Consider the following 56,732-nt stretch of genomic DNA (forward strand, 5'->3'; position numbering starts at 1 on the left):
GCGCGTTAGCAAAGCGGTTATGCAGCGGATTGCAAATCCGTTTAGTCCGGTTCGACTCCGGAACGTGCCTCCATATTATCTTCGTTTCATTTCTTACAGCATTTCATCACACCAGCTTGGTGTGGATCACTCTGCTCAATATCCTTGCTGTAACAACAGCTGCTCACAGCCCTGTTGCTGCCACTCTCGTTCCAGATAGCGGTTGACCTGCGTCAGGTCCTGTCCCCGGTATTGAAACTGCACTTCAGCCGAGTGTTCGGTCACATCCATCATCTTCTGTTTCAACTGGCCGCATTGCCACATGCTGACGGTTGGTGCTCCCTTGTAGGCCAGCGTGATGCTGTCGGCCTGGTTGAGCTGCCAATCCTGCCATTCCGACCAGAGCAGCAGGCCCAGTATCCCTATGATCGCCATTTCTGCGGGTTTCATCGCACCGACTCCATCTTGAGTGCCAACTCATTAAATCTGGTCGACGGGAGCTGCTTTGCCAGCTTTTGTTGCTTGTAAGTTAATGGATGTAACCCAATTTCACTTTAAGGCTTTTAAGGGATCTTTTTGCAAAAAAATGGGAATCTTGGTGTAGTAATCCTACAAATTGTGGAGTAATCTTTGCTCAGTGGTCTTACCAGTAAGGAGTTCTATCATGTTTCATCCCTATTCCCTGACTCAGATAATTCTTCGTCGCATCTATGTGCTGCTGGTGGGTATGCTGGCCTTCCCCGTGATGCTGTTTCGCAGCGATCGGGCCCGTTTCTACAGCTATCTGCACCGGATCTGGAACAAGACCAGCACCAAGCCGGTATGGCTCAAGATGAGCGAGCGTGGCGAGCGGATCTTCTACTAAGTCAGGTTTCAATTGAAAAAGACAGCTGCGGCTGTCTTTTTTGTCATTAAGTATCGACCGTCGATGCCTGCACGGTTGTATCGTGCCAATCAAACCCCGCCCTCTGGCGGGGTTTTTTATTGCCTGCATCCCTGGGATTGGCGGTGGCAGGGTGGCGCAGTGCACATCTTCATAGCGAAAGAGCATTTAAAATGGGAATGAAATAACCATTTAAAAAACAGCCTGTTACCAATTGTGTTTTTTATAGATGTGCCGATTTTGCATTTTTTTTGAAATCAATTCGTCGGCGCTCCGGTTCTATGGAGGGCATCCGGTCGTGACCGATCGGGCACACCACACATAATCAGAAGGAACAGAGAATGAACGTTAAAAAGAGCACTGCCATTGCCTCCGCCATGACCGGTCTGCTGGCCCTCGGCGCCCAGTTCGTCGCCGCCCCGGCCATGGCTGCTGATGAAAAGGAGAAGTGCTACGGGGTGGTGAAGGCGAGCAAGAACGACTGCGCGACCAAGACCAGCTCCTGCGCCGGTACCGCCAAGATGGATGCCCAGGGTGACGCCTTCGTGGTGGTGCCCAAGGGGCTGTGCGAGAAGCTGGCAGGCGGCTCGCTGCAACCCAAGTAAGGCTGGGTGCCACGGTGTTGCCTCAGGGGCACCGTGGCCTTCTTTTGGCTGGTTTGCAGCGAGGCTTTGCGATGAACCCCTTGATTGGTATTGGATTGCGCACGCCCCATTACGACGAGATATTGCGCACCCTGCCGGCGGTTGGCTGGCTGGAGGTGCACAGCGAAAATTACTTTGAACGTCACAGCCGGGGGTTTCAGGTGCTGAGCGAGCTGGCTAGGCACTATCCCGTCAGCCTGCACGGCGTCGGCATGTCCTTGGGCTCGGCCGATGGGCTCGATCTTGATCACCTTGCCAGCCTCTCGGCGCTGGCCCGCGCCATCAAACCGGTGCGCATCTCGGAGCACCTCAGCTGGGGCAGCATTGGGGGGCGCCACTTCAACGATCTGCTGCCGGTCCCCTATACCCGGGAGGCCTTGCTCACCATGAGTGACAAGATCATGCAAGTACAGGAGGCGCTCGGCTGCCGGCTGCTGATCGAGAACCCCTCTTCATACCTGCAACTGGCGGGGGAGATGCCGGAGTGGGAGTTTCTGGCGGAGCTGCAGCGACGCAGCGACTGCGCCATCCTGCTCGATCTCAACAACCTCTACGTCAGTGCCTTCAACCACGGCTTTGCATGCCGTGACTATCTGGCCGCCATCGACATCGCCACGGTGGGCGAAATTCACCTGGCCGGTTTTACCGATCAGTCCCTGCCGCAGGGGCACCTCTATATCGATACCCACAGCGCGCCGGTGAGCGAACCGGTGTGGGCCCTCTATGAGGAGATCTGCCGCCAGCGCGCCATTCCCACCCTGATCGAGTGGGATCTCGAGATACCGCCGCTCCCCGTGCTGTTGGCAGAGGCCGAGCGCGCGAGCGCCATGCTGGACGCCGCCATGGCCACCCATCTTGCGCCGGAGGCCGCCCATGTCTGAGCTGGCTCGCCGGCAGCAGCAGTTTGCCGAGGGGCTGCTTGGCCAGCGCGAGGCCATCCTGCCCCACATCCACTCCCGTCTCTTTACGGCGGATGCCGTGCTGCAGGTCTATCGCAACCACTTCATCCTGAGCCTTGGCGAGGTGCTGGCGGGCAGCTACCCGGCCGTCAAAGCCATGGTGGGGGAGGCGTTTTTCGACGCCGCGGCGCGCGGCTTCGTGCTGGCAGAGCCGCTCTACGAAGGGAGCGTGATGCACTACGGCGCCGGCTTCGGCGACTGGCTTGCCCGGCTGCCGACCACTGCCGAACTGCCCTGGCTGGGGGAGCTGGCCCGCTTCGAGTGGGCACTGGAGCGCACCAGTCTACTGGCTGCCGAGAAGCACCGCTGGCCGGCCGAACGGGTGGCCGCCCTGTCACCAGCGGCCTGGCAGACGCTGGTGCTGATCCCGGCCTGCGATCTGTCTCTGTTCGACAGTCCGCACTCGGTTGATGCCCTCTGGCAGATGGCCCTGCACGAGGGAGAGACAGTGCAGGATCTGGCCGCTCCCGCCTGGCTAGCCCTCAAGAAACAGCCCGACTGTCGGGTCTTGCCGCTCAGCCTGAGCGAAGGAGAGTGGCGCCTGCTGGATGGCTGCCGCCAGGGCATTGCCCTGTCGGCCCTGCTGGCACGGGACTATCAGGCTGCAGAGTCTCTGACCCGCCTCGTCACCCTGGGCCTGCTGGTCGATGTGACCTCAACGCTGGAGTAAATTTGATGACAAATCACAAGTGGACACTGATGCAACCGGTGGGCCCCGCCGTTCCCTGGTGGCTGAGCGGCGCCCTGTTGCTGCTGGCCAGGTGCTGGGTGGCGGCGGCCTTCTTTCGTTCCGGCTGGCTCAAGCTGAGCGCCTGGGACAGCACCCTCTATCTGTTCGAATTCGAGTATCAGGTGCCCCTGCTGCCCTGGCAGTGGGCGGCCTGGCTTGGTACGGCCACCGAGCTGTTGCTGCCGGTACTGCTGCTGGTCGGGCTCTTTACCCGGCCGGTCGCCGCCCTGTTGTTTGCCTTCAACATGGTGGCGGTGATCTCCTATCCCACCCTCTGGGCCGGCGGCTTTTACGATCACCAGCTGTGGGGCTGGATGCTGCTGACCCTGGTCGTCTGGGGCGCGGGGCCGCTGGCCTGGGACCAGTGGCGCCTTGCCAGGCGGGCGTGAAGTCCCCACACTGGCGCTTTGATCAGGTGCCCGCGGGGGGCCTGTTCACCTCAACGAGCGTCACAAGGAGAAGCGCCGATGATCATTCGTCAGGCAACGCAGGCAGACATTCCCGCGCTGGTGACCCTGCGCATGGCACTGTTTTGCGAGGTGGGGGAGCTGAGCGAACCGCTGGCCGACCTCGATCTCTGGCAGGCGACCAGCCGCTACTTCAGCACGTCGCAGGCCGAGGAGAGCGCCCACTCCTGGGTGGCGGAAGTGGATGGCGAGGTGGTGGCGAGTGCGACCCTGGCCCTCTTCGTGCGCCCGCCCTATCCCGGCAACCTGGCGGGGAGGGAGGGCTATCTGCTCAACATGTATACCCTGCCGGCCCACCGCCGGCAGGGGTTGGCCGGCGCCCTGCTGGATCAGATGGCGGACTATGCCAGGGCGCAGCAACTGGGTCGGGTCTGGCTGCATGCCAGCGACGAGGGACGCCCGCTCTATGAGCGGATCGGTTTTGTGGCCAATCCGTCTTACCTGGAGTGGCAGCCCGGGTGATCCCTCGCCGGGCCTTGCACGTATCAGGCGCAGGCTGCACTGCGAGCCCCTCGCCGGTTGTGGCAAAATCTCGGCCGAATTCTGATCGCACCACTGTGCTCAACTAAGATCAGCCTCAACAGGCTTGTGCCGGTTCACCCTAGCGCCGAGTCTTGTGCCCGTATCCACCTTGTCAGTACAGAGGTATGACATCCATGTTCAACAACAAGCTGAAGGCGCAGTTGCAGGCCTGCCAGGCACAGCTGGCCGAATCCCAGGGCTTCGTGGAGGCGGTCAAGGAAGGGATCGCGACCATCATGTTCACTCCGGATGGCGAGATCCTGGAGGCCAACCAGCCATTCTTGAACCTGATGGGCTACAGCGCGATGGAGTTGCAGGGGCAGCACCACCGGATGTTCTGCAGCCAGGAGCTGACCCGTTCTGCCGATTACCAGCAGTTCTGGGCCCAGCTCAAGCAGGGCCGGGTCAAGTCCGGCATCTTCTCGCGCCTCAACAAGCGGGGCGAGGTGCTCTGGCTAGAGGCGAGCTACTTCCCGGTCAAGTCGCAGGGACGGGTGACTCAGGTGATCAAGATCGCCAGCGACGTCACCGCCAAGCATCAGCAATTGCTGCGTCAGGAAGCGATCACCAAGGCGCTGGAACGTTCGCTGGCGATGATCGAATTCACCCCCAATGGCGACATCATCTCGGCCAACGCCAACTTCCTGAGCTGTGTCGGATATACCTTGAGCGATCTCAAGGGACGCAATCACCGCATGTTCTGCGATGACGCCTTCTATGAGGAGCACCCCCGCTTCTGGGAGGAGCTGGCTCAGGGCCAGTTCAAGTCCGGGCTCTTCTTGCGGCGCAACAGCCACGGCGAGGCGATCTGGCTGGAGGCCACCTACAACCCGATCCGCGACGAAAGCGGCAAGGTGAGCCGGGTCATCAAGTTTGCCAGCGACATCACCGAGCGGGTCACCAAGAGCCACGCGGTGCGCGATGCCGCCCAGGTGGCTCATGCCACGGCGCAGGAGACCCTGCGCAGTGCCGAGCAGGGGGCGGATCTGCTGCGCTCTGTGGTGAACACCTCGTCGCTCATCAGCGAGCAGGTGGACAAGACCATCCTGCTCATCAATCAGCTCAACGAGCAGTCCAAAAACATCGAGGCCATCGTCTCCACCATCAGCAGTATTGCCGATCAGACCAATCTGCTGGCCCTCAATGCTGCCATTGAGGCGGCTCGGGCCGGGGATCAGGGGCGCGGTTTTGCGGTGGTGGCCGACGAGGTGCGCCAGCTGGCGGCACGCACGTCGCTCTCCACCGACGAGATCGCCAAGGTGGTGCAGAAGAACCGCGAGCTGACCGCCAGGGTGACCGACGACATGGCCAGGGTGGCCGGCAGTGCCGAGCTCGGCAAGCAGCAGATCGACAAGGTCAACGAGGTGATGGCGGAGATCCGGGAGGAGGCCAACAACGTCTCGGCGACCGTCTCCAGCCTCTCCATCTGATGCCGGTCAGGGTGCCTGTCTCGCCAGAGGCGGGCTGTCATCCTGACCGTTATTTCAACAGGCTGTATGAATGGTGAGCAGTCGATATCCCAGTCTGAACCCCCGCTGTATCGCTCCCTGCTTGTGAATTGCCCGCTGGCGGCGGCCTGTTTAGGCTTGCCGCCTCATTATTTCTGGAGCAAGCGAAGACGATGGCAACGAGAAGACATGGCAGGGCACTGGCGCTGCTGGCGGGCATGGTGGCAAGCGTGGGGCTGAGCGGCTGCATGGGGCAGATGGGGCTCTCCTCCATGGTGACCAAGGGCAACCTCAGCGTAGTGGACAACCGTTACGGTCGGGCCGGGGTTTTCGTCCTGCTCTCGCCGGTGTACGGCCTGGCGGCCACCGCCGATCTGTTCGTGTTCAATACCATCGAATTCTGGTCTGGCAAGAACCCCATCACCGGCAAGTCGCCGGCGCTGGTGGATCAGAAGCTGGACGCCCTGATCAAGGTCAATCAGCACCTGGATCCGTCCCTCAACAAGGTGCCGCTGGCCATGCTGCCGCAAGGGGTGCGCGAGGTGGAGGTGAGCTACCCGGACGAGCGCACAGCCCAGATGGAGGTGCACTACCTGGACGGGCGCAGCAGCCTGATGCGTGGCGAAAAGCGCGGCGAGCTGCTGGACATCTACTTCGACGGCCGGCTGGTGTCGACCCTGACCCCGGCCCAGCTGGACGAACTGGCCAGCCGCCACCCCGCGATGGCCTGACGTCACCGGCCTGCAACGACAACGCCCCGCTTTGCGGGGCGTTTTGCTATGGGTGGTTCTGGCTGCGGGGCGGGTGCATCACCAGACCCAGCAGCCGGCGCAGGTGGGTGAGCTGTTCGGTGAGTTGCAGGTTGAGCCACAGATAGCCGCTGATGGCGGCCTCGCCGCCGGCGTCGATCCGCACTCTACCGGCCGCCTCCTGCAAGCGGCTGATGGCCAGCTCCGAGCCCTGCAGCTCGCCGTTTTTGAGCATCAGCGCCAACTCGCTCATCAGCGCCTCGGTCGCCTGCTGGCAGGCGCGCAGCTCCGGGGTGCTCTGCATCAAAAAGTGGCTCTGGCGATCGCGCCAGTAGGTGTTGGCCAGCATCTCCAGGGTGCAGAGGGTGTTGCGCATGGTGGTCTGGATCGCTTCGAACAGGGCGCTGCCAAGGCGGGTCTCCTTGACGGCCGGGGTCAGCAGGGGGCGCAGACTCACCATCTTGGAGAGCAGTCTGGCGTGGCTGTGGGCGAGCCGTGGCCGCTCCAGCACGTTGGGGGAGAGGTGGGTGTGATAGAGCCGCTGGGCCTGCTGCAGGGTGTCGTGCATCTGCAGTCGCCAGTGGCTGTAGGCGCGCTGGGGATAGATGCTGCAAAACAGCAGCGCCAGCAATGAGCCCAGGATCACGTCGGCACTGCGCCACAGGGCGGTTTCGATGTCGCCGGGCATGGCCCCCATGGTGACGCCGAGGGTGATGCCGATGAGCAGCCCCACGTAGGGGCGCTTGCCGAGTGCCAGATAGCCGCACAGAAACATGATGCAGCCGCACCACAGCAGCATCAGCGGCAGGGAGTAGAGCTCGAGATAGAGCGCCACCACCCCGCAGCTGGCGCCGAAGATGGTGCCGACCACCCGCTGCAGGGCGCGCGACAGCACATTGCCCCAGAAGGAGATGGGGCCCATTACCACCACCAGGGTGATGAGGGGCCAGGTGCTTTCCGGCAGCTTGAGCTCGCGGGTCAGCAGAAAGGTGAGCATGAAGGCGAGCGCGATGCGCAGGCCGTGGACGATGCGGTAGTGACCGTAGATCAGCAGATCGAGTCGGGAGAGGGGGGCATTCAGGCGCAAGGGACAAGCCTCGGATTCATGGGGGCAGCCACCCCGCCACGCCCGGCGGGGTGGAGACCGGTATCAGGCCACTCGTCCCTGGAGTGGGTGGATCCAGACCCGCTCGCCGACCGCGATGGCCGGCTGGGCGGGGACGATTTCAATCAGGCAGTTGGCATCGGCCATGGAGCTGAGAATACCGGAGCCCTGCGGCCCGGTAGTGCGCACCCGCAGCACGCCGCTGGCATCCTGATGGAAGATGCCGCGCAGGAACTCGGTGCGCCCCGGCCGGCTCTTCATCTGCTGCTCGGCCAGCGCCGACAGGCGCAGCGGCTGCCACACCCGGCCCTGCAGGCGGGCGATGGCGGGCTCGACGAATTGCAGGAAGCAGATCATGGCGGCCACCGGGTTGCCGGGCAGGCCGAAGAAGGGGGTCTGCCCCAGCTTGCCAAAGGCGAGCGGGCGGCCCGGCCGCATCTGGATGCGCCAGAAGGCTATCTGGCCAAGCTCGGCCAGCACCTGCTTGATGAAGTCGGCATTGCCCACCGACACTCCGCCCGAGCTCAGCACCAGGTCGGCGTCGGCCGCGGCCTGTGCCAGCTGCTGGCGCAGAATGGCGGGATCATCGGGGATGATGCCAAGGTCCATCACCTCGCAGCCGGCCCCGGCGATGAGCGCCATCAGGGTGAAGCGGTTGCTGTCGAAGATGTGGCCGGGGGCGAGCGTCTCGCCCGGTGCCTGCACCTCGTCGCCGGTACTGAACAGCGCCACCTTGAGCGGTGCGCGCACCGTCAGCGTTGCCTGCCCCAGAGAAGCCGCAAGCCCGAGCTGAGGGGCGTCGAGGCGGGTGCCGGCTGGGATGGCGACCGCGCCCAGCGCCAGATCTTCGCCGGCCTGACGCACGTTCTGCCCCGCCTTGACGGGGGCGCTGACGCTGACCCACTCACCCTCAAACTCAGTCTCTTCGCGCATCACCACGGTGTCGACGCCGGGGGGGAGCGGGGCGCCGGTCATGATCTGCACCGCCTGTCCGGCCAGTACCGGCTCGCTGCGCGGCTGACCCGCCAGCACTTCTCCCACCAGCTGCCAGCGGCCGGCGGCGAGATCGTCGCTGCGCAGGCCAATGCCGTCCATCGCCGAGTTGGCGTGGGGCGGCACATTGATGGGGCTGACGAGGTCCCCCGCCAGCACGGCGCCGTGGCAGCGGGCGAGCGGCAGGTCGATGCTGCGGGTAGAGGGGGCGAGTGCATCAAAAATGGCCTGGCGCGCCCCCTCGACCGACAGGAAACCGGCCCCCGGCGCCTGCTCCTGCTGCCGGCTCTGCGCCAGGTAGGCGCAGACGAAGTCGGCGATGGCGTCCAGATCATTGATGTCGAGCCGGGGCAGGGTGGTCTCTGTGGGCTGATCGCTGGCCACGGCGATGATGTCGCGATCAAGCGGGAACAGCAGCGGCTTGCCGATGGCGGCGCGGTGCAGCTCGATTTTCGGGAAGTGCTCGTGCTTGAACCCTTCCACCAGCAGCAGGTCGAGGCTGCGCTGATCGAAGCTGGCCAGCAGCTCGCGAAAATCGGCCTCACCCAGATCGGTCTCGATGATGCGGGCGTGACGGCGGCGGGAGGCCACCATCATCTGGCTGGCACCGGCCTGGCGCAGGCGGTGGCTGTCTTTGCCCGGCTGGTCGATGTCAAAGTCGTGGTGGGCGTGCTTGAGCACCCCGAGGCGCAGACCGCGGCTCACCAGCAGGGGGATGAGCTGCTCGAGCAGGGTGGTCTTGCCGGTGCCGCTCCAGGCGGCAAAGCCGAGCAGGGGCAGGGTGGGGGCCGGGGTCATGAGGTGGCTCCTTGTCCGGTCGCGGAGTCTGGCAGGCGCGCCTCGTAGGCGGCCAGCTCGTCCGGGCTGTTGAGATTGATGAAGGCATCCGGCTGGTCGGCAAAGCTCACCACCGCCATCTGGTGGCGGGCAAACCAGATATCGATTTTGCGCTCCCCTTCGGCCAGCGCGGCGGACAGGGAGAGGAGCAGGGACTTGTGCAGCAGGGCCACCACGGGTTGCAGCCAGTCGCCGTCATGGGCCACCACCAGCTCGGTCGTCGGTGTCAGGGCGGCGCGAAAGCGCGCCATCAGATCGCGGGGCAGGGCGGGGCCGTCGCAGGGTACGAACAGCACCCAGTCGTGGCGGGCGGCGGCAAGGCCGGCCTGCATGCCCGCCAGCGGGCCCAGATAGTCGGGGTTGTCGTCGCCGATGACCGGGGCCAGCGCCTGGTAGCGGGCCTGGCTGCGGTTGGCGTTGATCAGGATCTCGTCCACCTGGGGCCTCAGTCGGTCAAGCACGTGGTCGATGAGCGGGCGGCCCGCCAACTCGACCCAGCCCTTGTCGGCGCCCCCCATGCGGGTGGCGCGGCCGCCGGCCAGCACCACGGCGGAGACGGGAAAGCGGTCAGTACGAGGTTCGCTGTTTGAGGTCATGTCGCTCGATGATTTTCAAAGGAGTGGGTTCGTGCAGCCGGCCCCGGGCGAGGGTCCATTGCCGCTCGCACAGGTCGGTCAGATCGTTGCTCTGGTGGCTGATGATGACCAGGCCGCTGCCCTGTTCCCGCAGATCTTGCGCCATGGCGGCCATCAGGGCAACCGAATGTGCATCCAGATTGGCGGTGGGCTCGTCCATCAGCAAAAAGGCGGGCTGCAGCGCCCAGGCGCGGGCCATGGCCAGCCGCTGGCGTTCGCCGCCAGACAAAATGCTGATGTGCTCGCGCGCCAGGCTCTCCAGTTCGACCCGGCGCAGCGCCTCGAACACCCGCACCTCGTCGGCGGCGCGATGGCCGAGGGCCCAGGCCACGTTGTCGTGTACGCTGCGATCAAACAGGTAGGGGGTCTGGTGCAGGTAGGTGACCCGGCCCGGCCCCGGATCGCGCTTGAGCCACTGACCGAGCTTGCCGCGCCAGCCAGAGGGGAGGTTGGTGTGGCCCCGGGTCGGGGTGAGCAGGCCGGCCAGGATCTTGAGCAGGGTGGTCTTGCCCACCCCGTTCGCGCCGCGCAGCCAGATGGCGTCGCCGGCCGCGATGGAGAGCTGCTCAATCTGGAACAGGTCGCGCTCGCCAAAGCGCATCATCAGCTGGTGGGCGGTCAGGGCCATGGCGTACTCCGGTGGATGGACGGTGGGGGCATGGTCAGTTCTTCACACAACCGTGACCGGGACAGCGGTGGGGTCAACAGCATTTGGCTATGGATAATAGTGCGCTGCGCCATGGTCAGTTCTTCAGATAGCTGTGACCACGGCACGCGGTCAGCAACAGGTTGAGCAGCAGGGCCAGGGCCAGCAGCACGATGCCGAGCGCCACCCCCTGGGTGAAGGCCCCTTTCTGGGTCTCCAGCGCGATGGCGGTGGGAATGTTGCGGGTGAAGTGCAAAATGTTGCCCCCCACCATCATGGAGCAGCCCACCTCGGTGACGATGCGGCTGAAGGCGCCGATCACCGCCGCCAACAGGCCGAAGCGGCACTCGCGCATCAGCCCGAGCAGCGCCCTCGGCCAGGAGAGCCCCAGGGTGCGGGCGGTCTCCCAGGCGCGCCGATCGCTCTGCACGAACGCGGCGTGAGCCATGGTGGCGATCACTGGAAAGGCGATCAGCATCTGCCCCACCACCATGGCCTGCTGGGTGAACAGCATCTTCCAGTCGCCGAAGGGGCCGGCCCGCGACAGCAGCATGTAGAGCAAGAGGCCAATCACCACGGTCGGTACCGACTGCAGGGTATTGATGCAGGAGAGCCAGAGCCAGCGCGCCGGGATCGGCAGATAGGCAAGCGCGAAGCCGAGCAGCAGGGCCGGCAGCAGCACCAGCCCGAGCGCGAGGCCCGATACCGAGAAGGAGACCCCCACCACCTGCCACAGCTCGGCGTTACCGCTGAACAGCAGCGCCAGGGCCGCCAGTGTGGTTTCGATCAGGGTCGGCACCGGGCGCCTCCGTCACTCAAGATGGCGAGGGGCGCCAGGGGCAGGTCGAGCAGGGGTGGCCGTGGCATCACTGCGGCTTGGCGTCGGCCACGAACAGCGGCTGGCCGGCCACCTTGAAGTCACCGATCAGCTGCTGGCCATGCTGGGAGACCAGCCAGTTCTTCAGGGTGCGGGCCCCTTCGGTGTTGAGATCCGGGTAGCGCTTGGGGTTGACCAGGATCACCTGGTAGGGGTTGAACAGGCGCTTATCCCCCTCCAGCAGCACGGCGAGATCCAGCTTGCTCTGGTAGGCGAGCCAGGTGCCGCGGTCGGTCAGGGTGTAGGCACCCAGCTCCGAAGCCATGGTCAGGGTCGGCCCCATGCCCTGGCCGATGGACTTGTAGCCGGCGAACTCAGGCTTGACGTCGGCCGCCTGCCACAGGGTCTTCTCCTTGATGTGGGTGCCGGACTCGTCCCCGCGGGAGATAAAGGTCTGCCCCTTGTCCTTGATGGCCTGCAGCGCCTTGGCGGCATCGTGCAGCTTGGCCAGACCCGCCGGATCTTTCGCCGGGCCGACGATGACGAAGTCGTTGTACATCAGGTGCTCCGGCTCGATGCCAAAGCCCGCCTCGACGAAGGCCTTCTCGGCAGAGGGGGCGTGGGTCATCACCAGATCCGCGTCGCCGTTCTCGCCCATCTTCAGGCTCTGGCCGGTACCCGCCGCCATCACCTGCACCGGGTAGCCGGTCTCCTTGGTGAACTGGGGCAGCAGCCAGCCCAGCAGGCCGGACTGTTCGGTGCTGGTGGTGGTGGCGAGGCGGATGGGCGCCTTGGTCTCGGCATGGCTGGCAGCGCTCCAGAGCGGCAGGCTGAGCAGCAGGGCGGAGGAGAGGGCAAGGGCGAGGCGTTTGCGCACTGTGGCTGTGATCATGATGTCAGGGTACCCGGTGATGGAGAGAGGGCAGGACTAAGCAAGCAGGGTGCCAAGCTGACTGCATGCTTTGTTTGGCCCGGTTTTCAATGTGAAAACAGTCGGTTAAGCGCACTAATTGCGTGATGGCACCGTCGCTTTTAATAAACGGAGTTGGCACTTGCGGCCGGTTAGCGACAAAATGTCCCACAGTTTATAAGGTCGGTGGGACAATCCCGGAACCTTGTCGAATCTGAGGTACTTTTTTCATGACTGCACCCGCCAGCCGCTGGTCCGCCCTCTCTTTACTCATCGTCGACGACGAACCCGGCATGCGCAGCTTCCTCGCCAAGGCGCTGGCCCGCCGCTTCGCCCAGATAGAGACGGCCGCCAGCGTGGAGGAGGCCGAAGCCCTGCGCTGCCGCCTGCATTTTGATCTCATCATCGCCGACATCCGCCTGCCGGGACGCTCCGGCATCGAGTGGCACGAGGCCATCGACCCCGCCACCCGGCGCAGCGACATCATCTTCATGACCGGTTTTGGCGACATGGAGACCGCCCTCAAGGCGCTGCGGCTCGGCGCCAGCGACTTCATTCTCAAACCCTTCAACCTGGATCAGATGGTGCAGGCGGTGGACCGGGTCATCGAGCGCCGCCAGATGGAGCGGGAGAACCTGCTGCTGCGCCGGGAGGTGAGCAAGCTGTTCCCGCCCACCCTGATCGGCGACAGCGCCAAGACCCGCGAGCTCAAGACGCTGATCTCCCGGGTCGCCCCCTCCAACGCCGCCGTGCTGGTGGAGGGGGAGTCCGGCACCGGCAAGGAGCTGGTGGCCCGCGCCCTGCACCAGCTCTCTGGCCGGATGGGGGCCTTCGTGCCGCTCAACTGCGCCTCCATCGCCCCCGAGCTTTTGGAAAGCGAGCTGTTCGGCCACGTGCAGGGGGCTTTTACCGGCGCCCGCAAGGGGCGCGACGGCCTGTTCCGGGTCGCCCACCAGGGCACGCTGTTTCTGGACGAGATCGGCGAGATGCCGCTCGCCATGCAGGCTTCCCTGCTGCGGGCGCTGGAGCAGAAAGCCATCCGCCCGGTGGGGGCCGAGCGCGAGCTTTCGGTGGACGTACGCATCGTCGCCGCCACCAACCGCAACCTGAAGGCGGAGGTGGAGGCGGGCCGTTTTCGGGAAGATCTCTTCTATCGCCTCAACGTGGTGGCGCTGCCGGTGGCCCCCCTGCGCGAACGCATCGACGACATCCCCGCCCTGGTGCACCACTTCACCCGCCAGCTCACCGCCGAGATGGGCATGGGCGCCCTGCACTGGACCCACGAGGACGTGGTAGCCATGCAGGCCTACCCCTGGCCCGGCAACGTGCGCGAGCTGCGCAACCTCATCGAGCGCTGCCTGCTGCTGGGCAAGCCCCCCGCCGAATATTGGCAGAGCGCCAAGCCGGCCGAGTCGGCGCGGGGTGAGGAGGGCTATCCGCTGGAGTGGGCGCTGGCCGAGGTGGAGAAGGCGCACATCCTGCAAGTGGTGGCGAGCCATGATGGCAACAAGTCGGCCGCTTCCCGGGTGCTCGGGGTGGCGCGCAAGACCCTGGAGCGCAAGTTCAAGGAGTGGGCCATCGAATGAGCCGGCTCGCCCCTTGCCGCCGGAGTGAGTCATGAGGCTGGCGCAGATCCCGGGGTTGCTCAGAACCAAGGTGCGCTGGCGTCTGCTGCTGCTCACCTCGGTACCCATCATGCTGACCCTGGCCGGCATGATCGGGCTCACCCTCTACTGGACCCTCACCTACAGCTGGCAGAACCTGCTCACCACGGTGCGCAGCGACCTTGGCGTGGCCCACCACGCGGTGAGCGTGCAGCAGCAGCGCCAGGCCGAGCACCTCGAACACCTGCGCGATGCCTGGGCCTTCCAGCTGCAGCTGCGCGAATCCCCCGCCCGCTTGCGCCAATGGGTGATGCCGCTGGCCGCCAACTACGGCCTCGATTTTTTGCGCCTGCGCAGCGGTAGCGAGCTGGATCTGCTGCCAGCGCAGGATCGTGCGGCCCTCGCCGCCGGGCGCAGCGTCAGCCACTTCGTGGTCTGGTCGCGGGAGCAACTGCTGGCGCTCTCGCCGGCGCTGGCCAGCCGCGCCGTGCTGGAGCGGGAATATGATCCGGTGGCGGGGCAGGAGACCCGCGGCCTGGTCAGCCTCTCGCTGACCCCGGTGATGGGGCGGGACGGCAGCCTCTGGGGCGTGCTGGAGGGGGGCGAGCTCATCAACGGCAGCACCCGGCTGGTGGACGAGCTCAAGGGCCAGGTGTTTGCCAAGAACACCCTGCCGGCCGGCAGCATCGGCACCGTCACCCTGTTTCTCGGCGATCTGCGGGTGAGCACCAACGTGCCCGCCAGCAGCAGTCGCCAGCTGGGGCGGGCGGTTGGCACCCGGGTGTCGGCACCGGTGCGCGAGCAGGTGCTGGGACGCGGTGAGCCCTGGATTGATCGCGCCTTCGTCCACGACGCCTGGTATGTGTCGGGCTACGAGCCGCTCTTGGGCGCCAATGGCGAGCGCATCGGCATGCTCTACGTCGGTTTTCTCGAGTGGCCGATCATCCGCACCTACCTCACCAACCTGCTGGAGCTGGGCTCCGGCGTGGTGGTGTTGCTGCTGCTCTCCGGTCTGCTGGTCTATCGCGGCGCGCGGGACTTGTTCACCCCCATCGAGCGGATGCACAAGGTGGTGCGTCAGGTGCAGGCGGGTCAGCCGGCCCGCATCGGCGTGCTGGCCCTCGACCCCGATCACGAGCTGGCCCAGCTCGGTCGCCAGTTCGACGCCATGCTGGACCAGCAGGCGGCGCACCAGCAGCAGCTGGCCCGCAGCGCCGACGAGCTGGAGCAGAAGGTGGCCGAGCGCACCCAGAGCCTTGAGCAGAAGACCGCCGAGCTCGAACACCACATCCACATGCTGACCCAGGCCCGCCAGCAGCTGCTGATCAGCGAGAAGCTGGCGGCCCTCGGCGAGCTCTGCGCCGGGGTGGCCCACGAGATCAACAATCCGCTGGCGGTGATCCTCGGCAACGTGGAGCTGATGAAGCTGGAGCTGGGGGAGGCGGCCGCGCCGGTCAGCGAGGAGCTGGCGCTGGTGCTGGCCCAGATCGAGCGCATTCGCGCCATCACCCGCAGCCTGCTGCAATATTCCCGTCCCGGCGACTACGAGACGGCGCCGGTGTGGCAGCACCTCACCCCCATCATCGAGGAGAGCCTGACCTTGGTGCGCTCCGCCCTGCGCCAGCAGCAGGTGAACCTGGTGGCCGATCTCAGGGCTCAGCAGCCCATCGAGGCGGATCGCCAGCAGCTGCTGCAGGTGCTGATCAACCTCTTGGTCAACGCCAGCCATGCGCTGGGGGAGCAGGGGGAGATCCGGGTCGAGAGCTGCGACTGGCTGGATGGCGCCGGCCAGTTGCAAGGGGCCGAGGTGCGGGTCATCGACAATGGCAGCGGCATCGAGGCGGCCATCATCGACAAGATCTTCGACCCTTTCTTCACCACCCGCGCCACCGGCACCGGGCTGGGGCTGGCCCTGAGCCACCGCATCATCAGCCGCTGGGGCGGGGAGCTGTTGGTAGACTCCACCCCGGGGCAGGGCAGCTGCTTTACCATCCGCCTGCGCAGCCACGCCCGGCTGGCCAGCGGCGGCGAGCGCGACCGGCTGGAGGGGTGGCGCATCGCCCTCAACGCCGAGGGGCGTGAGGCCGGTGGCGACCACCCGCCTTAACCACGCCAGTCACAAAAAAGCCCGCCGGACTTGAAGGGCGCGCATTGCCCTCAATGGGGAGGGGGTGATTGTTGAGCTTCAGAGTGGGGCACAAAAAAGCCCACCAATCTTGGCGGGCTTTTTTGCAGGTAGGTGAGGGGATACTTACTGCGGGCTCCACACCAGCTTGCCGCTCTGGCTCAGGTCATAGCCGCCGAGGCGGGCCGCCAGCTCGCGCCCCTCGGGGGATTGCAGCCAGCCGATCAGCTGTTGCAGCAGGGTGCGAAAGAAGACCCCCTGCGGCATCACCAGATCGAAGCACTCCTGGGAGAGCGGCATGAAGTCGAGGCCAAACTCGGTGGCGGTGCTCTGGGCGCCGGGCCCGACGTCCGCATCGCCCCGGCTGATGGCGGCGGCCAGCTCCCGCTCGCTGTTGACCTCGAGGGTGCGCTCCAGCCGGGTCAGCGACTCCCCCTGGGTTTGCAGCCACTCCTGCAGGGCGCGCTGGCTGCCGGCCCCCTCCTGGCGCATGGCCCAGCGCCAGTCGAGCGCCTCTTTCGCCTCCTTGGGTTGCAGCCCTTGCCGCAGCACCAGCCCCTGCACCCGGCGAAATCCATGAACGATCACCCATTGCCGGTGACCCTGATACTGCTGCACCAGCGCGGGGTGGCGCAGGTGGGCCTCTTCGGCCTGGCCCCAGTGGATGGCGCAGAGATCCACGTGGCCGCGCGCCAGCATCGCCAGCCCCTGGCGGGTGCCGCACGGGGTGTAGCCCACCAGTGCCTGGGTGCCGAGCTGCTGGGCCAAACGACTGCTGGCGTAGTGCAGCAGCACATCGTCCGAGCCCGCCAGCAGTAGCCGGTCGTTCATCACCCCCTCGTGGCAGCTGCCGAGCAGCCAGCGATCGAGCAGGGATCGCGGAAACAGCCACTTGCCGGTCGCCTTGGTAGCGGGGATGCGCGCCTCGTTGGCGAGCTGGTAGACCTTCTTCTCGTTGAGATCGAGGTATTCGGCCACCTGCTTCACATTCATAAACTCGTTCATGGCTTGCGTTTGGCCCTCTGGCTGGTCTGATCGAGATACAAGGCGATCTGTTCGGCACTCATCAACTCGTTCATGGCTTAATCCCGCATCCCGCGACCGGCCGAACTTGGCGCCAGCACCGGCGGCTTCTCGTCCAGCACGAGATGGTCGTGGCCGCTGAATACCTCGAAGTGGCGCCCCTTGGCGCGGGCAATCATGGTGATGCCGAGCTGGCGGGCGAGATCCAGCCCCATCTGGGTGACGCCGGAGCGCGACAGCAGCACCGGAATGCCCATCTGCGCCACCTTGATCACCATCTCCGAGGTGAGCCGCCCTGTGGTGTAGAAGATCTTGTCGTGGCCAGCCTCGCCGCGCATCCAGAGCTCGCCCGCCAGGGTATCCACCGCATTGTGGCGCCCCACATCTTCGACAAAGGAGAGGATTTCGGCGCCACGGCAGATGGCACAGCCATGGACGGCGCCCGCCATCTTGTAGGTTTCGTTATGGGCCGACAGCGCCTTGAGCAGGGCATAGAGGGTGCTCTGTTTAAGCTCGGGCGCCGCCAAGACCACCCCTTCGAGCTTCTTCATCACGCTGCCATACATGGTGCCCTGACCGCAGCCGGAGGTGACCGTCTTCTTCTCCAAGGATTTGTCGAGATCGTCGGCCTGCTGGCTGCTCACCACGGCGGCGGCCTCGCTCTCCCAGTCGACAATCACCGACTCGATGGCTGCAATATCCTCGATAAAGCCCTGATTTTTCAGATAACCCAGCACCAGCGCCTCGGGGCGGGCCCCCAGCGTCATCAGGGTTACTATCTCCTTCCAGTTGAGGTAGACCGTCAGTGGCCGCTCACAGGCGATTTGGCGGGTTTGCAGCGTGCCCTGTTCATCCATCACCTCGACGGCCATGGTGAGCTGGGCGGCTGCATTGCTTTTGATAAAGGTCGGTGTCATGGGCCCCTCGCGACCGGTTGCCGGGATCTAAGGGGAGAGATACAGCAAGTTTTGTTCCAGATTATTGCTTGAATAGACATGGTTATGAACTTATAGATCTCAACTCAATGTAAATTCGAGAGTCATAAAAAGAATAGGAAAATTATCTGGACAAAATGTTAATTATTTATAGCATGATGACACTTTTGTTTTTATGTTTCATGTTAGTGATCTGTCCTGGGGGGTGTATGTTATTTTCGAAGCGTAAAGGGTTGACAGTTATTCGTGACACAGTTCAAAAAAACAGTATGGATGATGCACTCAGGTATGGGTTATGGAATGCAATGCACATAAACATTTGGGAGGAAATTCAATATAACCACTACAATACATCATTCAATAATACTAATTTATATGGTTTATTTCAGTTGTATTGGCATGATTACTTTAAATACCCTCTAGATAATCTTCCGGGTTATTTCGATGATGCTCATGGTAAAGTAAGAAAATATTTTTTTGAATGTGAATGGTATGAAGCGTATGACTTTATTGAATTCACAGCTCAGAATTGCCCTGATAGTCTTTCAAAAAACTTTATTGTTTTTTGTAACCATATATTAGAAAAAGAATTATCTGGCTATCGCTTTGTTGGTGAGCAACTTACCGATATAACAAATGCAGAGGAGCTCGAGAGTGTTGATTTAGCGATAAATACTACAACAAAGTACACTGGGGCCAATAAGCACTTACAAACAGCGGTAGAATATTTGTCTGATCGTAAATCGCCAGATTTTAGAAACTCAGTAAAAGAATCAATTAGCGCCGTGGAATCAATTTGTATGGCGGTGTCAGGTGATCCTAAAGCGACTCTGGGAGTTGCATTAAATACAATAGAAAGCAAACATAATTTACACCCGGCTTTCAAGAGAGCACTTTCAAGTCTATATGGATACACTAGTGACTCTGATGGGATAAGGCATGCTTTGCTGGAGGAAAGTAAAATTAGCTACAGTGACGCAAAATTTATGCTTGTCGCGTGCAGCGCATTCGTTAATTATGTATTGGGAAAACTCGGAGAAAAAAATCAATAAAGTATCTTCTATATGCAACTTCTCATGTTGAGCTAAATCTTAGGCCGGTGTTAAACCCGGTAAAGCCCAACGTTTACCGCGAGCAATTTCCAAAGGCAATAATCGGATAATTCAGCATTATTCGATTATTGCTATTCCCTCAATCAGGCTCTGGCGGATTACTCTTACTCCGCATATTGGGCTTCGCTGCGCTCAGCACCAACCTACGCCCGCGCCAACCCATACTCCGCACGACGTCCCAACCCGCATCAAAGCCCCCATCGGCCACCAGACCCGCCTTGGCCCCACTCTTGCTAAGTCTTATCCCATTGATGGCCGTGGCCGCCATGAATCTCCTGCTGCGATCCGCCCCGAACGGGGTGGTTCACGGGGGAGGGCGGCCCGGCAGAGACCTTCTGATGGGAGCCGTGACAGTGCAAGAGACAACCAAACCCCTCTCCCCGCAGCGCTGGCTGCAGCTGGAGTTAAAGGCCATCGACAGCCAGGTTGGCCGCTGGCAGAGCCGCCGTTTCGAGATTGCGGCGCTCCATCCCGCCGAGCCCGAGGCTGCCGGTGCCTTGCCCCTTACCCTGTTTCGCGATGAGCGGGGGGATTATCGCTTCAATTTGAGCTCCGGCTCGCCCCGCCTCTTTGTCACCGGAAGCCGCGTGGACAGTGGCTTTGTGGCCGATGGCCTCACCCTGAGTCAGACCGTGGCCGCCGCCTATATGGATGGCGAGCGGCAGGTGCTCTCCTGCCCGCTGCCCGAAGCGCTGCAAGCCTGGGTGGAGGCCTTTATCGGTCGTCACGGCGAGCTGCTGGAGGCCCGTCGCAAGGGCAAGAAGGGCAAGGGGCGGGCGCAGGATCAGCTGGGGGTCGATAGCCAGGATCAAGCCAGCTGCGGCGCCGTCAAGGCCACCGGCCCCGATGGTCGCGAGCGTGGCAGCGACGCCGGAGCCAGTGCCGGAAACAAGGCCGGAAACAGCGCCCATGAGTGAGTTCCTCAAGCGCTGGTCGTCGCGCAAGAGTGAGGCGCGCAAGCATCAGGTATTGCAGCCACGGGAAGAGGTCATTTCCGAGACTGTTGCCGCCCCTATCGAAGGCCATTGCGAAGGTGAAATGCCAGATACGGAGCTGGATGGCCGCGTAGTCAGCACTGACAAGGGGAGTGATGTTCCTCTCCCCCTCGAAGGGGACAAGCCGCGCGGATCAGAACCCCAAATGGCCTCCTCAGAGAAGCCGGCACTCCCCAACAAGGAGGCGCTGCGGGCCATGTTTCGCAGCCACAAGCCGGATGGGCTCGACGACTACACCCAGGATTTCAGCCAGCCCGAATTGCTGCCAGCAGCCCTGAGCGCCGGGCTGCGCAACTGGCTGGTGGAGCAGGCGACGGCGCCGGATGACGAAGCGCCTCACTTATCCTCCGCCGCACCCGAACCGGCGACGGTGGCCGCCACGGCCATAACCAGCGAGCCGCAAGGGTTGGCTGATAACCATTCTCAAACCCCCACCGACGATCGGGACATTTTGGTTGACCATGATGGACAAAATGTCCCAACCAAGGGTGGGGGAATGGAGCATTTGGGATCCTGACTCCCTGCCAGTCACTTTTTTCCTGGGGGAGTTGGCTCGGCTCTTGCTCTCCCAGCTGACCAACAAGCACGCCATCCCACGAGGTGGCGCGCACAGGAGTGCATGTGAGCATCGAACAACCCATAACAACATCCGTCACAACTCTGACCGCCGATGGCGTGGCCGCGCGCAACGAACGTGCCCGCGCCCATGCCCTGCAGCATACGGTCAAGACCGACAACTTGATTCCGGCCACCGTCTCTTACCAGAGTCAGGGGCGCCTGCTGCTGGTCGGCCCGGAAGACAGCATTCGCCGCGCCGCCAGCCTGCTGCCCCAAGGCGTGATGCCGACCCTGCTGGTGACCGAGTCGGTCCACGATGCCGAGGCGGCGGATCTCGAGGCCATCTTCGAGGCTACCGCCACCCTGGATGCCCTGACCCTGCGCGAGCCGAGCCTGACCGGGTATCTCGGCCAGTTCCAGCTCACCGGCCTCAATGGTCAGGGTGAGCGTATTTCTCTGGCTGCGCTCTGTTTTCCACAACAAGCGACGGTCGGTAGCGAACCGTGCTTCGATCTGGTTGCCGATCTGGGCCGCGCCCCGCTCTTTGCGCTGGAGCGTCCGCCGGTCGGTTATCTGCATCTCTCCGATGATCAAGGGCTGGCCGAACGGCTCACCGAACTTTGTGCGCTGACCGGTATCTTCGACAAGCCGCGCTATTTTCGCCTGGACCCCGAGGCCTGCGCCTTTACCGCCCGCGGCGTGCCCGGTTGCAGCCGCTGTCTCGATGTCTGCCCGACCGATGCGCTCAAGCCCATCAATGGGCGCATCCAGATCGATCCCCATCTCTGTCAGGGCTTTGGCAGCTGCGCCTCGGCCTGTCCGACCGGGGCGATTGCCTATCACCAGCCCGATGCCAATACCAGCGGCGACTATCTGTTCCGTTTGCTCAAGCACTACCGGGAGGCGGGGGGCGACGCGCCGCAACTGCTGATCGCCGGTGAAAGCGAGCGGGAATGGGTGGAAACGGAACTTACCCGTTTGCCCGCCAACTGGCTGCCGGTCTGGGTGGAGGAGAGCGCGAGTCTAGGCATCGAGAGCTGGTTCGCCGCCCTTGCCTATAGCGCCAGTGCGGTGCGCATTGCGCTCGGTGACGATGCCCCCGCCAGCGTCCGCGCGCTGGTTGAGCGGGAGCTGGCGAGCGCCGCCGTGCTGCTGGCGGGCGCCGGCCTTGCTGCCGATCGCATCGCCCTGTTTAACCCGGATGTCGAACTAGATAAGCCGCTCTTCTGTGAGCCAGCCGTTGCCCTGCTGGACAAGCCGCTGAAAGGGGACAAGCGGGAGAACCTGTTCGCCGCCTTCGATGCGCTTTGGCAAGCCAACAATGGCGGCCGCGAGCCGCTGACGGTGCCCCACGGCGCCCCTTACGGCAGCGTCGAGCTCAAAGACGCTGACTGCACCCTCTGCATGGGCTGCGTGGCGGTCTGCCCGAGCCGCGCCCTGCATGCGGTGGGCCATGCCCCCGGTCTCAACTTTATCGAGCAAGACTGCATCCAGTGCGGCATGTGCGAAAAGGCGTGCCCCGAGCAGGCCATCGTGCTGGTGCCCCGCCTGCAACCCGTGCCCGAGGCGCGCCGCGCCGTGCAGAGCCTCAAAGCCGAAGAGGCGGCCTGCTGCATTCGCTGCGCCAAGCCGTTCGCGCCGGCCTCCCTTATCCGCCGCATCCAGCAGAAACTGGCCGGTCACTCCCACTTCCAGAACGAGGCCGCCCAGCGGCTGCTGATGTGTGAAGACTGCCGGGTCAAGGATGTGTTTGCGGCGCTGGCGGCGGATCCCGTCTCCCAGCTCAAGGTGTGAGGGGACTCTGATGACTGAACAACGCAATGACTACCCGGAGGCGCCGGCAATGACCGACCTGGATCGCAATAGCGCCGACATGTACGCCCTGCTGGCGAGCCTCTGGCGCGCCGCCCCCCGTGGCGAGCAACTCGCCTGGCTGCAAGGCCTGCAAGCCATGCCCGGCCCCTTTGCCAGAGGGTTGGGGCTGGTGCAACTGGCGGCCAGCAGCCACCACGAGAATGAGCTTGCCGAGGAGTACCAGGATCTCTTTATCGGGCTGGGGCGCGGGGAAATAGTGCCGTTTGCCTCCTGGTATCTCACCGGCTCCCTGATGGAGCTGCCACTGGCGGTGCTGCGCGCCGACCTGCAGTCGCTCGGTTTCGAGCGCCAGAGCGGAGTGTGTGAGCCGGAAGATCACCTGGCCGCCCTCTGTGAGGTGATGGCGGTACTGATTGCCGAGCAGCACCCGGATCGCAACCGCTTCTACGAACGCCACCTTGCCCCCTGGGTACTCGCCTGCTGCCGCGATCAGCAACAGGCGAAAGGGGGCAGCTTCTACCGGGCGGTCGGGGCGCTTGCCGAAGACTTTTTCAAACTGGAACAGGAACTGCGCCTGCCCTTTGGCAGCCCGGTGGTGACGCAGCCATGACGCTGCGCCACCCACTCATAGCAAAACCGGCTCACCGCAGCCGACCATAACAACAGAGGTCACAGAAAGATGAGCGATGAACAGCTGAAAGACCCGTCCCGCCGCAATCTGATCAAGGGGGTGGGGGTGGTTGCCACCATAGGCGTGCTGGCCGGTGCCACCGGCCGGGTGGTGGGCAAGGAGGTACTGACCCACGACACCGAGCCCGACAAGGGCTATCGGGAGACCCCCCATGTTCACGACTTTTATCGCACCCTGCGCGGCACCGACTGAGCCGACTCAGTGAAGGAGAACTCATGAAACTGACGAAACGTGCCGAGCAGCCCCAGGCGGGCGAGCAGGGCAGCTTGCAAAGCAATGGGGCCGCTCGCGGTCAGGGGCTGACCCGTCGCGCCTTTATGGTCAACTCAGGTCTGGTGGCCGGTGGTGCCGTGGCGGCCGGCTGGCTGGCCCCTGCCATGATGCAACGGGCCGAGGCCAAAACCGTGGCGGCTGACGTGCCGGTCGAGGTAAAGCGCACCATCTGCTCCCACTGCTCGGTGGGCTGCGGCGTCTATGCCGAGGTGCAAAACGGCGTCTGGACCGGTCAGGAGCCCGCTTTCGATCACCCCTTCAACTTGGGCGGTCACTGCGCCAAGGGGGCGGCCCTGCGCGAGCACGGCCACGGCGAGCGTCGCCTCAAGTACCCGATGAAGCTGGTGGGCGGTAAGTGGCAGCGTCTGAGCTGGGAGCAGGCCATCGAAGAGGTGGGCAATGAAGTGCTGCGCCTTCGCAAGGAGTCCGGCCCCGACAGCGTCTACTGGCTCGGCTCCGCCAAGCACTCCAACGAGCAGGCCTACCTGTTTCGCAAGATGGCGTCCCTGTGGGGCACCAACAACGTGGATCACCAGGCGCGCATCTGCCACTCCACCACGGTGGCTGGTGTCGCCAACACCTGGGGCTACGGCGCCATGACCAACAGCCTGAACGACATGCACAACAGCAAGTCGATCATGTTCATCGGCTCCAACCCGGCGGAGGCCCACCCGGTCGCCATGCAGCACATCCTGCTGGCAAAAGAGCGCAACGGCTGCAAGATCCTGGTGGTCGACCCGCGTCGTACCCGCACCGCTGCCAAGGCGGACATGTACCTCTCCCTGCGTCCGGGCACCGACGTCGCCTTTATCTGGGGCATGCTCTGGCACATCTTCAAGAACGGCTGGGAAGACAAGGAGTTCATCCGCACCCGTGTCTACGGCATGGACGAGGTGCAAAAAGAGGTGGCGCGCTGGACCCCGGCCGAAGTGGAGCGGGTGACCGGTCTCAACGAACAGCAGGTTCATGGCGCCGCCAAGCTGCTGGCCGACAACCGCCCCGGCTGCGTGGTCTGGTGCATGGGTGGCACCCAGCACACCACCGGCAACAACAACACCCGCGCTTACTGCATCCTCGAACTGGCCCTCGGCAACGTGGGCAAGAGCGGGGCAGGCACCAACATCTTCCGTGGTCACGACAACGTGCAGGGTGCCACCGACTTTGGCGTCACCTCCGACTCTCTGCCCGGTTACTACGGGCTGGAAGAGGGCTCATGGAAGCACTGGGCCCGGGTGTGGGACGTCGATTACGAGTGGATCAAGGCACGTTTTGACAACAAGGCCTACAACGGCAAGCTGCCGATGAACAACAATGGTATCCCGGTCTCCCGCTGGGTGGATGGGGTGCTGGAGAACGCCGATCTCATCGAGCAGGGCTCCAATATCCGCGCCATGTTCTACTGGGGCCATGCGGTCAACTCCCAGACCCGCGGCCCCGAGATGAAGAAGGCGATGCAAAAGCTCGACATGATGGTGATTGTCGACCCGTACCCCACGGTCGCTGCCGTCATGAACGATCGTACCGACGGCGTCTACCTGCTGCCGGCCACCACCCAGTTCGAGACCTATGGTTCCGTCACCGCCACCAACCGCTCCATGCAGTGGCGCGACAAGGTGATAGAACCCCTGTTCGAATCCAAGGTCGACCACGAGATCATGTATCTGCTGAGCAAGAAGCTTGGCTTTGCCGATGAGCTGTTCAAGCACATCAAGGTGGAGAACAACGAACCGCTCTTGGAAGACATCACCCGCGAATACAACCGCGGCATGTGGAGCGTGGGCTACACCGGTCAGAGCCCGGAGCGGCTCAAGGCGCACCAGCAGAACTGGCACACCTTCCACAAGACCAATCTCAAGGCCGAGGGCGGCCCGGTCAGTGGCGAAGTGTACGGTCTGCCCTGGCCCTGCTGGGGCACCCCGGAGATGAAGCACCCCGGCAGCCATATCCTCTACGACACCAGCATTCCGGTCTCGGAAGGGGGCGGCGGTTTCCGCGCCCGTTTCGGCATCGAGTACCAGGGCGTCTCGCTGCTCGCCGAAGACTCCTGGCCGAAGGGGAGCGAGGTGGAGGATGGCTATCCCGAGATCACAGCCGACCTGCTGAAACAGCTTGGCTGGTGGGATGAGCTGACCGAGGCCGAGAAGAAAGAGGCCGAGGGCAAGAACTGGAAGACCGATCTCTCTGGCGGCATCCAGCGGGTCGCCATCAAGCACGGCTTCGTGCCCTACGGCAACGCCAAGGCGCGCTGCGTGGTGTGGACCTTCCCGGATCAGGTGCCCAAGCACCGCGAGCCGCTCTACACCCCGCGCCGGGATCTCTTGGCCGACTACGCAACCTGGCCCGATGCCAAGAGCCTGTGGCGCCTGCCGACCCAGTACGCCTCGGTGCAGGAGAAGGATGTCAGCAAGGAGTTCCCGATCATCCTCACTTCCGGCCGTCTGGTGGAGTACGAGGGGGGCGGTGACGAGACCCGCTCCAACCCCTGGCTGGCTGAATTGCAGCAGGAGATGTTCGTCGAGATGAACCCGGCGGATGCCAACGACGTCGGCGTGCGCGACGGTCAGGATGTGTGGGTGGAGGGGCCGGAAGGGGGCAGGGTTAAGGTGAAGGCGCTGGTGACCCCGCGGGTCAAACCTGGGCTAGCCTTTATGCCGTTCCACTTCGGTGGCCACTTCGAGGGCCAGGATCTGCGCGCCAAATATCCGGAAGGGTCAGACCCCTATGTGCTGGGGGAGTCGGTCAACATAGTCACCACCTATGGTTATGACCCGGTCACCCAGATGCAGGAGACCAAGGTCACCCTGTGCCGTTTTCGCCAAGTAGGAGCCTGATCTCATGGCCAGAATGAAATTCATGTGTGACACCAAGCGCTGCATCGAGTGCAACGGCTGTGTGACGGCGTGCAAGAACGAGAACGACGATGCCCTCGAGTGGGGCATCCAGCGCCGCCGGGTGGTAACCCTCAACGACGGCCTGCCGGGTGAGACCTCCATCTCGGTCGCCTGCATGCATTGCACCGACGCCCCCTGCATGGCGGTCTGCCCGGCCGACTGCTTCTATCACACCGACGACGGCATAGTTCTGCACAACAAGGATCTCTGCATCGGTTGCGGCTACTGCCTGTTTGCCTGCCCGTTCGGGGCACCCCAGTTCCCGAAGACCGCCGCCTTTGGCGATCGGGGCAAGATGGACAAGTGCACCTTCTGCGCCGGTGGCCCGGAAGAGGATCACAGCGAGGCGGAGCGTCAGAAGTACGGTGCCAACCGCATCGCCGAGGGCAAGCTGCCCATGTGTGCCGAGCTCTGCTCCACCAAGGCGCTGCTGGCAGGGGATGCGCAGGTCATCTCCGACATCTTCCGAGAGCGGGTCGCCTATCGCGGCGCCAAGGAAGCGGGCTGGGGCAGCGGTGAAGAGCTGTTTTACGACGCCAGCAAGGCGGGCAAGGGAGGGGCGGCATGAAAACCTGGCTAATGGCCCTGTTTGCCGCCCTGCTGCTGGTGAGTACCGCCAGCTTCGCCGACGCCGAAAAAGAGGCGGTCGGTTTTGCTGGCGCCGACTATTGGCGGGCGGTGAAGGACGGGCAGGAGGGGGTGACCACCTCCCGCTCGCCGGAGCACGGGGTGCTCATCTCGGTGCCGGGCCAGCTCTGGTTCGAGGTGAAGACCAAGTGGGTGTCGCCGCTCGGTGCCATCGCCATCTTCGGCTCCTTGGCCATGTGCGGCCTGATGTACTGGGCGGTGGGGCCGACCAAGCTCTCCAAACCGCGCACCGGGCGCAAGCTCAAGCGCTGGAGCCGGCTCGATCGGGCGCTGCACTGGAGCACGGCGGGCATGTTCCTGACCCTGTCCGGGTCGGGGCTGGCCATCATCTACGGCAAGCATTTCATCAAGCCGGTGGTGAGCATCGGGGTGTGGGAGAACTGGATCTGGTTCGCCAAGGTGTTCCACAACTACGTGGGGCCGCTCTTCTTCCTCTGCCTGATGGGAGTGCTCATCAAGTGGTTTCGCCACAACATCGTCAACATGGTGGACGTGCGCTGGTTCATGAAGGCGGGCGGCATGCTGGGGCCCCACAAGGGGAGTCACCCCTCGGCGGGCTTCTCCAACGGCGGCGAGAAGGCGATCTTCTGGCTGCTGATCTGGTTTGGCGGCATCGTGGTGGCGACCGGGCTGTTTCTGGACTTCCCCATCTTCGGCCAGCTGCGCCGCCAGATGGAGTGGGCCAGCTTCATCCACATCGTCGGCGCCCTCATCCTCATCTGCGGTTTCATCTTCCATATCTACATGGGCCTGTTCCAGCTGGAAGGGGCGCTGGAGGGGATGATCAGCGGCGAGGTGGACGAGACCTGGGCCAAGGAGCACCACGACCTCTGGTATGAAGAGGTGAAGCATCAACTCGACCAGCCTGAAACGGGCAAGTCAGGCGGGAGCTGACCGCGACATCAGGATGAAAGAGAAGGGGCGCTGCGGCGCCCCTTTGTTGTGTCTGCCGCTCAGAGCGGCGGCTGCAGCGGCAGCCGGATGCGGTAGCAGAGCCCTTCGCCGGGCGGGCTGGTGACGGCGAGCTGACCGTGCAGGTTGTTTTCCACCAGGTTGTGGATGCGACAGGCGCTCAGCCCGCAGTGGCGGGCGTCACCGCGCAGGGTGGTGAAGAAGGGCTCGAACAGGTGGGCCAGCTGTTCGGCCGCCATGCCGGGGCCGTTGTCCCGGTAGATCAGCAGCAGCTCGCTGCCGGCCCGCTCCACCTGCAGGGAGAGGCAATGCTCCCCCGGCCCCTTGAAGGCGTGCTCCATGCTGTTCTTGATGAGCTCCTGCACCAGGTCGAGAAACAGCGACTCGGGGGCGGTCAGGGTGACCTCCTCGCCGCCCAGATCGGCGTTGACCCTGGCGATGAGAAACTCGGGGGTGAAGGCCTGCAGCAGCTTGCGCAGGCTCTTCTGTACGGCGAAGGGGGTGGCGGGCAGCTCGGTCTGATCCCGGGTCAGCTCCTTGAAGCGGGTCACCAGCAGGGCGACCCGGCGCAGGCTGGACTCCACCAGTTCAGTGCCCTCCTTGATGTCGGTGAGCTGCTGCTGGAGCAGGCGCTGCCCCAGCATGCCGTTTTGCACCGCGCTGGCCAGCAGATCGCCGGCGCCGTGAATGAGGCTGGAGGCGGTGATGCCGATGCCGATGGGGGTGTTGATCTCGTGGGCGATACCGGCGGTGAGCTGAAACAGGCTCTGGTAGAGCTGTACCTTGGCCTGCTGGCGCCCCAGCTCCTTGAGGCGCAGCTGGTTTTGCACCCGGGCCAGCACCTCGAGCTGGTGGAACGGCTTGGAGACATAGTCGCAGCCGCCGGCCTGAAAGGCCTGCTCGAGCGCCCCGATCCCGCTGTTGGTGCTGATGAAGAGCACCGGCAGGCACCACTGGCCCGGCAGCTGCTTGATGCGGCGGCACGCCTCGTAACCGTCCATCACCGGCATGTTGATGTCCATCAGCACCAGGTCGGGGGGAAACTCGGTGGCGGCATCCACCGCCTGCAGGCCGTCGGTGGCCTCCCGCACCCGGTAACCCGCCTCTTCCAGCAGACTGCGCAAGATGTAGCGGTTGGATGCCATGTCATCGACGATCAGGATTTCACTCATCTGTTTGTTCTCTCCTGCCCCCGGGAACCTCTCCCTGCCGGTGGCCTGCTGTTGAGCATAGTTGGCCGCTCTCTGTGGCGCGTGGCCGGTATGAGACCATTGCCCGCCTCGGCGCGGATTTTGGCCGCAGGGTATGCCCAAGCTCACAAAACTAAACAGGCAAACGTCATATGATTGATTTCATTATGAGTCTTGCTCTCCTGCCGAACGGCAATTTCACGTAAATCAAAGAGAATGACTATGGCTACCGGACAATATCTGCTGTGGAAAGATGCACAGGGACAAGATTTTCGCCCCGTTGCACTGACTGGCACCGATCTGCTCAACGATCGCAATCTCAACAAGGGCACCGCCTTTACCGAACAGGAGCGCGCCGACTTCGAGCTCGACGGCCTGTTGCCTCCCCAGGTGCAAACCTTCGAAGCCCAGCTGGATCGGGTCTATCAGGGCTTTCTGAGCGCCTGCAGCGACATCGAGAAGTATCAGAACCTGCGGGCATTGCAGGATCGCAACGAGACCCTGTTCTATGCCCTGCTGGCGCGCCATGTGGAGGAGATGACCCCCATCATCTACACCCCGACCGTGGGCAAGGCGTGTCAGGAGTTCAGCCACCGCTATCAGAAGGCGCGCGGCCTCTACATCACCCCGAAGAACGTCGATGACATGGGCTCCCTGGCCCGTCAGCTGGATGCCAAATCGGTGCGCATCATCGTCGTGACCGACAGTCAGGGGATCCTGGGGATCGGTGACCAGGGGGTGGGCGGCATGGGGATTCCCATCGGCAAGCTCTCCCTCTATACCCTGGCCGCCGGCATTCACCCCGCCTGCTGCCTGCCCATCGCACTCGACGTGGGCACCGACAATCAGGCGCTGCTGGATGATCCCATGTACCTGGGTCAGCCCCACAAGCGCATCCGTGGCAAGGAGTACGACGACTTCATCGACAAGTTCGTGGCCGGGGTCAAGCGCCACTTCCCGAACGCCGTGCTGCAGTGGGAGGACTTCAGCAAGTCCAACGCCTTCAACAATCTCTCCCGCTATCAGCAGTCGCTGCCGTCCTTCAACGACGACATCCAGGGCACAGGTGCCGTGGTGCTGGCGGGCATCATAGGGGCGGTCAAGGTCAAGGGCGAGACCCTGGGCCAGCAGAACTACCTGGTCTATGGCGCCGGTGCCGGCGGGGTCGGGGTGGCGGATCAGATCTGCGCGGGCATGATCCGCGAAGGGCTGGATCCGCAGGCGGCCCGCGATCGCATCTACATCCTGGATACCCAGGGGCTGGTGTGTGACAACCGCGAGGGGCTCGACGAGTACAAGCGCCGCTACGCCAAGCCGGGCCTGCTGCTGGCCGGCTGGGACACCGAGGTGCCCGGCAAGGCCAACCTGACCGACGTGCTGCGCCACGTGCCGATCACGGTGCTGCTGGGCACCAGCGGCTCGGGCGGCGCCTTCAAGGAGGAGCACGTGCAGCTGATGCAAAAACACTGCGCGCGCCCCATGGTGTTCCCGCTCTCCAACCCGACCGCCAACTGCGAGGCGCTGCCGGACGACATCTATCGCTGGAGCAAGGGCAAGGCTATCGTCGCCACCGGCAGCCCGTTCAAGGATGTGCACTACGAAGGGCAGGAGTTCCGGGTCGGCCAGGGCAACAACGTCTTCATCTTCCCGGGGGTGGGTCTGGCGGCCATCGTCAGCCAGATCCGCGAGATCACGCCGGACATCTTCACCACCGCCGCCTTTGCGCTGGCGGAGTGCGTGAGCGAGGTGGACTTGGCCAAGGGGGCCGTCTATCCGCGCATTCGCGAGCTGCGCAACATCTCGGTACACGTGGCGACGGCGGTGCTCAAGGACATAGTGCGGCGGGATCCGTCCCATCCGCTGATCGGGCAGGATCTGCAGCAGCACATCCTCAACCACATGTGGGAGCCGGTCTATCTGCCCTATCGCCGGGTATGATGGCTGCAAGCTTGCACTTGCAATAGAAGAAGGGTGGCCATGGCCACCCTCCTTTTTTGTTACCTGAGCTGTCAGCTGCGCAGCGGCAGCCAGAGCCCCGCCTTGCTGCGGCAGGCGGTGTCCTGCCACTGCTGGCTGGTCTGGCCTATGTAGAGCTGCTCGCGGTAGTCGCGGCACCAGAGGCCGTTGGAGTGACGAAAGGTGCGCAGTGGCGTGACGCTGCCCGAGTGGCGGTTGGCGGAGTTGAACCAGGTGAGGCTCTGGCCCTTGGGACGGGTTTGCAGCGCCTCGGCCAGCGCCTGATTGGCCAGCGCCACGTCCTGCTTGTCCATCTGGTGATAGAGCGGGGCGGCTGGCTGGGTGGCACAGCCGGACAACCACAGCGCCAGGCAGATCAGCAGATAACGGCTCATGGTTGCACCTTGCTGTTGAACCCTTGCTGGATCAGCGCTTGCTCCTGCGCATCAGTCAGGGTCTGGCCGCGATCGTCTATCGTGCCATCGCCCCGGATTTCGTTGCCGCTGGCATCGACGGCATCTATCCCGTTGTCGTCGACCGTGCCATCGCCCCGGATCTCGTTGCCATTGGCGTCGACGGCATCGACCCCGTTGTCATCGAGGCCATTGCCGAAGCCACGCCCACCACCGTGACGATCGCCGCCGGCGTGGCGGTCTCCTCCGCCATGCTGCTCACCACCGGCATGCCGATCACCTCCTGCATGCTGTTCGCCGCCGGCATGTTCCCCACCGCCGTGGTCGTCACCGCCATGGCTGCTGTCGCTGCCGCCATCGTGACTGCTTCCACCACTGCTGCTGCCGCCATCGCTGTCACTGCCTCCACTACTGCTACCGCCTCCGCCGCTGCTTCCTCCTCCACCGTTTCCACTGCCGCCGCCACTGCCATCGCCATCCTTGTTGTGAACGATCAGCCCATTGGCGACATAGCTGTGGCTGCCATCCAGGATCAGGTTGAACAGTGCGGTGGTGGGCGGGGCATCCAGCCAGCAGAGGGACTCCACCAGTAGCGGGGTGGGGTGAGGGGCCAGCGCCAGGTTGCCTGCGCTGCCGTGCTCCGACCAACCCAGCAGATGCATGCCGGTAAAGAGCGGCAACACGGCGAGGGTCGGGTTTTCGGTGCGGGTCATGGCCGGGGCGATGGCCGCCCAGCCGCGGGTGGTCAGCAAGGGGTGTTCGGCGGTGAAGAAGGGGGCCAGCCGGTTGAGCCCGTATAGTCTGCGCTCTCCCAGCGGTACCCGCTCGATCGCCAGGATCCGGTTGCTGTGGCCATATTGATCCCGCACCCGCTCACCGACCTGCAGGGTCTCGATGGGACGCTCCTCCCCATCGGCCATCTGGATGCGGGTGCCGGCCACGAAACAGGACTTGGCATAGGCCTGATTCAGCTGCCATTGATGGTGGCTGAAGTCATAGCTCAGCGGGGTGGCAAACAGGGCCAGGGCGATGGCCGAGCCCACCAGCAGTCGACGCTGGCTGGGCTTGAAAGCGGGCAGTGACATGGGGGACTCCTTGTCCGGCTGGGTTAACGCCATCAAGTATAGAGGGGGCCGGTGGTGGGGCAGGGGCAACACCTGACAACAAAACAGCGTGGAAAAACGATTGGCGTCGGCCATAAAAGTGCGTAAAATCGCTTCCTCGATGCTTGTAGCAACGAATCCCGCCTAAAAAGCCAGTTTCATGCCCTCCCCAAGCAGTAAGAGGCAACAAATGACGCCGAATGGCTCATTCAGTGCCTTGAAAAAGTCTTGTGATAACTGAAAAGTGTCAAATATCCCTGTCAGTTATCAAAAAATTAAGGACATCCATGTTTTCCTTAGTCAAGCAAAGTGTCGCCGGGCTGCAAATCCTGTTTGTCGCCTTCGGTGCCATGGTTCTGGTGCCCCTGCTCACCGGACTGAACCCCTCCATGGCCCTGCTTGGCGCCGGTGTGGGCACCCTGCTGTTCCAGCTCTGCACCCGCCGCCAGGTCCCGATTTTCCTCGGTTCCAGCTTTGCCTTCATCGCCCCCATCATTTACGCCACCCAGACCTGGGGCCTGCCCTCCACCATGTTCGGTCTGTTTGCCGCCGGTTTCATGTACTTCATCCTGGCCGCGCTCATTCGCGTGCGTGGGCTGGGCTTCGTGCACAAGCTGCTGCCGCCGGTGGTGATTGGTCCGGTGATCATGGTGATCGGTCTGTCGGTCGCCCAGGTGGCCTGCAACATGGCGATGGGCCGCGCCGGCGGTGAGCAGGTCGTGCCAGCCTCGGTTGCGCTGACCCTGGCCGGCATCTCGCTGGCGGTGACCCTGATTGCGGCGGTGTTCTGCAAGGGCTGGATCAAGCTCATCCCCATCCTCTCCGGCGTCATCGCCGGTTATGTGGCCGCCGTGCTGATGGGTCAGGTGAGCTTCGATGGCATGGTGAACGCCCCCTGGTTGGCGCTGCCCCACTTCGTGACCCCCGAGATCAACTGGGCTGCGGCGCTGTTCATGCTGCCGGTGGCCATCGCCCCCTGTATCGAGCACATCGGCGGCGTGCTGGCCATCGGTGGCGTGACGGGCAAGGATTACACCAAGAACCCGGGTCTGCACCGTACCCTGGCCGGTGACGGCATCGGCGTCTGCTTCGCCGGGTTTATCGGTGGCCCCCCCGTCACCACCTATGCCGAAGTGACCGGCGCCGTGATGATCACTCGCAACTTCAACCCGGTCACCATGACCTGGGCCGCGGTGTTTGCCATCATTCTGGCCTTCTTCGGCAAGTTCAACGCCCTGCTCACCTCCATCCCGATGCCGGTGATGGGCGGCATCATGCTGCTGCTGTTCGGATCCATCGCTGCCATCGGTCTCAAGACGCTGGTGGAGTCCAAGGTGGATCTGGGGCTGTCGCGCAACATCGCCATCGTGGCCGTGACCCTGACCGTGGGTGTCGGTGCACTGGAGATGAAGATCGGTGACTTCGCCCTGGCGGGCGTGGGTCTGGCCTCGGTGGCCGCCATCCTGCTCAACCTCATCCTGCCCCAGCACTCCGAAGAGGGTGCCATGGAGAGCGCCAAGGATTAAATCCCTGCGTTGACTTGCATTGAGATGATGAAAGAGAGGCCACCCCAGGGTGGCCTCTCTGTTTTGTCGGTGCGAGTGCTCAGAGCTCAGGGCGCCAGCGTCAATACCCGCACCCACATGGCCCCTTCGCCCACCGGCTGGCGTGCCTGCAGGGTGGGGGCGCCGCTGACCGGATCGATGCGGTGCAGCGCCAGCTGGTGGGAGGCTTGCCCCGCCGCCAGCAGCCAGCGGCCCTGCCCGTCGATGGCAAAGCCGCGTGGCATGGTTTCGGTGGGGAAGTGGCCGACCACCCCGAGCTCGCCATCCGGCGCAATGGCGAACTGGGTCAGCAGGCTGCTGGCCCGCTCGCTGCTGTAGAGAAAGCGCCCATCCGGCGTCACGTGCAGATCCGCGCCCCAGTACTCCCCCTGATAACCGGCGGGCAGCATTTCCAGGCTCTGGCACAGTGTGATGTCGCCGTCGGTGCTGCGCCGATAGCGGTTGATGGTGCAGTCGAGCTCGTTCAGGCAGTAGAGGTCGCCATTGCTTGGGTGCAGCGCCAGATGGCGCGGGCCGGCGCGGCTGGCGGTCTGCAGATCCCCCAGCGGATGGGGGCGCAGCCGACCCTCCCGGCAGAGCACAAAGCGGCGGATACGGTCCTCCTTGAGGCAGGCGACCAGCACCTCCTGCTCGCCCTGATTATCTGTGGCCAGCAGGGTGACCGAGTGGGCGGCCTGCAAGCCATCGAGCTGCTGATGGGGCGGCGCTGCCCGACCTGTGCTGCCGATGGCGGAGACGGTGACATGATTGAAGGCATAGGAGGCCGCCAGCAGGAAGCGGCCGTCGGCCGAGATGGCGGTGTGGGAGGCGCTGCCCGCCAGCGGCGCCGAGCTCGGCTCGCTGAGCCGGCCATCCACGCCAATCCGGTAGCTGATGAGCGCAAAATCGGGCCGCACGGCGGCATGGAGCCAGTGCCCGTCCGGGCTGATCACCAGCGGCTGGACCTGGCCCGGGGTGTCGACCACCTGCAATGGCGCGAGCTCTCCGCTCCCGGCCAGGGCGAACACGTGGATCTGCTGGCTGGCGGGGCTCGCCACATAAACGACCTGCTGCATCTGCTCTCTACTCCTTGTCATGGGCAACGGCGGTCATCTTATCCTCTTTCGGGCCCGTTCTGGCCTACTCTTTTGCCCGCCCCGGGCAGACCACCTGACGGGCCTTGAGGTGGTAGAGCTCCACCTGCGGGTGGCTGAAGAAGCCCACTTCCCACGGATTCTTCTGCACGAAGGCGGCGCGGATGGGCTCGAACAGCGGATGATCCTGCGGGATCTGGTAGGCATCGGCGGCGATGATGGTGTAGTTCCACTCGATGGCGCGGGTGTAGGTGAACACTGCCCGCGAGTCGATGGCGAAGTGGCAGCGGCCGTCGCGCTTGAGCAGCTGCGACTTGAAGGTCTCGGGGAAGGTGATGAAGAAGATGTCGTCCTCATCGGAGGAGAGAAACGCCAGCACAGTGGTGTGTGGCTGGGACTGGGCCCGGGTCACCAGCACCCCGATCTTGTTCTCCACTTCGCGCAGGTCAGGCACCGGCAGGCCGGTGAGCGGGGTGACCGGCAGCTCGCGAGCGGAGCGTTCATCGGCCGGATGTTGATAGTCCGGCCGGGCGAAGCCATAGACCACCCGGTTGCCGTACCAGAGCTCGAACTGCAGCGGGGTGACTTGCACCTTGTCCGGGGCGGTGCGTGTTATTACCCCCTTGTAGGAGACGCGGTAGACGCTCAAGGAGGCATCGTACTCGTCGACCCCGGTGCGGTTGTCCAGATGCAGGGTGATCTTCTCCCCCACCGCCAGCTGGTGCCCCTTGGGGAAGCTCAGCAGCAGCTCGTCGCCGGCCTGGATCTCGACCCCGCAGATGTAGACGCCGGTCTCCTTGCTGGCGGGGTCGACATAGGTGGCAGCCACCCCGAGCAGGGGGGAGCCGAGAAAAGAGAGCAGAGAGGGTTGGGAACTCATTGGCGCACCTTGGCAAATGTGGGGGTTGGCCCCTCAGTGTATCGCGGCCGGCCCGGATTGGCAGACCCCCTCACTGGGGGAGGTAAGCGCTTCAGGCTAGCGGCAAACGGCGTCCCATTCTGGCCAGCGTGTCACAAAACCAGCTCAGATGGCTGGCCACCGACCATAAAAAAGGCCCCTTGCGGGGCCTTCTATTGGCATGGCGTGCTGCCTTAGACAGGCTGGGCACCCGGCAGGGCGGGAGGCTGGGCGGAGTCGGACTCCACCTTCTGCTCTTCGTCCTTCATGTTCTTGATGTAGACGTCCATCTGGTTGAACGCGATCTCGATGCCGTTTTCGCGGAACAGCTGGTCTATCTTGCGGTTCAGCTCGTCCACCGCCGGGTTGCGATCGCCGAGCTCGCTCACGAAGAAGCGCAGCTCGTGATCCAGGGTGCTGGGGCCGAAGGTGAGGAAGTAGACGATGGGAGCCGGGTCTTTCAAGACGCGGCTGTTGTCGTCCGCCGCCTGTTTCAGCAGGGTACGGGTCAGCTCCAGATCCGAACCGTAGGCCACCCCCACCCGCACGATGACGCGGGTGACGGTGTCGCTCAGCGACCAGTTGATCAGCCGCTCGGTCATCAGTTGCTGGTTGGGGATGATCACCTCCTTGCGGTCGAAGTCGGTCAGGGTGGTGGCGCGAATACGGATCCGCGAGACGGTGCCGGAGAAGGAGCCTATGGTGACGGTGTCACCGATCCGCACCGGACGCTCGAACAGGATGATGATGCCGGAAACGAAGTTGGAGAGGATCTCCTTCATGCCGAAACCGATACCGACCGACAGACCACCGGCGACCCACTGCAGCTTGTCCCACTGCACCCCCATCATGGAGAGGGCAGTCAGCGAGCCGACCCCGATCAGCACATAGTTGAGCATGGTGGTGATGGCGTAGGCCGTGCCCTGGGCCAGGTTCAGCTTGGAGAGCACCAACACCTCCAGCAGACCCGGCAGGTTGCGGGCCAGCGACCAGGCGCCGCCCAGCAGCAGGAAGCCTATCAGTACGTCGCTCAGGCTGATCGGGAAGAGCACCGCATTGGCCCCTGTCCCTTCAGTGCGGTGCCAGAGCACCATGCTGTCGAGGTAGGAGAAGACCGCCACCAGATCGGACCAGAGCCAGTAGAAGGCGACACCGAACACCAGCAGCAGCACGGTGCGGGTCAGACGCAGGGACTGCTGGCTGACATCCTCCAGATCCATGGGCTGCTCTTCGATGGATTCACCCCCTTCCGCATCCTCCTGGGCCTTGTGCTCGCGCTTGGCCACCGCACGGCGATAGGCCAGACGGCGGGCCGCCAGCTCCAGCCCGCGCAGGGCGGTGCGGTAGACCAGGCTCCAGATGATGATGAGGTAGAAGGATTCGATCAGCCGGCCGGTCAGCTTGAGGGCGGTGTAGTAGTAGCCCAGTCCCACCAGCACTATCAGCGCCACCGGTGCCAGCGCCAGGGCGATGGCGGTGATGGACTGCTGCATGCTCGCCTCGCCCTTGATGCGGGCGCGGGAGATGGGGAACACCAGGTAGGCGGCCAGCCCCAGCAGGGCCAGGGTCAGCGCTTGACCCACCACGTCATTGCCCAGCGACGAGGGTTCTACCACCGCCTTGGTCGACAGCATGATGAGCGGCAGCAAGGGCACCCACAGGTAGCGCATGCTGGTGCGCTTGGCCTGCAGCTCGGCTCTCGGCATGCGGAAATGGGTCTCGGCAATGCCGCCCGGCCGCATCACCGCCAGATAGACGCTGAACACCAGGTAACCGAGCGCCAGGTTGAGGGTGATCTGGAAAATCAGCCTGGAGCTGAGCAGACCACAGTCAGTCAGCAGCAGGCCGGCAGCCAGGATGAACAGGCTGCCCGGCAGGCGCTGCAGCACGGTAAACAGCAGGGCACGCGGGGTGTGCCACTGGCTGTCCTGGCGAAAACGCCCCAGATCCTTGGTGATCTTCTTCTGCCGCTCCACCAGCGCCGGGCGCTTCCAGATCAGCAGACCGCCCACCAGCAGCAGCGGCAGGGCCAGCAGGGTGATCGGCAGCAAGGTTTCACCCCAGCCGCTCCAGTCCGGTTTCAGCACCCAGTCGGAGGCCTGCTTGTAGGCCTGGGCCGGCCAGCTGATGAACCACTTGCCGTCGATGGGCTTGTTGCTGCTCACCCAGAAGATGTGCTGCTGCAGGGTAAATTCGATGGAGGAGTAGATCCGTGCCAGCTGCTGCTGGGTCAGTTGCAGGCTGATGGCGTTGGTCAGCTGGGCATCCAGCTGGCGGTTGAGCTGGTCGAGCAGGCTGATGCGGGTGTCGAGCAGCTTGGAGAGGCTGGCTCTGTCCTCCTCGCTCACCGGCTCGCTGCTGCTCGCGATCAGGTTGTCCAGATACTGGGTCTTCTGGAACAGCTGGTCGCGCTGCTGGCTCAGCTCGAACTGGGCCAGGTGCAGGTCGGCGATCTGCTCTTCCAGGTTCTTCACCAGCGTGGAAGGCGACGACTCCAGCTGCTGGTAGAGCTGGTAGAGAATGCGTGACAGCAGCAGGTTGCCTTTGAGCATCTGCACCTGTTCGTTGAGGTTGCGCTCGGTCTGGGTGCCGCGCTCCAGCCAGCTCTTGGCCTGCAGGTTCTTCTGCACCAGCGAGTTGAGGTTGGTGGTGGCGCTGACCAGCTGCTGGCTGAGCTGATGGTTGAGCTCCTGCTCTTTTTGTACCAGCGGGTTGTCATCTGCGGCGACCAGCTCGCCGGTCTGCTCGGCGGTCTTTTCAGTGTCACCGAGGCGCTTGGCACTGCTCTGCTCTTGCAGCAGTTGCAGCTTCTGCTCTTCGCTCGCGAGGCGGGCGCTCTGGTAGTCGCGCTGCTTGACCGCCAGATCCTGCATGCTGGTGCGGTTGTCCAACTGCTGTTGCAGGTTGGCCAGTTGCAGTTCCTGCAAGGCCAGCTCGGCGCCCAGCTTCATCTTCTCGGCACCGCTCACCCCGTCACCGGCATTGAGGCGTGTACGGATATCCTGGCTGCGTTGATAGGCGCGGCTCATCAGGGCCTGAGCCCGCTCCGGCAGGGTTTGCAGGCTGGTGATCTGGCTGCCGATGGTGCCGAGGGTTTCCTGTGCATCCTGCATGTTGGCCATGACGTCGGGCTGGCGACTCTCCAGCTCGCTCAGACTCATGCTGGCGTATTCACTCTTGATCTGCTCGGCACTCTTGTTCTGGGTCAGGGCATCGAGCTTGGCGCTGATGTCCCTGAGCTCGGCCGGCAGGGAGCGGATGCGCTCGCTCTGGCTCTTGGCCTTGCTCTTCTCCTTCTCGATGCTGTCGAGCAGGGTGAGGGTGTCGGTCAGGAATTTCTGGTCGGCCTGCTGGCTGACGGTGAGGGTATCAGACTTGCCAAGGGCATCGAGCGCCCGCTGCACACTGGCACGTGAGGGCACATCCTGCGCCATGGCCTGCGGGGCGCAGAGGCTGACGAGTAAGCAGAGCAGCGGCAACAGGGTGGCCGAGGCTCTTTTGAAGCGTGTTGAGAGCATAAAACTTCCGGGTTATTACGCGATATTTGGGAATTTTCCCACTTGGATTAAATCCGCGTGGATTCTAACACCGGGCAGGAATGGGCAGCAGGGGGGCAGATAAAAAAAACGGCGCCCGCAGGCGCCGTTTTCAGCTTGTTCAGTTCCAATTAAAGAACGTGAACAGAAGCGGTGTTGGTGGTGCCGCTCGGTACCAGGGCACCGGAGACCATGACAACCACGTCACCCTTCAGACCCATGCCGCTGGCCAGCGCCGCTTCTTTACCGATGCGATAGAAATCGTCGGTGGAGGCGATGCTGTCAACCACGTGAGCAACCACACCCTTGGTCAGTACCAGCTGGGCAGCGGTCTTCTTGTTGGTGGTGATGGCCAGGATCCAGGCTTTCGGGAAGTACTTGCGGATGGCCTTGGCAGACTTGCCGCCTTCGGTGGCAACCACGATCAGCGGGGCGTCCAGCTTCTCGGAGGTCTCTACCGCGCCTTTACATACGGCTTCGGTGATGCGCAGCTTGTTGCTGTCGTTGGCAGCAGACAGGTTGGACGGCATCACGGCATCGGTACGCTCGCAGATGGTGGCCATGATGGTCACGGCTTCCAGCGGGTATTTGCCCTTGGCGGACTCACCGGACAGCATGACTGCGTCGGTACCGTCCAGGATGGCGTTGGCCACGTCGCCGGCTTCGGCGCGGGTCGGACGCGGGTTCTTGATCATGGAGTCCAGCATCTGGGTGGCGGTGATGACCACTTTGCGGGCTTTGTTGCATTTCTCGATGATCATCTTCTGGGCGAAGATAACTTCTTCAACCGGAATTTCGACACCCATGTCGCCGCGGGCAACCATGATGCCGTCGGAGACAGCCAGGATCTCGTCGAAGTTGTCCAGGCCTTCCTGGTTTTCGATCTTGGAGATGATCTGGATGTTCTCGCCACCGTGGGCTTTCAGGTGCTCACGGATTTCCAGTACGTCTTCTTTCTTGCGAATGAAGGAAGCGGCAACGAAATCAACGCCTTGCTCGCAACCGAAGATCAGGTCGCGCTTGTCTTTCTCGGCCAGGGCCGGCAGCTTGATGGAGACGCCCGGCAGGTTGATGCCCTTGTTCTCGCCCAGATCGCCGTTGTTCAGTACTTTACAGATGACTTCGCGCTCGGTGATCTCGATGACGTCCAGACCGATCAGGCCATCGTCAACCAGGATGCGGTTGCCGACGCGCAGGTCGTTGGCAAAACCGGCATAGGTCACGGCGACTTTGTCTTTGTTGCCAACCACGGTCTGGTCGGTGGTGAAGGTGAAGGTCTGGCCAGCGACCAGGGCAACGTCGTTGCCGCCTTCCAGCTTGATGGTACGGATTTCCGGACCCTTGGTGTCCAGCAGAATGGCTGCGTGCTTGCCGGTTTCGGCCATGACAGCGCGCAGGTTGCTGATGCGACCACCGTGCTCGGCGTAGTCGCCGTGGGAGAAGTTCAGGCGCATGACGTTCATGCCGGCGTCCAGCATCTTGGCCAGCATTTCTTTGGATTCGGTCTTGGGACCGATGGTGCAGACGATTTTGGTCTTTTTCATGTCAGTCTTCATGGTTAAGGAGTTTCCGCCGTGCAATATACACCAGTTTTTGGATACTTTTTATGATCCAGAAACAACGTTTTGACCAGATAACGTTTTCTTTTCAGGGATAACGTTTTCCTCTTGGCTACTTTTTAGGGCATAAATTAACTGGTCCGCGCAGATTTGGCATAAATGTCGCCATATGTATCTCGGCGCCGGCCCGCCTCGTCAGATGTTGTAAAATGACGATCCCGTCCCGTCATCAAGCCGTCATCGGTCCTCGACAAGAATAGACACTCTGCTGCCACCGCAGTGCCGCAAAGAGTGTCGCAAGATGGCCCCTTATCTGTTGCTGTTGTCCGTTGCCCTGCTGGGCGTGCAGGCGCTGCCCGCCAGCTGCTGGCCGGCGGATCCTGCTCCCCTAGATGGCGCGCTGCGCGCGTTCGAGCGTCTTGAAATGCACCAGGCCCAGGCCGCCACGGCCCGCGCGCAGCAAGGCTGGCCGCACCCCAATACCCTGCTTGACGGGATACATCGACAGCCCTGAGCGGCAGATGCAGAGACGAAAGAGGGAGGCTTGGCCTCCCTCTTGTTTTGGGTGCGTCACCTCGCCTTGGCGGCTCAGTTTATCTTGCCCATCTCGATGGCGAAGCTGGTGGCCAGCTGGGCGAACTTGAGGGCGTGGGCAGCCGAGGGATCCGAGTTCTGCAAGGTGTCCTGGGCGGTGTGGATGTTGGGGTTGTAGTCGTTGAAGCGCGACTCGAACGGCATGGCGGCCGGGTAGCCCTGATTGTGCCAGGAGGCGTGATCCGAGCAGCCGTAACCGCAACTGTCATAGCCATAGCGGATCTGGGGCAGATAGGCGTCGAGCAGCTGGGCCAGATAGCCGGTCAGCCCCTGGTCGGTGTAGTCGGTCATGAAGACGATATCTTCCGCCGACCCCTGGTAGTTGGTCATGTCCAGCTGCAGCGCCGCCAGCACCTTGGTATTGGCCGCCTTGTAGCGGGTGGCGATGTCCTTGGAGCCGCGCAGCCCCACCTCTTCCGCCGCATAGCCGATGAACTGCAGGGTGCGCTCCGGCTGGCGGCCCTGCTCGGCGATGACCCGCAGCACCTCGGTCAGGGTAGCGATGCCGGAGGCATCGTCATCGGCGCCGGGGGCCAGGGTGCGGCTGTTGGGGGCCGAGCCCGCGGTGGAGTCGAGGTGACCGCCGAGCACCACCACTTCGTCCGGGTAGCGGCTGCCCTTGAGGGTCAGCACCACGGATTGCTGCGGGTAGCCGCTGTGCTTGACCCGGCTGACGCTGGCCCAGGGCAGGGTCGCGCTCAGGGTCTGCCACTGGCCGGCCACCCAGTCCGCCGACTGCACCCCTGTGGTGGTGGTGTAGTAACGGTTGCGCCAGCTGGCGAGCTGGCTGATGGTGCCGACTATGTTGCCCTGATCCAGATAGGGCAGCAGCCGGTTGACGCTGGCCCCCTGGGTCAGCGGCGGGGCGCTGAACAGGTTCTGGCTGATGGGCTGGGCCATGCTCTGCAGGGCGTCGGCCAGGGTGCTGTGCACCACATAGCCGCCGCAGCGCTGGTGCCCTTCGTGCATCAGGTGGGAGAGGGTGCCAAGCTCGCTCGCCTCGACCTGGGCCAGCTGGATCGGGGCGCCGCTGGCGCTGAACAGGGGGGCCAGCTTGGCCTTGACCTGCTTGAGTTCGACGCCGCTGTCGGCACCGACCGTGATCCAGACGGGCTCGGCGGCCTGTACGGCGAGGGGCAGCAGGGGAAGCAAGAGGGCGGTCAACAAGGGTTTCATAGCGGATCCTTCCAGAATGGGTTGCAGGCATGTGTGCCAAGTGGGTGTCATAAGACGACTGGCCCAGTCTAGCCAAGGTGGCTGACCGGCGAATTTGCCCATCTGGCGCGACCCTACCCCCGTCCGGTGGGGGCCGCTGCAGGATCTGCTGTCTACTGCGCCCCGCTGGGGGTAACCGCTGGAGCTTTGTGCTGGCGAGGGGAAGCTGCGCAGCGCGCCCGCCGCAGAGGCGGCGTGCGGCCCTGACCTGGGGGGCTGACAAAGGGAGTCAAATTGTGCCATATCGCCGTGAAACGCCGGCGGGAATGGGTGGGGAGGGGTGTTAGTACCTCAAAGCGCGGGTGGAGAAAGGGGCATAAAAAAGAGGGGCCAAGGCCCCTCAGGTTCACTGGATGGCAGTTTATGCGGTGGCCTGGGCCAGCATGCCGAGGGCTATCTCCCGCTCGCCCATGATCACCTTGTCCGCCCCCTGCTTGGTGAGGAAGCTCACCTCGTCGTCGCTGTGGGCGCGGGCGATCACCCGGATCGCCGGGTTGATGAGCTTGGCCTGGGCGATGGCCTCGCCGGCCTCGAAGCTGTTGGGAATGGCTACCAGCAGCCAGCTGGCGTCGGTGATGGCGGCGCGGCACAGCACCTCGTCATCGGCCACGTTGCCGTTGACGTGGGGAATGTCGGCCTGGCGCAGGCTCTCCAGCCGGTGCGGATCCTGCTCGATCACCACCAGCTCGCGTCCGGCCTGCTGCAGGCCGCTCACCAGCAGGCGGCCGACCCGGCCATAGCCCACCAGTATGGTGTGGGCCTTCATCTCCACCGCCGGGCACTTGCACTCGGCCAGCACCTTGGCGTTGTCGGCGTCCGGGTGTTTCTCCAGGTAGCGCTCGACGGCGTTGAACACCAGCGGGTTGAGCATGATGGAAAGGCTGGCGCCTACCAGGATCAGGTCGCGAGCCCCTTCCGGCACCAGCTTGAGCACGATGGCCAGCCCGATGAGGATGAAGGAGAACTCGCCGATCTGGGCCAGGCTGGCGGAGATGGTGAGGGCGGTGCGCCGGCTGTAGCGGAACAGCCGCACGATGGCGTAAGCCGCCGCCGACTTGCCGAACATGATGATGAACAGGGTGGCCAGCACCGCCAGCGGCTCGGTCAGCAGCACCGCCGGGTTGAACAGCATGCCCACCGAGACGAAGAACAGCACGGCGAAGGCGTCCTGCAGCGGCAGGGTGTTGTTGGCGGCGCGGTGGCTCAGTTCGGAGCGGTTCATGACGATGCCGGTGAAGAAGGCGCCGAGGGCGAAGGAGACGCCGAACAGCTTGACCGCACCGAAGGCGATGCCGAGCGAGCAGGTCAGCACCGCCAGGGTGAACAGCTCGCGCGAGCCGGTGCTGGCGGTATGGGCCAGCAGCCAGGGGATAAAGCGGCTGCCCACCACCATCATCAGCGCCACGAACAGGCTCACCTTGCCGAGGGTCCAGCCCAGATCCAGCGCTATGCTCTGCCAGCTCAGGGTCTGTTCGCCGAACTGGATGTCGGCGATGATTGGGAGCATCACCAGCGCCAGCACCATCACCAGATCCTCGACGATGAGCCAGCCGATGGCGATGCGCCCCTGCAGGGTTTCCAGATTCTGGCGGCTCTCCAGCGCCCGCAGCAGCACCACGGTACTGGCGGTGGAGAGGGCGAGGCCGAACATCAGGCCGGCGACCGGATCCCAGCCCAGCAAGGAGGAGAGCCCCATGCCTAGCAAGGTGGCGACGGCGATCTGGGCGATGGCGCCAGGGATGGCGATCCGCTTCACCGACATCAGATCGCGGAAGGAGAAGTGCAGCCCCACCCCGAACATCAGCAGGATCACCCCCAGCTCCGCCAGCTCGGGCACCAGCTTCATGTCGGCCACATAACCCGGGGTGAAGGGGCCCGAGATCACCCCGGCCGCCAGATAACCCACCATGGGGGAAATCTTGAGGCGCTGGGCAAACATGCCGAGGATGTAGGCCAGCACGAAGCCGCCGACCAGTGTGGTAATCAGGGGAAGGGAGTGGTCCATGTCGTCACCTCGCTAATGGCAGTCAGGGGGCTACCAGATCACCGCGCGGGCGAAGAGGGCAGCTGTCAATGAGCAGGGGGCGAAAGAGACAGATGCTGGCCGCATGCACAGAGGGTGTGTCTGGGGGACAACAGTTGCCGTTTCTGTTGAAAAATAATACGTTTTTGGTAGAAAAACAATGTTTATCCACATTTAAGACTTAATTTGCGATTAAAACTGTATAAGTGGCTGTTTTGAGGTGAAAGCGCGCTTCTCTGGCGGTCAGGCTGGCAACAGTAATCAATCGATGATGGTTTTTCTGGTCACCGCCGGAGGAGGGGAGATAGCAAAAAAGCGGCCAACTGGCCGCTTCGCTGCGTGGGGTTCCGAGTGCAGATTCAGCCGAGCTCACTGGCCCTTGGCGATCCCCTCCCGGCGCGGATCGGCGGCGCCCAGCCAGCCGCTTGCGTTGCGCTGCACGCCCTGCAGGCCCGAGGTCTGCTCGCTCAGCACCACCTCGTGTCCCTTCGCCTTGAGCATCTCGACCACGGCGGCCGGGGTACGACCCGCCTCCAGCTCGGTGGGGCCGTTGCGACTGCCGAAGTTGGGCAGATTGATCGCCTGCTGCAGGGTGAGCCCCCAATCCTGGGTGCCGAGCAACGTCTTGCCCACGTAGTTGATGATGGCGGAGCCCCCCGGCGAGCCCAGGCTCATCTCCAGCTCGCCGCTGTCCTTGTCAAACACCAGCAGGGGGGACATGGAGGAGCGCGGCCGCTTGCCCGGCTCTACCCGGTTGGCCACCGGCAGCCCGGCAGCGTCCAGCGAGGTGAAGGAGAAGTCAGTGAGCTGGTTGTTGAGCAGGTAGCCGTTGACCATCAGCCGCGAGCCGAAGCCGTCTTCGATGGAGCTGGTCATGGAGACCGCCATGCCCGCCTTGTCGACGATGGAGACGTGGCTGGTGGAGGGGAGCTCCGGGGTGGCATCCAGGCCGCGAGCCGGCGCCAGCGGCGGGGTGCCCGCTTTGGCCAGGCCCATGGAGCGCTCGCCGATGAGGGCGCCGCGCCGGGCCAGATAGTGCTTGTCGAGCAGGCCGCTGACGGGGACCGCCACATAGTCACTGTCTGCCACGTACTGGTTGCGATCGGCAAAGGCGAGCCGCGCCGCCTCGCTGTAGAGGTGGATCGCCTCGGCGGAGGCGGCTGGCTGGCCCTGCTCCCCTTGCACCGGTTTGAGGGCCGCCATGTCGCGGCTCTCCAGCATGCCGAAGATCTGGCCGAGCGCAAGGGTGCCGGACGAGGGGGCCGGGAAGCCACACACCCGGCTCTGGCGATACTCAAAGCAGAGGCCGTCGCGCAGCCTGGCGCGGTAGCTGGCGAGATCGACCGCGCTCAGCACCCCGGGGTTGGTCGGGTGGGCGTGCACCTTGGCCACCATGGCCTCGGCCAGCGGGCCGCGATAGAAGGCGTCCGGCCCCTCGCTTGCCAGGGTACGCAGTACCTTGGCCAGCGCCGGGTTGGTCAGTCGGCTGCCCGCCGCTTTGGGGCTGCCGTCGGCCTGATAGAAGTAGGCCCGCGCGTCCGGGTCCTTGGCAAGGTAGGGGTCCTTGGCCAGCAGCGCGGCCAGCCGCGGGCTGATCACGAATCCCTGCTCCGCGAGGGTGATGGCGGGCTCGAACAGCGCAGCCCAGGGCAGCTTGCCGTAACGCTGGTGGGCCAGCGCCAGTGCCCGCACCGTGCCTGGGGCGCCCACCGAGCGCCCGCCCACCACGCCGTCGTAGAAGGCCATCGGCTTGCCATCCTTCATGAACAGCTGATCGGTAGCGGCGGCGGGGGCCGTCTCGCGGCCATCCACCGCCGCGACTTTCTGACCATCCCACACCAGCATGAGGGAGCCGCCGCCGATGCCGGATGATTGCGGCTCCACCAGGGTCAACACCAGCTGCACCGCGATGGCGGCGTCCACCGCGCTGCCACCGGCCTGGATCATCTGGTAGCCCGCCTCCACCGCCAGCGGGTTGGCTGCGGCCACCATGAAGTCGCGGCCTTGCCAGCCCTGCTTGTCCTGCCAGCCGCTGGCGGCCTCCGGCGCGATCAGGGTGTGGGCAGGGGGCGCTTGCAGGCTCTGCTGAGCGGCGCAGCCGGCCAGCAGTGCGAGGGCGATGGCCAGCCCCAGTGGTTTGCGCAACATGACACTCTCCTTGTCTGTTTTATGAGCATGAGTGGGCGACTATGTCACGATTGGCGCTAATTACTCAAGTTGTTGAATCAGATCAACAAGTTACTCATCTATCAACAAGTCGCACCGGGCGCCCGCCCATAAAAAAACCGCCCGGAGGCGGTTTTTTGCAATCAGGCTGAGCCAAGTCGCTTAGATGGACTGCTCTTCACCGCCCAGGGCGGCAAACAGGGCCGGGATGAACTGGGCCAGCTCGGCGGTGACCAGGGCGAAGTCGGCATCCAGACGGGCGGCCGGATCTTCGCTGGTGACGTCATCGTTCTGCTCGCGCAGCTCTTCGCTGAATTTCAGGCGCTTGATGGAGAGATCGTCCCCCAGCACGAAGCTCAGGGTTTCGCCCCAGTTGAGGGCCAGCTTGGTGACCAGCTTGTCGTTGGCCAGGTGGTTCTTGATCTCGTCCGTCATCAGATCCTGCTGCTTGCAGCGGATGATGCCGCCGTGCTCCATGGCGCTGCGCAGCTCGGCCTCGTCCTCCAGGGTGAAGGAGGCGGGCAGGTTGCCCTCGTTCAGCCACTCGGTCATGGTGATCTCGGGCGGGTTCTTGAGGGCCACCGGCACCACCGGCAGGGTGCCGATGGATTTGCGCAGCAGGGCCAGCAGGTCATCCGCCTTCTTGGCGGATCCCGCGTCCACCACCATCAGGTTGTCGGCCGGATTGATCCAGGCGAAGGTCTGGCTGGTACGGCTGAAGGCACGCGGCAGCAAGGTGTGGAGGATCTCCTCCTTGAGCGCTTCCTTCTCTTTCTTCTTGAGGGCGCGGCCCTGCTCGAACTCGATCGCTTCTACCTTCTCCGCCAGCATCTCCTTGACCACGGTGCCGGGCAGCATCTTCTCCTCCTTGCGGGCACAGATGAGAATGTGGCCGGCGGCGGAGTGGGTCAGGGTGGAGCCGAATTTGCCAAGGGGCTTGACCCACCCGAACCGGGAGATGTCCTGGCTGCCGCACGGGGTGAAGGCACAGGCTTCCAGCTGGGTTTCCAGCTGCTCGACGGTCAGCTCGAAGGGGCGGGTAAAGCGATAAATCTGCAGGTTTTTAAACCACATGGCGTCCTCGGTCTCATAGATTGTCCGGCGGGCATTGTACTAGAGAGGCGCTTTGTGATCAGCCAATCATTCTTGTTAAATAAAGGGCGATCGACTTCACAGGGAGTCATATTCGTCCCCAAAGCCGTCATCAAACTCCCCTAGACTGCGGATGTTCAGGTTGTTAACAAGGATACCAATATGCTGAGGGCGAGTCGGTCCGACGACATGGACGAGATCGTCGAAATCTGGTTGCTGGCCTCCCTGCAGGCCCACGACTTTGTCGATGCCTCCTGCTGGTGGCAGGCCCAGGAAGATCTGCGCACCCGCTATCTCGATCACGCCTGCATCTGGGTGTTCGAGGAGCGCGGCGAGCTGCTCGGTTTCATGGCGCTGGTGGATGATTACCTGGCGGCCCTGTTCGTGCGCCCCGACCGCCAGGGGCGGGGAGTGGGCCATGCCCTGCTGCAGGAGGCCAAATCCAAGGGGGCCCGGCTGCATGCGCGGGTGTTCGTGGAAAACGATCTGGCGGTGCGCTTCTATCGTCGCCACGGTTTCGTGATCGAGGGGGAGGTGGCCGATCCCCTCACCGGTCATCCCCAGTACCAGATGTGCTGCGAGCCCGCCTGAACCTGCCGGCCGCGCCGGGTATGGCTTGAAAAAGGGGAGGCATATCCTCATCTTGTCTGCATCGGGTGCCGCTGACACCTCCTCCATTCGAGCCGTTTTTCATGAAGATCCTGCATACCGCCGACTGGCATCTTGGCCATCAACTCCATGGCCATGATCGCCGTTTTGAACACGATGCCTTTCTCGACTGGCTGGCCGACACCATCAAGCGCCGCGACATCGACGCCCTGCTGGTAGCGGGCGACCTGTTCGATACCGCCAACCCCCCCGCCAGCGCCTGGCAGCAGCTCTACCGCTTTCTGGCGCGGCTGCGCGCCGAGCACCCGGCACTGGAGATGGTGCTGATCGGCGGCAACCACGACTCTCCCTCCAAGCTGGATGCCCCCCACGAGCTGCTGCGCGCTTTCGACCTGCATCTGGTGGGCAGCATCAGCCGGGACGACGAGGGGCACCTCGAGACCGAGCGTCTGCTGGTGCCGCTGCGAGGCAAGGATGGCGAGGTGGCCGCCTGGTGCGCCGCCGTGCCGTTTCTGCGCAGCAGCGATCTGCGCCCCGACGGGCTCAGCGAGGGGCAGGACCGACTGATCGAAGGGGTACGCCAGGTCTATGAGGCGGTGCTGAGCGAGGGGCGTGCGCGCTGCCATCCGGATCAGGCCCTCATCGCCATGGGCCACGCCTATCTGGCGGCGGGCCAGCTCTCCGAGCTCTCCGAGCGGCGGGTGCTCGGCGGCAACCAGCATGCCCTGCCCGCCGAGCTGTTTGCCGCCGCCGACTACACGGCGCTGGGTCATCTGCACCTGGCCCAGAGCCCGGCCGAGGGGGTGTACTACAGCGGCTCGCCGCTGCCGCTCTCGCTGGCCGAGGCGAACTACAACCATCAGGTGCTGGAGGTGACGTTTGAGGGGGGCAAGCTGGCCCGGCTTGAGCGGATCCCGGTGCCCCGCGCGGTGGAGATGATCCGGTTGCCCCAGAGCGGCCTCGACGAGGCGCTCCAGGCCATCGAGGCGCTGGCGCTGCCCGCTTGCCCGCAGCAGGCCCAGCCCTTCCTCGAGGTGCGGCTGCTGTTGCCCAAACCCGAGGCCCGCATCCGCGAGCGCGTACTGGCCGCCATCGGCGACAAACCGGTGCGCCTTGCCCGCATCACGACCAGTTATCAGGGCTCGGGCCAGGGGCTGGCGGATGGTGCCGGCCAGCGCCGGCTGGATGAGCTCTCCCCCACCGAGGTGTTTCGCCTCTGCTATCAGCGTCAGTTCGACGGGGAGCCGGAGGCCGAGCTGGTGGCGTCGTTTGAAGAGATCCTGGAGCAGGTGAAGGAGTCCAGCCAATGAAAATCTTGACCCCATCCGATGAGAATCTGGTCAGAGCCAACCTGTCAGCGCAGCAAGCGGCACGGATGAAGGAGTGCAACGCATGAAAATCTTGTCGCTGTCAGGGGAGAATCTGGCCAGCCTGACCGGTCAATTCACCATCGATTTTGCCGGTGGTGCCCTGGGGGCCGCCGGCCTGTTTGCCATCACCGGCAATACCGGTGCTGGCAAGAGCACCCTGCTCGATGCCATCTGTCTGGCGCTCTACGACGAGATGCCGCGCTTTATCGCCAACCGCAAGAACGTCGCCGAAGTGGGCCGCATGGATGACGAGGAGAAGCTCAAGGCCAACGACGTGCGCGGCATCCTCAGCCGCGGCCACGCCAGCGGTTTCGCCGAGGTGCAGTTTCGCGGCTGTGACGGCCGCATCTGGCTGGCCCGCTGGGCGGTGCGCCGGGCCCGCAACCGCGCCGAGGGGCGCTTTCAGGCCCAGGAGCGCAGCCTGACCGACGTGGCGTCGGGCCAGGTGTTCAGTGGCAGCAAGCGGGAGCTGCAGGATCGCATCGACGAGCTGGTGGGGCTCTCTTGGGAGCAGTTTCGCCGCGCCGTCATCCTGCCGCAGGGGGAGTTTGCCGCCTTCCTCAAATCGAGCGCCGACGAGCGTTCGGCCCTGCTCGAACGGATGACCGGCACCGAGCTTTACTCCGCCATTTCGATTCAGACCCATGAGCGGGCGCGGGAGGAGCAGCAGAAACTCGCCGCCATCAGCCAGCGGCTCGGCGACGTGGCACTGATGGACGAGGCGACCCGCGAGCAGTGGGTGAGCCAGCAGGTCAGCCTCGCCACCAGCCTCAAGCACGAGCAGCAACAACAGCAGCTGATGCAGGACTTGCGCGATCTCAACGGCCGTATCGCCGCCCAGTTGCAGGCCTGTCAGGAGGGAGAGGCGGCCCTTGCCGCGGCCGAGGTGGCCCACGCTGCGGCCGCTCCCGAGCGCGAGGAGTTCGCCCGCGCCGAGCAGGCCCAGGTGGCCCGCGCCGATCACGACGAGCTGGCCCGCCTCACCCTGGAGGTGCAGCAGCAGGAGAAGGCGCTGGCTGAGCTTGGCCCCGAACTTGGCAAGCTGGAGGAGCAGACCCAGCAGAGCGCCCTCACCGAACAGCAACTGCTGGCGGAGAAGATCGCCGCCGAGCGCGAGTGGGGCGCCCTGCAGCCCGAGCTCAAGCGGGCGCAGGAGCTCGACACCCGCATTCGGGAAAAGCAGCAGCAATTGCAGAAGATCCAGCAGGAGGGGGCGCAGGAGCGGGAGGTGCAGCTCACTCTGGAGCAGGGCTGGCGCCAGCAGCGCCAGCAGGTGGAGCAGCTCAAGGCCCAGCATCAGCAATGGGGCGCCTGGCTTGAGGAACACAAGGAGCTGGCGCCGGTGGCTCGCCAGTGGCAACCCCTGCTCACCGCCATGCAGGATTGGGCCGAGGATGCTGACAGGCTGCAGCAGCTCCTTACCCTGCGCGAACACAAGCTGCGCGCCCTCAGGCAGTTGCAGCACCAGCTGGAGCAGGGGCAGCAGGAGCGCGACTACTGGCAGCGCGAGCAGGCGCGGCTGCAGCAGCAACAGCACGAGCTGCAGGAGCAGCAGTGGGAGGGGCGTCTGGCCAAGGCGCAGGAGCAGTGGCAAGGGCAGACCGAGCAGCTGGGCCAGCTGCGCCAGCTGCTGGAGCTGGCGGACTATGGCCGCAATCACGGCGAGCAGCATGGTCGCCTGCAGCAGGAGATCGCCCAGCTGGAGCAGGCGCTCGGCAAGCTGGCCATCCTCGGCGACGAGCTGACGCCAGCCCGCGAGCGGCTCGCCCTGCAACGGGACGAGGCGCGCCACGCGCTGGAGCAGTCCCGCGCCATCGCCAGTTTTGAGCAGCATCGCCACATTTTGCGTGACGGTGAACCTTGCCCGCTCTGCGGCGCCGAGGAGCACCCCTATCACCAGAGCCAGCCACAGGTGGCGGGCATTTTGGGCCAGCTGGCGGAGCGCGTCCGCAGCCTGGAGCTTGAGTGGGAGCGGCTCAATCACCAATACATTCAGTGCGAGAGCGAGCGCCAGGAGCTGGCCCGCCAGCTGGCGGTGCGCCAACAACATCTGCCTGAGCTGGAGACGCGCGCCGAGCAGCTGACCCAGCGCTGGCAGCAGCTGGGCGGTGCCGAACTGCTGGGCCATCCGTTGCCGCTGCGTCAGAGCCCGATCGAGTGGAACGAATTGATGAGTACCCTGCTCGGCCGCGGCCAGAGCCTGGAGCAGGGGCTGGCTAGGAGCCAGCAGCAACTGCGCGAGGCCCAGCTCGGCCAGCAGCAGTTGCAGGCCGTGCGCCAGCAGTTGAGCCAGCTGGCCAGCCAGCACCAGCAGTTCGAGCAGCAGTGGCAGGAGGCCGACCGCCAGCGCATCGCCCTGGAAGGGGAGGTGAAGGCGATGGGCGAGCAGGAAACGACCCTGCGCCAGCGCCTTGAGCAGGGGGGCAGCCGGCTCGACGAGCAGATGGGAGGCCAGCCCTGGCGTCAGTGGCTGGGCAGCCAGCAGTGGCACGAGTGGCAGCGGGCCTGCGAGGCCTGGCTGCACGGCCAGAGCGAGTGGGAGCGGCTGACCGGCGAGATTGCCAGCCTCACCCCGGCCCTGAGCGCCCAGGAGGCGCGCCTGCAGACCCAGCGCGAGCTGCTGCACAAGCTCGAGCGCGACTACAAGGAGCATGAACAGCAACGGCAGGGGCTGGTCACCAGCCGCGCCACCTGTCTGGGGGGCGAGGTAATTGCCCAGGTCGAGATCCGCTGGCAGCAGCGGCTGCAGCAGCTGGCCAGCGAGCTGGAGACGATGCAGGGAGCGGCCCGCGCCTTGCGCGAGCGCCAGACCGAGCTCAAGACCCGTCTCAGCCATCTGGAGCAGGAGAAGCAGGTGAGCAGCCGGCGGCGACGGGAGGTGCTGGGGCGCTGGGCTGCCCACGCCAGCAGCCTCGGCATCGCCGAATATGACCTGCGCCGCCTGCTGGCCATGAGCCCGGATGAGCTCAAGGGGCGCCGCGCCGCCTTGCAGGCGCTGGAGGATGCCCGCGCCGAGGCGCGTACCCGTTTGACCGAGCGGCAGCGGGCGCTGGCGCTGGAGGAGAGCAAGCGGGATCGTTACCGCGAGCATCACCCCGAGCTGGCCGCGTTGGCGCCACAGGAGCTCGACAGCCGGCTGACGGCGCTGGAGGCGCACTGCCGCGCCCTCGACGAGCAGCTGTTCCAGTGCAAGAGCACGCTGGCCCAGGCAGAGGCGGCGGCCCTTAAAGCGGGCACCTTGCAGGAGGAACTGGCTGCCCAGCAGGCGGTGGCGGATCACTGGCAGCGCCTCTCCGACCTTATCGGCTCGGCCAGCGGCGCCAAGCTGCGTACCTTCGCCCAGAGCCTCACGCTGGAACGGCTGCTGCTGGAGGCCAACGCCCAGCTTGCCGAGCTCTCCCCCCGCTATCGGCTGGAGCGAGTGCCCGGCACCGATCTGGCGCTGCAGGTGGTGGATCTCGATATGGGGGATGAGGTGCGCTCGGTGGATTCCCTCTCCGGCGGCGAGAGCTTTCTGGTGTCGCTGGCGCTGGCGCTGGCCCTCTCCAGCCTGTCGTCGCGCCAGACCCAGGTCGAATCGCTCTTTATCGATGAAGGCTTCGGCACCCTGGATCCCGACAGCCTGGATCTGGCGCTCTCCAGCCTTGACTCCCTGCAGGCGGCCGGCCGCCAGATCGGGGTCATCTCCCACGTGCAGACCCTGGTGGAGCGGATCGGCGTGCAGGTGCGGGTGGAGGCCCTCGGCGGCGGTGAAAGCCGGGTGGTGTTGCCCGGATGACGATGTGTCGCCCATGACCATCCATGAACAAACAGGCCCCTGTCACAGGGGCCTGTTTGTTGGTGTGCAACCCGTCGCCGGTTATTTGCGCTCGGGCAGCATATTGGTCAGGGTGTTGTCCTTGAGCACATGGTGGTGGTAGATGGCTGCCGCCGCGTGCAGGGCAATCAGGGCATAGCCAATGTTGGCCAGCGTCTCGTGCAGCTCCTTGATGGTGCCCTTCAGGCCGTCGTCGGGGGTGATGAGGGCGGGGAGCTCCAGACCGAAGAAAGGAATGGGCTTGCCGCCCGCGCTCAGCAGCAGCCAGCCCAGCAGCGGGGTGAGGATCAGGAAGCCATAGAGCACCAGGTGGGCGAGCTTGGCCAGCGTGAGCATCAGGGGGGAGAGCTCGGGCACGATACGCGGTGAGGGGCTACCCACGCGCACCAGCAGGCGCACCACCACCAGCGCCAGGATCAGCAGACCCACCATGAAGTGAAACTCCTTCATCAGGTCGCGACCGGCCGACCCTTTGGGGAAGATGTCCCTGAACTCCATCAGCGCATAGACGGCGATCATCAGCAGCAGGGTCAACCAGTGCAGCCCTATGCTCAGGTTGCCATAACGTTGTTCGGTATTTTTCAACATGCTCATATCCTTCTCGGGACTCGCATTGCATCAAGGGTGGTCGCATCGGGCATCCTGCCCCCGCACCATTCCTTTTCATGTTACCGCGCAGATGTGTCAAAACCTTGATCTCGGTGTGTTTTTTAACATCTTATTTGCAACTCGTCCGACACGCTCTGTGCCGAGTCTATGCTTCTGATCAACAGGGCCATGCCGGCCAGGGTGGTGAGGGGTTGCATCATGAAGCATCTGAGAGTGGGCGTGCTGGCAGGCTTGATGCTGCTCGCCATGCTGTTGGGGATGACGGGGGCCGACGAGGAGCGGCTGGCTGCGGCAGAACCTGGCCGACCGACTCATTTTTCAGCCTATCTTGGTTTGTTGCCGGGGCTCATCGATTCCAACGGCACCGGTCCCTTCGTCGACCTGGTCAAGGCCATCGCCGGGCTGGATGACGGGGTGGAGGTGAGCGTGATGGTCTACCCCATGTCCCGTGCCACCCGCAGCGTGGTGGTGGGGGAGGCAGACTTCAACCTGCCGGCGCTGCGCAACCCCTACATCGATGAGTCTATGCTGCCCTATCGCTTCAGCTCGGCGACCTTTGGCAAGGTGACCCACGTGCTCTACAGCAACAGTGCGGCGCCCATTACTCCCGCCATGGTGCTGGGTTACGAGTACACCAAGCGGGATCTGCTCATCGAGGGGGTGACCGACTTCTGGCCCTTCTCGGTCAAGCGTTCCCTCTCGCTCGAGCAATCCCTCGGCAAGTTGAGCCGGGGCCGCATCGATGCTTTTCTGTGGGCGCAGGAGGAGGCGGATTTCACCCTGCGCAAGATGGGGCTGACCAATATCCACCGGGTCTATTTCGGCGAGTTTGACGATGTGTTCATCATCCCCAAGGGGCCGAAAGGGGATGCGGTCGACCGCTTCCTGACCCAGTCCATTGAGCGGCTCAGGGCCTCCGGTCAGCTCGACAAGATCTACTCCGCCATTCACGGCCCCTATCAGGAGTGGCAACCGGGAGAAAATGCTGCGACCAAGGCGGTCAGAGCCGCGCAATGAGCGCTTTACCCGCGATCAGTGCTCACTTACCTTTGAACGATACCTTGGTAAAGGAGTTACCTTGAACATCACCGATCCTGTGATCCTGACCGAGCTGCAGCAGATCCTGTTTCGCTCCTTCGACGTGATCCCGTTTCCGATCCTGATATCTGAATCCGCCTGCAGCGAGACGCTGGGCAGCATACCTACTCGACTGTCGGAGATCCCGGCCCGTCATCACAGGTTCGTGAACCGGGCCTTCGTGACTCAGCTGGGCTACGACCTGACGGATCTGCCCGACATGGCCAGCTGGTTTGCCACCGTCTATTGCGATGAAGAGAGCAGGGCCCAGGCGATTGAGCGCTGGAACCAGGCGGTGATGACCAGTCTGGCCAACGGCGCGGCGGTGGCCGAGATGAATGCCTGTCTCTACTGCAAGAGCGGCCAACAGCGCTGGTTTACCATCACGGCCCAGCTGACGGCGGATGCCATGCCGGGCTGGCACATAGTGACGCTGCGCGACATCCACGACCTGCACTGCATGATCGAGGAGGTGAGCCGGCTCTCCTGCACCGATCCGCTGACCGATCTCGGCAACCGGCGTGCCGCCGGGCAGCAGTTGCAGGCGCTCTGGCTGCAGGGAGAGCCCTTCTCGGTGATCCTGTGCGATATCGACCACTTCAAGCAGATCAATGACCGCTACGGTCATCCCGCCGGGGATGCGGCGCTGTGCGAGGTGGCGCGCATCATGGCGCGGCAGCTGCAGCCCGCAGAGCATCTGGCCCGCTGGGGCGGGGAGGAGTTTCTGTTGATCCTGCCAGGGGTGGATGCCGAACAGGTGGTCGAGCGAGCCGAGCAGTTGCGTCGGCAGTTTGTCGACCATGTGGTCGCGTGGGAGGGGCAGAGTTTTTCCCTGACGATGAGTCTGGGTTGTGCCACCCGAGGCGATGGCCATAGTAGCGACAGCCTGCTGCAAGTGGCGGACAAGGCGCTCTACCAGGCCAAGAGCAACGGTCGCAACCGGGTGGTATTTGGCAGGCCC

Annotated in this window: 48 protein-coding genes (1 of these 48 running past the window's edge); 27 read left to right on the forward strand and 21 right to left on the reverse strand. The window is 63.9% G+C overall.

The features are described from left to right. Positions 1-135: 135 nt before the first annotated feature. Positions 136-429, reverse strand: coding sequence for a hypothetical protein (locus OKC29_RS18965; protein WP_011706880.1), 294 nt, complete (start codon positions 427-429; stop codon positions 136-138). Between the two features lie 214 nt (positions 430-643). Here OKC29_RS18965 and OKC29_RS18970 point away from each other — a divergent pair, with 214 nt between their 5' ends. The 8 genes from OKC29_RS18970 (at position 644) to OKC29_RS19005 (ending at position 6,363) form a co-directional block, all read left to right on the forward strand. Then, a complete protein-coding gene (locus tag OKC29_RS18970) occupies positions 644-844 on the forward strand; it encodes a YbfA family protein (RefSeq protein WP_011706879.1) in 201 nt (66 codons plus the stop codon). Positions 845-1,203: 359 nt separating this feature from the next. Continuing rightward, on the forward strand, positions 1,204-1,467 hold the full coding sequence (locus OKC29_RS18975) for a BufA1 family periplasmic bufferin-type metallophore (protein WP_016351554.1): 264 nt from the start codon (positions 1,204-1,206) through the stop codon (positions 1,465-1,467). Positions 1,468-1,538: 71 nt separating this feature from the next. Then, positions 1,539-2,387 carry an MNIO family bufferin maturase gene (bufB, locus tag OKC29_RS18980; RefSeq protein WP_073351162.1) on the forward strand — a complete coding sequence of 283 codons (849 nt, stop codon included), beginning with the start codon at positions 1,539-1,541 and terminating at the stop codon, positions 2,385-2,387. Continuing rightward, positions 2,380-3,135, forward strand: coding sequence for an HvfC/BufC N-terminal domain-containing protein (locus OKC29_RS18985; protein ID WP_073351160.1), 756 nt, complete (start codon positions 2,380-2,382; stop codon positions 3,133-3,135). Before bufB ends, OKC29_RS18985 begins: the two co-directional genes overlap by 8 nt. Before the next feature lie 5 nt (positions 3,136-3,140). Next, positions 3,141-3,584 carry a DoxX family protein gene (locus OKC29_RS18990; RefSeq protein WP_042065681.1) on the forward strand — a complete coding sequence of 148 codons (444 nt, stop codon included), beginning with the start codon at positions 3,141-3,143 and terminating at the stop codon, positions 3,582-3,584. 78 nt (positions 3,585-3,662) lie between these two features. Next, on the forward strand, positions 3,663-4,124 hold the full coding sequence (locus OKC29_RS18995) for a GNAT family N-acetyltransferase (protein WP_073351158.1): 462 nt from the start codon (positions 3,663-3,665) through the stop codon (positions 4,122-4,124). Between the two features lie 194 nt (positions 4,125-4,318). Continuing rightward, positions 4,319-5,614, forward strand: a complete 1,296-nt coding sequence (locus OKC29_RS19000; RefSeq protein ID WP_060390027.1) for a methyl-accepting chemotaxis protein — start codon at positions 4,319-4,321, stop codon at positions 5,612-5,614. 128 nt (positions 5,615-5,742) lie between these two features. Beyond that, positions 5,743-6,363 carry a DUF3332 domain-containing protein gene (locus OKC29_RS19005; RefSeq protein ID WP_043121349.1) on the forward strand — a complete coding sequence of 207 codons (621 nt, stop codon included), beginning with the start codon at positions 5,743-5,745 and terminating at the stop codon, positions 6,361-6,363. Positions 6,364-6,409: 46 nt separating this feature from the next. Here the strand turns inward: OKC29_RS19005 and OKC29_RS19010 are convergent, their stop codons facing one another. From OKC29_RS19010 to OKC29_RS19035, 6 genes are all read right to left on the reverse strand, one after another. Further along, positions 6,410-7,468, reverse strand: coding sequence for an FUSC family protein (locus OKC29_RS19010; protein ID WP_073351155.1), 1,059 nt, complete (start codon positions 7,466-7,468; stop codon positions 6,410-6,412). 63 nt (positions 7,469-7,531) lie between these two features. After that, complete coding sequence (locus OKC29_RS19015) at positions 7,532-9,277, reverse strand: bifunctional molybdopterin-guanine dinucleotide biosynthesis adaptor protein MobB/molybdopterin molybdotransferase MoeA (protein ID WP_073351154.1); 1,746 nt, start codon at positions 9,275-9,277, stop codon at positions 7,532-7,534. Further along, positions 9,274-9,912 (reverse strand): molybdenum cofactor guanylyltransferase MobA, encoded by a 639-nt coding sequence (gene mobA / locus OKC29_RS19020; RefSeq protein ID WP_073351153.1) that lies wholly within the window; start codon positions 9,910-9,912, stop codon positions 9,274-9,276. The genes OKC29_RS19015 and mobA overlap by 4 nt, the downstream gene beginning before the upstream one ends. Continuing rightward, on the reverse strand, positions 9,884-10,579 hold the full coding sequence (locus tag OKC29_RS19025; protein WP_005303221.1) for an energy-coupling factor ABC transporter ATP-binding protein: 696 nt from the start codon (positions 10,577-10,579) through the stop codon (positions 9,884-9,886). The genes mobA and OKC29_RS19025 overlap by 29 nt, the downstream gene beginning before the upstream one ends. Positions 10,580-10,694: 115 nt before the next feature. Continuing rightward, entirely contained in the window at positions 10,695-11,396 is a 702-nt protein-coding gene (locus tag OKC29_RS19030; RefSeq protein ID WP_073351152.1) for an ABC transporter permease, read from the reverse strand. Positions 11,397-11,463: 67 nt separating this feature from the next. Beyond that, positions 11,464-12,306, reverse strand: coding sequence for a substrate-binding domain-containing protein (locus OKC29_RS19035; protein ID WP_073351150.1), 843 nt, complete (start codon positions 12,304-12,306; stop codon positions 11,464-11,466). Positions 12,307-12,554: 248 nt separating this feature from the next. On the opposite strand from OKC29_RS19035, the gene OKC29_RS19040 reads away from it, so the two are divergent. Continuing rightward, complete coding sequence (locus OKC29_RS19040) at positions 12,555-13,910, forward strand: sigma-54-dependent transcriptional regulator (RefSeq protein ID WP_073351148.1); 1,356 nt, start codon at positions 12,555-12,557, stop codon at positions 13,908-13,910. A gap of 31 nt (positions 13,911-13,941) precedes the next feature. Next, on the forward strand, positions 13,942-16,035 hold the full coding sequence (locus OKC29_RS19045) for a sensor histidine kinase (protein WP_073351146.1): 2,094 nt from the start codon (positions 13,942-13,944) through the stop codon (positions 16,033-16,035). Between the two features lie 144 nt (positions 16,036-16,179). Here OKC29_RS19045 and OKC29_RS19050 read toward each other — a convergent pair whose 3' ends face one another. Next, complete coding sequence (locus tag OKC29_RS19050) at positions 16,180-17,046, reverse strand: helix-turn-helix transcriptional regulator (protein ID WP_162275750.1); 867 nt, start codon at positions 17,044-17,046, stop codon at positions 16,180-16,182. A gap of 89 nt (positions 17,047-17,135) precedes the next feature. Further along, on the reverse strand, positions 17,136-17,993 hold the full coding sequence (locus OKC29_RS19055; protein WP_073351145.1) for a formate dehydrogenase accessory sulfurtransferase FdhD: 858 nt from the start codon (positions 17,991-17,993) through the stop codon (positions 17,136-17,138). A gap of 227 nt (positions 17,994-18,220) precedes the next feature. Here OKC29_RS19055 and OKC29_RS19060 point away from each other — a divergent pair, with 227 nt between their 5' ends. The 9 genes from OKC29_RS19060 (at position 18,221) to OKC29_RS19100 (ending at position 27,888) form a co-directional block, all read left to right on the forward strand. Then, positions 18,221-19,063 (forward strand): AbiJ-NTD4 domain-containing protein, encoded by an 843-nt coding sequence (locus OKC29_RS19060; protein WP_073352541.1) that lies wholly within the window; start codon positions 18,221-18,223, stop codon positions 19,061-19,063. Positions 19,064-19,461: 398 nt separating this feature from the next. After that, a complete protein-coding gene (locus OKC29_RS19065) occupies positions 19,462-20,040 on the forward strand; it encodes a DUF3305 domain-containing protein (protein ID WP_073351141.1) in 579 nt (192 codons plus the stop codon). Then, positions 20,033-20,635, forward strand: a complete 603-nt coding sequence (locus OKC29_RS19070) for a DUF3306 domain-containing protein (RefSeq protein ID WP_164470744.1) — start codon at positions 20,033-20,035, stop codon at positions 20,633-20,635. The genes OKC29_RS19065 and OKC29_RS19070 overlap by 8 nt, the downstream gene beginning before the upstream one ends. Positions 20,636-20,739: 104 nt before the next feature. After that, complete coding sequence (locus OKC29_RS19075; RefSeq protein WP_073351138.1) at positions 20,740-22,470, forward strand: 4Fe-4S dicluster domain-containing protein; 1,731 nt, start codon at positions 20,740-20,742, stop codon at positions 22,468-22,470. A gap of 10 nt (positions 22,471-22,480) precedes the next feature. Further along, positions 22,481-23,101 (forward strand): TorD/DmsD family molecular chaperone, encoded by a 621-nt coding sequence (locus tag OKC29_RS19080; protein ID WP_017409114.1) that lies wholly within the window; start codon positions 22,481-22,483, stop codon positions 23,099-23,101. Between the two features lie 69 nt (positions 23,102-23,170). After that, the gene (locus OKC29_RS19085) at positions 23,171-23,374 is read left to right on the forward strand and encodes a transcriptional initiation protein Tat (RefSeq protein ID WP_005303194.1); all 204 of its coding nucleotides are present in this window, start codon (positions 23,171-23,173) and stop codon (positions 23,372-23,374) included. Between the two features lie 23 nt (positions 23,375-23,397). Then, the gene (locus OKC29_RS19090; protein ID WP_073351137.1) at positions 23,398-26,286 is read left to right on the forward strand and encodes a formate dehydrogenase subunit alpha; all 2,889 of its coding nucleotides are present in this window, start codon (positions 23,398-23,400) and stop codon (positions 26,284-26,286) included. 4 nt (positions 26,287-26,290) lie between these two features. Continuing rightward, positions 26,291-26,914, forward strand: coding sequence for a formate dehydrogenase FDH3 subunit beta (gene fdh3B, locus OKC29_RS19095; RefSeq protein ID WP_011706855.1), 624 nt, complete (start codon positions 26,291-26,293; stop codon positions 26,912-26,914). Next, positions 26,911-27,888, forward strand: a complete 978-nt coding sequence (locus OKC29_RS19100; RefSeq protein ID WP_073351135.1) for a formate dehydrogenase subunit gamma — start codon at positions 26,911-26,913, stop codon at positions 27,886-27,888. Before fdh3B ends, OKC29_RS19100 begins: the two co-directional genes overlap by 4 nt. A 59-nt stretch (positions 27,889-27,947) precedes the next feature. On the opposite strand, the gene OKC29_RS19105 is transcribed toward OKC29_RS19100, so the two are convergent. Then, a complete protein-coding gene (locus OKC29_RS19105) occupies positions 27,948-29,078 on the reverse strand; it encodes a hybrid sensor histidine kinase/response regulator (protein WP_045789291.1) in 1,131 nt (376 codons plus the stop codon). A 240-nt stretch (positions 29,079-29,318) separates the two neighbouring features. On the opposite strand from OKC29_RS19105, the gene OKC29_RS19110 reads away from it, so the two are divergent. Next, on the forward strand, positions 29,319-31,034 hold the full coding sequence (locus OKC29_RS19110) for an NAD-dependent malic enzyme (RefSeq protein ID WP_011706852.1): 1,716 nt from the start codon (positions 29,319-29,321) through the stop codon (positions 31,032-31,034). Between the two features lie 71 nt (positions 31,035-31,105). Here OKC29_RS19110 and OKC29_RS19115 read toward each other — a convergent pair whose 3' ends face one another. Together OKC29_RS19115 and OKC29_RS19120 are read right to left on the reverse strand one after the other, a co-directional pair. After that, a complete protein-coding gene (locus tag OKC29_RS19115) occupies positions 31,106-31,447 on the reverse strand; it encodes an RT0821/Lpp0805 family surface protein (RefSeq protein ID WP_073351133.1) in 342 nt (113 codons plus the stop codon). Beyond that, a complete protein-coding gene (locus OKC29_RS19120) occupies positions 31,444-32,550 on the reverse strand; it encodes a hypothetical protein (RefSeq protein WP_073351131.1) in 1,107 nt (368 codons plus the stop codon). Before OKC29_RS19120 ends, OKC29_RS19115 begins: the two co-directional genes overlap by 4 nt. 305 nt (positions 32,551-32,855) lie before the next feature. Between OKC29_RS19120 and OKC29_RS19125 the strand changes: the two genes are divergently transcribed. Continuing rightward, the gene (locus tag OKC29_RS19125; protein WP_049047388.1) at positions 32,856-34,094 is read left to right on the forward strand and encodes a uracil-xanthine permease family protein; all 1,239 of its coding nucleotides are present in this window, start codon (positions 32,856-32,858) and stop codon (positions 34,092-34,094) included. A gap of 86 nt (positions 34,095-34,180) precedes the next feature. Here OKC29_RS19125 and pgl read toward each other — a convergent pair whose 3' ends face one another. The 4 genes from pgl to pykF all read right to left on the reverse strand — a co-directional run bounded on the left by pgl (position 34,181) and on the right by pykF (position 41,184). Then, positions 34,181-35,188, reverse strand: a complete 1,008-nt coding sequence (gene pgl, locus OKC29_RS19130; RefSeq protein ID WP_073351127.1) for a 6-phosphogluconolactonase — start codon at positions 35,186-35,188, stop codon at positions 34,181-34,183. A 64-nt stretch (positions 35,189-35,252) separates the two neighbouring features. Then, on the reverse strand, positions 35,253-36,086 hold the full coding sequence (locus OKC29_RS19135) for a hypothetical protein (RefSeq protein ID WP_049047386.1): 834 nt from the start codon (positions 36,084-36,086) through the stop codon (positions 35,253-35,255). Positions 36,087-36,298: 212 nt separating this feature from the next. Beyond that, the gene (gene mscK, locus OKC29_RS19140) at positions 36,299-39,622 is read right to left on the reverse strand and encodes a mechanosensitive channel MscK (RefSeq protein WP_073351125.1); all 3,324 of its coding nucleotides are present in this window, start codon (positions 39,620-39,622) and stop codon (positions 36,299-36,301) included. A 149-nt stretch (positions 39,623-39,771) separates the two neighbouring features. Continuing rightward, on the reverse strand, positions 39,772-41,184 hold the full coding sequence (pykF, locus tag OKC29_RS19145) for a pyruvate kinase PykF (RefSeq protein WP_010633307.1): 1,413 nt from the start codon (positions 41,182-41,184) through the stop codon (positions 39,772-39,774). Between the two features lie 316 nt (positions 41,185-41,500). Between pykF and OKC29_RS19150 the strand changes: the two genes are divergently transcribed. Then, the gene (locus OKC29_RS19150; protein ID WP_073351122.1) at positions 41,501-41,713 is read left to right on the forward strand and encodes a hypothetical protein; all 213 of its coding nucleotides are present in this window, start codon (positions 41,501-41,503) and stop codon (positions 41,711-41,713) included. A gap of 74 nt (positions 41,714-41,787) precedes the next feature. Here the strand turns inward: OKC29_RS19150 and OKC29_RS19155 are convergent, their stop codons facing one another. The 4 genes from OKC29_RS19155 to rdgC all read right to left on the reverse strand — a co-directional run bounded on the left by OKC29_RS19155 (position 41,788) and on the right by rdgC (position 48,271). Then, positions 41,788-42,969: a M28 family metallopeptidase gene (locus tag OKC29_RS19155; RefSeq protein ID WP_073351121.1), complete on the reverse strand. Its 1,182-nt coding sequence runs from the start codon at positions 42,967-42,969 to the stop codon at positions 41,788-41,790. A 400-nt stretch (positions 42,970-43,369) separates the two neighbouring features. Beyond that, positions 43,370-45,013: a YbaL family putative K(+) efflux transporter gene (ybaL, locus tag OKC29_RS19160; protein ID WP_017409102.1), complete on the reverse strand. Its 1,644-nt coding sequence runs from the start codon at positions 45,011-45,013 to the stop codon at positions 43,370-43,372. 387 nt (positions 45,014-45,400) lie between these two features. After that, on the reverse strand, positions 45,401-47,179 hold the full coding sequence (gene ggt, locus OKC29_RS19165; RefSeq protein ID WP_073351119.1) for a gamma-glutamyltransferase: 1,779 nt from the start codon (positions 47,177-47,179) through the stop codon (positions 45,401-45,403). Between the two features lie 180 nt (positions 47,180-47,359). Further along, the gene (gene rdgC / locus OKC29_RS19170) at positions 47,360-48,271 is read right to left on the reverse strand and encodes a recombination-associated protein RdgC (RefSeq protein ID WP_011706841.1); all 912 of its coding nucleotides are present in this window, start codon (positions 48,269-48,271) and stop codon (positions 47,360-47,362) included. A 180-nt stretch (positions 48,272-48,451) separates the two neighbouring features. On the opposite strand from rdgC, the gene OKC29_RS19175 reads away from it, so the two are divergent. The 3 genes from OKC29_RS19175 to OKC29_RS19185 all read left to right on the forward strand — a co-directional run bounded on the left by OKC29_RS19175 (position 48,452) and on the right by OKC29_RS19185 (position 54,046). Continuing rightward, positions 48,452-48,880 carry a GNAT family N-acetyltransferase gene (locus tag OKC29_RS19175; RefSeq protein WP_073351117.1) on the forward strand — a complete coding sequence of 143 codons (429 nt, stop codon included), beginning with the start codon at positions 48,452-48,454 and terminating at the stop codon, positions 48,878-48,880. Between the two features lie 101 nt (positions 48,881-48,981). Continuing rightward, positions 48,982-50,208, forward strand: coding sequence for an exonuclease SbcCD subunit D C-terminal domain-containing protein (locus OKC29_RS19180; protein ID WP_073351115.1), 1,227 nt, complete (start codon positions 48,982-48,984; stop codon positions 50,206-50,208). Between the two features lie 82 nt (positions 50,209-50,290). After that, on the forward strand, positions 50,291-54,046 hold the full coding sequence (locus tag OKC29_RS19185; protein WP_073351113.1) for an AAA family ATPase: 3,756 nt from the start codon (positions 50,291-50,293) through the stop codon (positions 54,044-54,046). Positions 54,047-54,127: 81 nt separating this feature from the next. On the opposite strand, the gene OKC29_RS19190 is transcribed toward OKC29_RS19185, so the two are convergent. Beyond that, the gene (locus OKC29_RS19190) at positions 54,128-54,673 is read right to left on the reverse strand and encodes a cytochrome b (protein ID WP_073351111.1); all 546 of its coding nucleotides are present in this window, start codon (positions 54,671-54,673) and stop codon (positions 54,128-54,130) included. A 219-nt stretch (positions 54,674-54,892) separates the two neighbouring features. On the opposite strand from OKC29_RS19190, the gene OKC29_RS19195 reads away from it, so the two are divergent. Continuing rightward, positions 54,893-55,711, forward strand: coding sequence for an ABC transporter substrate-binding protein (locus tag OKC29_RS19195; protein ID WP_043121424.1), 819 nt, complete (start codon positions 54,893-54,895; stop codon positions 55,709-55,711). A gap of 61 nt (positions 55,712-55,772) precedes the next feature. Then, positions 55,773-56,732 carry the 5' portion of a sensor domain-containing diguanylate cyclase gene (locus tag OKC29_RS19200; protein ID WP_162275749.1) on the forward strand. 3 nt of this gene lie beyond the right edge of the window, so 960 of the gene's 963 nt are visible here — the first part of the coding sequence; the start codon lies at positions 55,773-55,775; the stop codon falls past the right edge of the window.

This window comes from Aeromonas sp. QDB34 (assembly GCF_027705405.1).
In the GTDB taxonomy this organism is placed as follows: domain Bacteria; phylum Pseudomonadota; class Gammaproteobacteria; order Enterobacterales; family Aeromonadaceae; genus Aeromonas; species Aeromonas hydrophila.

Excerpts from the sequence above, each read along its gene's own strand:
- OKC29_RS18965 (WP_011706880.1), bottom strand. The coding sequence starts at position 429 with ATGAAACCCGCAGAAATGGCGATCATAGGGATACTGGGCCTGCTGCTC.
- OKC29_RS18970 (WP_011706879.1), top strand. The coding sequence starts at position 644 with ATGTTTCATCCCTATTCCCTGACTCAGATAATTCTTCGTCGCATCTAT.
- OKC29_RS18975 (WP_016351554.1), top strand. The coding sequence starts at position 1,204 with ATGAACGTTAAAAAGAGCACTGCCATTGCCTCCGCCATGACCGGTCTG.
- bufB (WP_073351162.1), top strand. The coding sequence starts at position 1,539 with ATGAACCCCTTGATTGGTATTGGATTGCGCACGCCCCATTACGACGAG.
- OKC29_RS18985 (WP_073351160.1), top strand. The coding sequence starts at position 2,380 with ATGTCTGAGCTGGCTCGCCGGCAGCAGCAGTTTGCCGAGGGGCTGCTT.
- OKC29_RS18990 (WP_042065681.1), top strand. The coding sequence starts at position 3,141 with ATGACAAATCACAAGTGGACACTGATGCAACCGGTGGGCCCCGCCGTT.
- OKC29_RS18995 (WP_073351158.1), top strand. The coding sequence starts at position 3,663 with ATGATCATTCGTCAGGCAACGCAGGCAGACATTCCCGCGCTGGTGACC.
- OKC29_RS19000 (WP_060390027.1), top strand. The coding sequence starts at position 4,319 with ATGTTCAACAACAAGCTGAAGGCGCAGTTGCAGGCCTGCCAGGCACAG.
- OKC29_RS19015 (WP_073351154.1), bottom strand. The coding sequence starts at position 9,277 with ATGACCCCGGCCCCCACCCTGCCCCTGCTCGGCTTTGCCGCCTGGAGC.
- mobA (WP_073351153.1), bottom strand. The coding sequence starts at position 9,912 with ATGACCTCAAACAGCGAACCTCGTACTGACCGCTTTCCCGTCTCCGCC.
- OKC29_RS19025 (WP_005303221.1), bottom strand. The coding sequence starts at position 10,579 with ATGGCCCTGACCGCCCACCAGCTGATGATGCGCTTTGGCGAGCGCGAC.
- OKC29_RS19035 (WP_073351150.1), bottom strand. The coding sequence starts at position 12,306 with ATGATCACAGCCACAGTGCGCAAACGCCTCGCCCTTGCCCTCTCCTCC.
- OKC29_RS19040 (WP_073351148.1), top strand. The coding sequence starts at position 12,555 with ATGACTGCACCCGCCAGCCGCTGGTCCGCCCTCTCTTTACTCATCGTC.
- OKC29_RS19045 (WP_073351146.1), top strand. The coding sequence starts at position 13,942 with ATGAGGCTGGCGCAGATCCCGGGGTTGCTCAGAACCAAGGTGCGCTGG.
- OKC29_RS19050 (WP_162275750.1), bottom strand. The coding sequence starts at position 17,046 with ATGAATGTGAAGCAGGTGGCCGAATACCTCGATCTCAACGAGAAGAAG.
- OKC29_RS19055 (WP_073351145.1), bottom strand. The coding sequence starts at position 17,993 with ATGACACCGACCTTTATCAAAAGCAATGCAGCCGCCCAGCTCACCATG.
- OKC29_RS19060 (WP_073352541.1), top strand. The coding sequence starts at position 18,221 with ATGTTATTTTCGAAGCGTAAAGGGTTGACAGTTATTCGTGACACAGTT.
- OKC29_RS19065 (WP_073351141.1), top strand. The coding sequence starts at position 19,462 with ATGGGAGCCGTGACAGTGCAAGAGACAACCAAACCCCTCTCCCCGCAG.
- OKC29_RS19070 (WP_164470744.1), top strand. The coding sequence starts at position 20,033 with ATGAGTGAGTTCCTCAAGCGCTGGTCGTCGCGCAAGAGTGAGGCGCGC.
- OKC29_RS19080 (WP_017409114.1), top strand. The coding sequence starts at position 22,481 with ATGACTGAACAACGCAATGACTACCCGGAGGCGCCGGCAATGACCGAC.
- OKC29_RS19085 (WP_005303194.1), top strand. The coding sequence starts at position 23,171 with ATGAGCGATGAACAGCTGAAAGACCCGTCCCGCCGCAATCTGATCAAG.
- OKC29_RS19090 (WP_073351137.1), top strand. The coding sequence starts at position 23,398 with ATGAAACTGACGAAACGTGCCGAGCAGCCCCAGGCGGGCGAGCAGGGC.
- fdh3B (WP_011706855.1), top strand. The coding sequence starts at position 26,291 with ATGGCCAGAATGAAATTCATGTGTGACACCAAGCGCTGCATCGAGTGC.
- OKC29_RS19100 (WP_073351135.1), top strand. The coding sequence starts at position 26,911 with ATGAAAACCTGGCTAATGGCCCTGTTTGCCGCCCTGCTGCTGGTGAGT.
- OKC29_RS19105 (WP_045789291.1), bottom strand. The coding sequence starts at position 29,078 with ATGAGTGAAATCCTGATCGTCGATGACATGGCATCCAACCGCTACATC.
- OKC29_RS19110 (WP_011706852.1), top strand. The coding sequence starts at position 29,319 with ATGGCTACCGGACAATATCTGCTGTGGAAAGATGCACAGGGACAAGAT.
- OKC29_RS19115 (WP_073351133.1), bottom strand. The coding sequence starts at position 31,447 with ATGAGCCGTTATCTGCTGATCTGCCTGGCGCTGTGGTTGTCCGGCTGT.
- OKC29_RS19120 (WP_073351131.1), bottom strand. The coding sequence starts at position 32,550 with ATGTCACTGCCCGCTTTCAAGCCCAGCCAGCGTCGACTGCTGGTGGGC.
- OKC29_RS19125 (WP_049047388.1), top strand. The coding sequence starts at position 32,856 with ATGTTTTCCTTAGTCAAGCAAAGTGTCGCCGGGCTGCAAATCCTGTTT.
- pgl (WP_073351127.1), bottom strand. The coding sequence starts at position 35,188 with ATGCAGCAGGTCGTTTATGTGGCGAGCCCCGCCAGCCAGCAGATCCAC.
- OKC29_RS19135 (WP_049047386.1), bottom strand. The coding sequence starts at position 36,086 with ATGAGTTCCCAACCCTCTCTGCTCTCTTTTCTCGGCTCCCCCCTGCTC.
- mscK (WP_073351125.1), bottom strand. The coding sequence starts at position 39,622 with ATGCTCTCAACACGCTTCAAAAGAGCCTCGGCCACCCTGTTGCCGCTG.
- pykF (WP_010633307.1), bottom strand. The coding sequence starts at position 41,184 with ATGAAAAAGACCAAAATCGTCTGCACCATCGGTCCCAAGACCGAATCC.
- OKC29_RS19150 (WP_073351122.1), top strand. The coding sequence starts at position 41,501 with ATGGCCCCTTATCTGTTGCTGTTGTCCGTTGCCCTGCTGGGCGTGCAG.
- OKC29_RS19155 (WP_073351121.1), bottom strand. The coding sequence starts at position 42,969 with ATGAAACCCTTGTTGACCGCCCTCTTGCTTCCCCTGCTGCCCCTCGCC.
- ybaL (WP_017409102.1), bottom strand. The coding sequence starts at position 45,013 with ATGGACCACTCCCTTCCCCTGATTACCACACTGGTCGGCGGCTTCGTG.
- ggt (WP_073351119.1), bottom strand. The coding sequence starts at position 47,179 with ATGTTGCGCAAACCACTGGGGCTGGCCATCGCCCTCGCACTGCTGGCC.
- rdgC (WP_011706841.1), bottom strand. The coding sequence starts at position 48,271 with ATGTGGTTTAAAAACCTGCAGATTTATCGCTTTACCCGCCCCTTCGAG.
- OKC29_RS19175 (WP_073351117.1), top strand. The coding sequence starts at position 48,452 with ATGCTGAGGGCGAGTCGGTCCGACGACATGGACGAGATCGTCGAAATC.
- OKC29_RS19180 (WP_073351115.1), top strand. The coding sequence starts at position 48,982 with ATGAAGATCCTGCATACCGCCGACTGGCATCTTGGCCATCAACTCCAT.
- OKC29_RS19185 (WP_073351113.1), top strand. The coding sequence starts at position 50,291 with ATGAAAATCTTGTCGCTGTCAGGGGAGAATCTGGCCAGCCTGACCGGT.
- OKC29_RS19190 (WP_073351111.1), bottom strand. The coding sequence starts at position 54,673 with ATGTTGAAAAATACCGAACAACGTTATGGCAACCTGAGCATAGGGCTG.
- OKC29_RS19195 (WP_043121424.1), top strand. The coding sequence starts at position 54,893 with ATGAAGCATCTGAGAGTGGGCGTGCTGGCAGGCTTGATGCTGCTCGCC.